Here is a 57,671-nt window from a genome sequence, read left to right on the forward strand (position 1 = left end):
AGTCTGCGGCAACAACCGCGCTTGGAAAAGTAGGTGTACTGCATGGCAGTAAGATGTTGCTGATGCAAACTGAAGATGGACAGGTAGTGGAACCTCATTCCATATCGGCAGGTTTGGACTATCCCGGAATAGGTCCGATGCATGCACACTTGTTTGAGACAGGCCGCGTAAAATTTGTAAGCGCTACCGATGATGAAGCGATGAAAGCCGGCATCGAGCTGGGTAAACTGGAAGGAATTATACCGGCTATAGAATCCGCTCACGCATTGGCTGCACTTAATCAGTTTGAATTTGATAAGGATGATGTTGTGGTCGTTAATCTTTCCGGAAGAGGCGATAAAGACCTGGAGACCTATATCCGATGGGGTAAATATTAACAGTATACTATTTATCCGAAATCTTCAGTCTTAAACATCAACCTCAGAAAAAATGAAAAACAGAATAACCGAACTATTCGCTAAAAAGAAAGGAAATATATTAAATGTATACTATACGGCTGGCTTCCCGGCTTTGAACGATACGGTACGCATAGCCCAGGCGTTGGAGAAGGCTGGTGCCGATATCATTGAGATCGGTATACCGTTTTCCGATCCGGTTGCCGATGGACCTACCATCCAGGAGAGTAACAAGATCGCGCTTGACAACGGCATGACATTACACCTGCTGCTGGAGCAGGTAAAGGAGATACGCAAAACCGTATCGCTCCCTATTATACTCATGGGCTATATCAATCCCGTGATTCAATATGGTGTTGAGAAGTTTGCCAAAGATGCTTCTGCATTGGGAGTGGATGGTGTTATTATACCCGACCTGCCGCTACATGAGTTTGAGGAACAGTATAAAGCACTTTTCAAATCGCTGAACCTCTGCAATACGTTTCTGATATCACCCACAACATCGGAAGAGCGCATTCGCAAGATTGATGCTGCCACAGAAGGATTTATATATGCGGTATCAGCATCCAGTATAACCGGTGCCAAAGGCGATTTCTCTTCTGAACAAGTGCAGTATTTTGAACGTCTGCAGAACCTGAAACTGAAGAATCCGTTCCTGATCGGATTCGGTATATCCAATCATTCAACGTTTGCCAAAGCCTCGCAGTATAGTGCTGGTGCTATTGTAGGGAGTGCTTTCATTAATTTGTTGCGCGAAGCGAAAGATATATCGGCTGATGTTGATGCATTCGTCAAGTCACTGAAAAAGTAAAACCCAAATCCCAATAAAACCCAACTACAAACCTAACGTCTACCCGTGCTATGATCATTCAACTAAACCCAACGATCGCACCTCCGGACAGAGAGGCTATCATTACGAAAGTAAAAAGTCTGGAGTATAAAACTACCGAGGTAAAAACGCAGAAAGGTTCTTACCTCGTAGCTATCGGTAAGAAAGATTTTGACATTCGCCAGCTCGGACATTTGCAAGGCATTGCCGATATACATCGTGTGTCTGACGACTATAAACTTGTCTCACGCAAGTGGAAAGTTGGTCGCACACATATTGATCTCGGTGATGGTGTTGTGATCGGTGACGGAAACCTGTCGATCATGGCAGGTCCGTGTTCCATCGAGAACGAAGAGCAGGTACAAAGAACAATCGATCACCTGGTAAAGAACGGTGTCCGCATTATGCGCGGTGGTGTATTTAAACCCCGCAGCTCTCCGTATGCTTTCCGTGGACTTGGTATAGATGGTTTGAAGATGTGGTATACACTTGCAAAGAAGGCCGGTATAAAAATTATCACAGAGGTAATGCAGGTAAGTCAGATTGCCGAGATGTATGATTACGTTGATGTATTCCAGGTAGGTGCACGCAATACACAAAATTTTAACCTGCTGGATGAACTCGGCAAAGTTGACAAAGCGGTGATGATCAAGCGTGGTATATCCGGCACGATAGAAGAGTTATTGTATTCCGCAGAATATGTATTTGCTGCGGGCAATGAAAAGCTGATTCTGTGCGAGCGTGGTATACGCACGTATGAACGTGCAAGCCGAAACACACTCGATGTAAATGCTATACCCATTCTGAAAGAGAAAACACATTTGCCTGTGGTGGCTGATCCATCGCACGGTATAGGCATTCGTGAATTTGTAGAGCCGGTAGCACTCGCGGCCGTAATGGCGGGAGCCGATGGTATTATTTATGAAACGCACCAGGAGCCCGAGAAAGCTGCATCAGATGGACAACAGACGTTGGACTTTGAGGAGTCGACTAACCTGATCAATCGTCTGAAGAAGACATCTACACTTTTGCAGAGCTTCTGATTTTTTTCAATCTATACTATACGCGGCAGCAAGGTATATATCATGCCTTGCTGCCGCGTTTTTTTATTACTTCAAAAGTTTATCTAAACTATTAACCGCCACGAAATGGTAGTTAGGACGCGCTTTGGTATAAATGGAAGTTGCGAGCTTTTTACCCTCTGCCGTTTTGATAAGTTCACTATATAAAGGCATCAGGAATTTTCTACGACCGGTGTTGGTCAGGAACGTTTCAATTTTCGGATATACTTTTTCATAGCCGTTACGAATAGCAATCACGCCCCATGCTGTGATGATCTCAGCGTTGCCCGACTCGGTAAATTTACCGAGTTTATCAAGTGCAACCATCTGCTGCTGTGTTAATGTATCCGGAAGGTTTTTGAGGAAGTGCAGCCATTCATGTGTACTCCATTTTGATGTTGCCTCCGTTTGTATAGCCTTACCGGATTTCCATTGCGTTAAGGTTTCGTCCACTTTTGTAAAACGATCCGCTACCGGTGTCGGGCAATAGGAGGGGAGCCCTTCGGTATATATCCAGTCGTTGAATAAAGAATCGGGTAACGCTATGGTAAATTTGGATTGGTAGTAATTCTTGATAAAAGGAATGAACTCTTCCGTTGTCATTACTTTAAACGCATTCTGCGTGAAGTAATCTTTAACAAACTGATCGAACTTCTCGCGGCCGTTTTGCTCTTCGATCGTGCGCAGAAAATAATAGCCTTTGTTATAGGCAATGGTAGTTACACCATCATCCGGATTACGATCGTCAAGGTTTAGTTTCAGTTTGGTATCGGCAGCGTGCCCTTCATCCGTTAATGATTTTATTTCTTCTTTTACTTCCTGCAGGTTTAGAGACGCAAGCATTTCGGCATAGTCCTTACCATATAGTTTTTCCATGATTCGCGTTTCGAAATATACCGTGAAGCCTTCGTTCAGCCAGAAGTCATTCCAGGTAGCATTTGTTACCAGGTTGCCAGACCAGCTATGCGCAAGCTCATGTGCAATGAGCGATGTGAGGGAACGATCGCCCGCCAATATAGTCGGTGTCGCAAACGTAAGCCGTGGATTTTCCATGCCCCCAAATGGGAAGCTTGGAGGTAGCACCAATACATCATAACGTTCCCATTGATATTTACCATAGAGCGCTTCCGCACCGGCAATCATTTTTTCAAGATCAGCAAACTCCCATGCGCAAGTATCTACCAGCGAAGGTTCAGCATATATACCACTGCGCTCGCTGATAGGGGTGAAAGCAATATCGCCAACCGACAACGCCAGCAGGTACGATGGTATAGGTTGCTTCATGGAGAAAGTATATATACCGGTCGCATTTTTGATTTGCGGGTTAGAGGCACTCATCAAGGCCAGCAGATCTTTGGGTACTGTAACTTCTGCATCGTAGGTAAAGCGCACACCAGGGGAATCCTGGCAAGGTACCCAGCTTCTCGCTAATATAGCCTGTGATTGTGTGAAGAGGAACGGATGTTTTTTACCTGCCGTCTGTTGTGCACTTAACCACTGCAATGCCTCTGCCTCCGGACTTGTGTGATAGGTGATGGATACTTCCGTTGTACCCGGCTTCAGCATTACCGCGAGTGCCTGTCCCAGCGTTGAATCAGCATCGGCCAATCTATACTCTGTGGGAGCATCGTTGTTGAGCGTTACTTTTTCAATGGAGAGTCCCTTGGTATCAAAGGTTATCAGATCAGCGTCTGCATTGGCTTCAATCGTCCAGGTAGCCACAGCGTTGATGATCTTCTTGTCAAAATCAACAGCGGCTTTCCAGTGCAGATGTTTTACGCGGGCTTCGGCAGGTTGTGCGTATGAGTGCGGATCAGTTGGCTTCATTACAGTTTCAGTTGTTTTTTTAGGTTGGCAAGCGATTAACAGGTACAATACAAGTACATAACTTAGTTTTGTGATGATCTTAATCTTCATACCTTCGAATTTATAAGACAAACTACTATATTTTTTATTGAACGACTATGACCGTATACGGAATTAAAAATTGCAATACCGTAAAGACTGCACTCGACTGGTTGAAGAAGCACAACATAGAGTTCGAGTTTCACGATTACAAAACAAAAGGCATTACCGATGCGCGTTTAAAAGACTGGAGCAAGCAGGTAGGATGGGAGAGTCTGGTAAACAAGCGTGGCACCACCTGGCGTCAGTTGGACGAAGTCACACAAGCCGGTGTGAAGAATGAATCATCTGCCGTAGCACTAATGAAAGAGAAGACCAGCGTAATTAAACGCCCGTTGATCGAGCACGATGGAAAAGTATTGGCGCTTGGCTTTGATGAGCAGGAGTATAAGAAGGTGTTTAAGAAGTAAATCTTATTTGAAAATCTGCTATGTGTGATAAGGAAAACTAACTGATTGGAATGACAAAATTAAGAGCTATTCTTTCGGAAGGCGCGGACTACTTTGGTGCATGGATCGAAAATTTGTCTGGAGTTTACGGTGCAGAGACGGTAGCAGAAGCCAAATCTTGCGTGGGCTTGTATGTAGAGTAAACACAATGAAGTCCCTTGCGTGGTTAAAGAACGGGATGTATAAATTTATATACTAGTTGTATAGCTGTCTTTTAAGTATAGTATTAAAAACAAAAAAGCCACTTACTCGAACATCTGTAAGTGGCTTTTTTTTAAGTGGGCCCAGCTGGGCACGATCCAGCGACCCCCTGATTATGAGTCAGGTGCTCTAACCAGCTGAGCTATGGGCCCAAAATTGGACTGCAAACGTAATGTTTTCTGTAAGTTTTCCAAAGGCCGAAGGGCAAAAAAATATCAAAATGATAGGATGTGGGGTGGGGCAGTCAAAAAAAAAGAGGCCCGTTCGTGTCAGGCCTCTCTTCACAAGCAAGATCAATTATAACTACACCTGAGCCATCAGGTGAACGTTCTCGGCTTCAGCGCGTTTGCGTGCCATGGCTTCCTGCGTGGCAACGAGCTCTTCCATATTCTGACGCAGCTCTTCTTCGGTGGCGCGCATTTCTTCGGCCTGCTGTTGTGAAGTTGCCAGCAGCAATTTCATTTGCTCGGTTGTCCTTGCGCTCTGTAAAGCAGAGGCTACAAACTCGCCAGCCTTCTCCATGAAGAGTACCTGGTGCTTCTCAAATTTTTCGAGGCCGGCTATTTCGATGATGGCTTCGATCTTATCATTGTATTTCATCGGTACAATCAGAACACAGCTTGGCGTTGTCTCACCCATGCCCGAAGTGATATAGGTATATCCCTGCGGCAGTTTGGTTAACATCGTAGTTTCTCCTTCCAGAAAAGTCTGGCCGATCAACCCTACCCCTATATCAATTCTGCGCTCTACAAATTTCTTCCGGTCGTATGCATGGCAGGCAGCAAGTTCCAGGTACTCATTTTTGCCTTCATCATTTTTCAAAACAAATAATCCACCTTGCAGCGCACCCATATATTTAGTCAGGAACCTTACAACTTCGTCTGCCAATACCGTCAGGTTGCCTTGATTGTTTCGTACGGTTTCTGAAATTTTAGTAAGGCCTTCATTACTCCATAAACGCGTCTCTTCTTCGCGCTTCATTTGGCGTAACTGATCTCTCATTTTAGTCAGTCGTCCGGCCAGGTTTGTTTCGTTCAGTGCCTTGTTCTCTTCATTCAGCGTTGCCCACTCCGTGGCATAGTTGCCATCGGCAATGTGTTCTATAAATTCACTGGCATGCTGCAGGTTTCGGATTGAATTCTCAACGAGTTCCTGGTGATCATTAACACGTATAGATGTGCCCGGGTTGAAGACATACTTCCGGTTGTTCTCTTCCAGGTCGGTGAGTAATTTTTGTCGTGAGCGATTGTCGTTCTTTATTTTGATCACGATAAATACAAGTGTTGGCAGTCCCACCAGAAGCAGAAAGAACTGCAGGTATAAATTATTTCTGACAGCCGCCTGGTAACTCTCTTCTGCAGCGAGACTTTTTGCTTTTTCAAATTCAATGATCTTTCCGCCAATCTCATGCGTACGACTCCAAACGGTCATGCCACGGTCTTCCAGCATCATACTTTTGAATACTTCTGTACTGTCGAGTTTTGCCATCTCGATCATCTTCATATTGAAATCAACATACTCGTGGTATATTTTCTGAAGCTCTTTTATTCCGGATACATCGTAGCCTTCTTTGGCAAGTCTCTGTTCTATACTTTCAAAATGCGGCCACAGATAATTGATTGAGTTGGAAGTAGGCGTAAGCAATATTTCCTTCTTGCTAAGACCGTACGCTCTTACACCCAGGTCTATATTATTCAGAAATGTTATCAGCTTCTCTATATCTTTTATCATTGCGTCTGATTCTTCCCGTATAGTGTTGTTCGTAACAATGGTTTCTTTATTCTGATACATTAACACGATGTTTATTACCAACAACGTAGCGATCAGACTGATGGAGAATAAGATTATGTTCTTCCTGAGATAACGTTCAATTAAATTTTTCATAAAGCCACTCCGAATTTTATCTGTTATTTTATTTTTTTTCTTTTTATACTTCGATTGGTATATATACCTTCGATTACGGACATAGTGCTGTCAGGAATGTTGATCTAAAATTATAGCGTAATAGTACTGTGAGACTGTTCTATAGGCCCAAGAGGTAATTCACGATTTGTGATGGGTGTGCGGTTAGTTGCTTGCAAAAGTCTAACATTAACAGCAAGGTATATTTATGCAAATGAAGCGTACAACATCATTGTAAGGTTCAGCATGCTTTTGAAAAAAGATATAGCAATTGTACGTCTTGCTACAAAAGATCTGCTCCGTGGATTTACGTAGTAGCAGCTCCGTATATCGGTCTTTTGGCATTCAAGACATTTCAGGAAAATGTCTTTGCAGGTTATTTCATACCTGACGGAGAATAACAGAAGAAGCGCTTCGCCGGTTAGTCGAAGCGCTTCTTCTTTAAAAATAGGACAACTATATTTTTGGGATTTCTAAATCACAAATTCTTTTGCTCGCACGAGATTAGCATCGAGTGATTCTTTACCAAACTTTCGGAGCATCCGGTAGTGGGATGCAAGTGCTGTGGTGAAAGAAATATTTTCGTGATACGGTAATCCATATTCCGAAGCTGTTTCTTTTACAATCACTGATAGTGCGGGATAATGTGTATGACAAACTTTCGGAAACAGGTGATGTTCAATCTGCATATTCAGGCCGCCACAGAAAAAGTGCGTAAAGAAATTACGAACACCAAAGTTAGCGGTGGTACGCATCTGGTGAGAGGCCCATGTATCTTCCATTACGCCACCTGTATCCGGTTCAGGAAATTCGAGTCCTTCAACAATGTGCGCAAGTTGAAAGACCAGTCCTAATACAAACCCCTTTGCCATCTGCATGCATACAAACCCGATGATGAATTGCCACCAGGTAATGGATTCGATCAATAACAATGGCAGCACGATCACCAATCCATAGTATACTATCTTAAAGAAAAAGAGCTTGAAGAGTTCGATGCGTGGATGACGTGGTGTAGCATGGCAACCGATTCTATCCTGGAAAAATTTGATATAGTCTTTCGCAAAGATCCATGCAAGACTGGCCATGCCATAGAGTAAAAATGCATAGTAATGTTGATAGCGCTGAATGGGTAAAGGAGATTCCTGCGGGCATACACTCACAAGACCGGGAGCAACCACAAGATCATCGTCATGTTCATGAATATTGGTGAAGGTATGATGCACGAGGTTGTGCGAGATCTTCCAATTGTAAACATTGGCTCCGATGAGGTGAAACACAGAGCCCAGCGTTGTATTAACAAACGAACTTTGAGAGTATGAACCGTGCAGCGCATCATGACAAACATTGAATCCGATAAAGGCAGAGAAAACACCCAGGCTGATTGCCATCAGAAACATGGCCCATACCGGAAATGTATCGGAAAGAATAAGCAGGTACAGACTTAATGTACCGCCCAGAAAAAATATGGTTTTGAAAACCATGAGACTATCTGCGTGTCTGGAAATACCATTGCTGGTGAAATAATGATCAGCGCGTTCTCTTACTTTGGCATAGAAACCACTATGGTCTCTGGTGAATTTTACTTGTTCATTTGGTCTCACAGGTGCAGGTTGGACTATTTAGCAGCGTTAACACTACGCTATAATTTGTATAAGGTAAAACAAATTTTGACGTTAACCATATTTCTTTACCCTTTATTTTACAATGTGCGCTACCCAGCGTGTTTATAGAGGTTTGTGTCGCTGTATAACGGTCGTTGGTATATATTATTTTAATATCTTTAGGCTTATTCTGGCTATATAAGATCTACCCCAATCTTGACAGACAAGAACCTAAATACATTCGAGCAACTATTCCGGGAGCTGTTCAAGCCTCTGTGCAGCTTTTCGTTGAAGTATGTTGGCGATTGGGACGAGGCCAAAGGCTTGGTGCACGATGTCTTTGTCACAGTCTGGGAAAAATTTGACACATTTCCTTCTGATACGAATTACAAAAGTTATTTATATACCGCGGTGCGTAACCGAAGTCTCAATTATATACGCGACCGGAAGAAACACAGCATACTGGAGCATGTAAAAGAAGAAGATTACACCGAGGTAAATACTACGCTGGAGACTTCAGAACTTGAACAACGCATCGAACTGGCCATTCAATCACTTCCCGAAAAATGCCGGATGGTGTTTGAACTGAATCGTGTGGAAGGATTAAAATATGCGCAGATCGCAGATAAAATGGGAATCTCCATAAAAACGGTGGAGGCGCAGATGTCCAAAGCGCTTTCTGTTTTACGGGAGCACCTGGGCGAATTTCTGATGTTAATATTTTTTATGTTTCAATAAGGGTAAACGAAAGTTAATGTGTTTTAAAAACAGAATACGTGCGTGAAAGATGATTTCAACGATAGTGTAAAAGAGCTGATAACAAAATATCTGGCCGATGAAGCTTCTTCGGAAGAGACGCGTGCGTTGCAAGACTGGATCACGCAGGCTCCCGAGAATGAGCGTCAGTACCTGGCCTATAAACGAGTTTTTGAACTGAGCCAGCAACACTATGCGCAGAAAGCCGAAGACACACACACGGTAGATATTGACCAGGAGTGGAACCACTTCATGAATAATATTCGTGAACGAGCGGCTGAACCTGAAGCTAAGATTCGTACACTGGAGAAACCATCCTATAGCGTGTGGTATAAATTGGCAGCGGCTGTATTACTTTTTGCAGTTTCAGGGTGGATCATTATGCGATTTGTTACCGGCGGCAACGATATGACCTATCAAACCGCATCAAATACCATGACCGTAAAATTACCCGATGGATCGCAGGTAATCCTCAATCGTAATTCCGAGTTGTCCTATTCAGCATCTTTTGATGATGAGAACAGAACGGTGATTCTGAAAGGAGAAGCGTTCTTTGAGGTAACACCGAATCCGCAGAAACCCTTTATTATCCAAGCGAATGATGCGCGTGTAGAGGTAGTGGGAACATCTTTCAATGTACTGGCGTATGATAGCCTGGGTGAAGTAGAGGTAGTGGTACAATCCGGAGTGGTAAAGCTTACCGGGGCAGATCGTAAAGCAGAAGTAAAACTGCAGGCAGGCGATAAAGGTATATATAGCAAGACTTCACATCAACTGAGTAGCGGTATAAATAAAGATATCAATTTCCTTTCCTGGAATACGCGCAAACTCGTTTTCACCGAAGACGATCTTCGTACAGTCGTGGCAACGTTGAATAAAACGTATCATACGAATATATCCATCGCAGCTGATGTACCGGCTTCGTGTGTCGTAACGGTTACGTTTGATCAGCAGTCACTGGAAGCTGTGTTGAATGTACTGGAGACTACACTCAATCTTACACTCCGCACCAGCGGAAACCAGATCGAAATTACAGCAGCAGGATGCTAACATTTTTTGAAGGAAGAAGAAAGTTTACGCTTGCCTGGCTTGTGGTGCCAGCGATGTTTTTATTTCTGAACGCATCTGCGCAGAACAGTTTACCCGAAGTATCGATCAGTATAGATGCCCACGGTACATTGGCTGAGTTGTTGGAGATCATTGCTAAGAAAAGTGGTGTTCGCTTCTCCTACAATCCCAAAAAAATTCCGGCTGATGAAGTTACGCGGTATACTGCCGTGAACAAAACCGTGAGTGCAATTCTAAAAGATATTTCCGAACGCTTTGGTATAAAATATACCCTCGTGGAAGGACAGGTAATTCTGAAACCTGATAAACGACCGGACAAACCTGCTGCTTCGGTATATACATTAAGCGGCACGATAAAAGATGCCGGTAACGGTGAAGCATTGATTGGCGCAACTGTATTGATCAAAGAATTACAGACGGGAACTATTACCAATGCATTCGGTTTTTTTTCGATCACCATACCAAAGGGGAAATATACTGTATCGAGTTCGTTTCTTGGCTATAAAGATCATTTGGCAACGGTAGATCTAAGCACGTCCATTCAGCAGGATATTACGCTGGATGAAGAACTGCCGGTGCTGGAGGAAGTAGTGGTGAGCAATGAATTGCCGGACGTAGTGCAGGAAATTACTTCGGGCAACACGCACGTGCGACCGAAAGCTGTAGAAGAGCGGCCCGCACTCTTTGGGGAAATGGATGTTGTTAAGTCGCTTGAATCTATACCGGGAGTAAAGCTGCATGCTGACGGTTCAACCTTTTATTATGTGCGCGGAGGAAACCGCGATCAGAACCTGGTGTTGATAGATGATGCCCCGATCTATAACCCGAGTCACATGCTCGGTTTGTTTTCAACCATCATTCCCGATGCAGTCAATGATATGACGTTGTATAAAGGCGAGATGCCTGCATCACTCGGTGGACGTTTGTCTTCCGTACTCGACATCCGTACGAAGAAAGGAAATGATCAAAATGTAGAAGTGTGGGGAAGCACCGGACTGATATCAACGAAGCTCGGTGTGGAAGGTCCGTTTCGTAAAGATGTGAGTTCGTTCCTGGTATCGGCACGTGCATCAACGTTGAAGTGGATCGTGCAGAAAGTAGATGATGATATCAGGCAATTTGATTTCTATGATTTTACCACGAAAGTAAATGTGCGCATCAATCCGGGTAACCGTATTTTCTTTTCATTCTATACCGGTGCCGATAATTACTTTGATACCGACAATGGTATATCATGGTCTAACACAGCCGGCACACTGCGATGGAATCACTTGTTCACAGACCGATTGTTCATGAACACTACAGTGGCGTTGGCCGGGTACGATTATTTTTTGCATTCTGATACCAAAACCAACACACGCTGGACTTCCCACATATCCAACCTGAATGTAAAATCAGATTTCAGCTACTTCATCAAACCGCAGAGTGAATTAACGTTTGGACTGGGTATTAACGGATATAATTTTAATCCGGGTAACCTCAAGTCTGATACTGCGATCACTTCCGTGCCTTCGCTCTCCGTACGCAATTCGGTAGAGCTTGTGCTATATGCTAATCATGAATTGAAACTAAATGAGAAGTGGGGTGTAAATTATGGCGCTCGTTTCTCGCTATGGTCCAATACAGGCGAGGCTTTTGAATTTGTTTTTGATGAGAACAGAAACCCGATCGATACTTTATACTATGCGAAAGGTGATGACTACAAGCAATATGTAAATATAGAGCCACGCCTTACCGTAAGTTACCTGCTGAATGAGAATGCGTCAATCAAAGCAAGCTATGCGCGCAATGCACAGAATGTACACCTGATCTCTAACTCCATCAGCCCGTTTACTTCACTGGAAGTTTGGTTGCCGAGCAGCATCAACATCAAACCACAGATCGCCAACCAGGTTTCACTTGGTTACTATAGATCGTTGCCGCACGCAGGTACCTCGCTTACAGCCGAAGCATTCTATAAAAAGATGGAGCACCAGATCGACTACAATGCGCATGCTGAGACATTGTTGAATCCGTTGCTGGAGCGTGAACTGCGCTTTGGTACGGCAACTGCGTATGGTATCGAACTGCTTGCCAAAAAAGATGTTGGCCGACTCCGCGGCTGGGCCGGGTATACCTACTCACGCGCCAAACGAAAATTTGCAGATATAAATGAAGGCAAAGTATATAATGCTTTTTACGACAGACCTCACCAAGTGAACCTGATGGTAGCATACGATATATCGCTTCGCTGGAACGTTGGTTTGAACTGGACATACTCTACCGGTGCACCGTTTTCTTCACCAGTAAGTTTCTACTGGTATAATGGTGAGGAGGTGCCAGTATATGGACAGAAGAATAATGATCGCTTGCCGGATTATCATCGCCTGGATATGTCGGCTACATTCAAGCTGAATAAAAATCCGGAGAAAAGATTTCAGCATAGTATCTCATTTTCGGTATATAATCTTTATGGTAGAAAGAATTCGCTCTTTGTTAACTATAACAAAGTTGAAGACAGCGATGGAGAATTGCATATACCTTCCAATTTACAGGATGCCAACCGGGTAACGTCACACTTCTATATGTTTCAGTTTACACCATCGATAGCGTATAACTTTAAATTTTTATGAGCATGCGTTATACCATATTGTATTTCCTGTTGTGTACCTCGTTGATAGCTTGTGAGGAGGCTACAAATTTTCCGCTTACAACAGACAACTCCAATCTTGTGGTGGTAGAAGGTATCCTGACAAATGAAAATATTAACCACCGCATCAAACTTACGCGGCCCTATAAAACGCAAAACGAAATTCCGGAGGCGATTACCGGAGCTGTAGTTACATTGAATGATGAAAGTGCATCGTATATACTTACCGAGTTGCCCGCAGGATCGGGCGAATACTATACACCTCAGATGCGAGCCGTTACCGGAAGAGTATATACGCTTACCATTGCATACAATAAAAAGGAATATACCGCGCAGGATAGTGCCGTTCCGGTAGAAGTTTTGGATGCCATTCAATATAAAAAAGCCGGGGATCAATATGAACTTGTATTCGCTCCTTCCGGACAAGATCCCAACTTTATTGAATACACTATAGTAGAGAATAACACCGCTGCCGGCCGACTGGTATATTATGATTTAAAGACGCTGGATGTAAATGAAATTTACAAACCGGATAAAGAGGATTTTGCATTTGCTGCAGGAACAATTGTTATCCGCAGGAAATATTCTGTGAGCGAAGCGTATCGGGCATTTTTACGATCCATGCTTTCAGAAACGGAATGGCGTGGTGGCGTATTCGATGTGCAGCGCGATAATGTCTCTACCAACCTCAGCGATGGTGCTGTTGGTTTCTTCGCAGTATCTACTGTTGTGGCAGATACTACCGTGATCACGGAATAATTAGATTCATTCTTATCTTTTTAATTGAGGGCGATGATAACTTCATCGGTGGAATTCTATTTTTCCCTAAAAATCGCTGGGAAAAGCGGTTTTCTCTGGTTTCTAAAATTTTTTAAAAATGACATAAGGGTAACTGAATATCCGCGTGTTCTAGGTATGAAAGGCAGATTAACCACCTGCCTTGCTAATGAAACAAGAAACCAAAAACACGAACATTAATTAAACACTAGAAACATGAAGACCACAAAACTGATCTCTTTTGTCCTATGCACAGCAGTTTCGTTCGCCCTTTTGTTGACATCCTGTGAACCTAACCAGGACGTAACCAACGATGAAGATATACTCCCTACATCGTTCAGTGTAGATATACCAGCCTCAATTACCAGCAGCAACACCAATGGAAGAACAGCCAGTGATACTGTCAATGGAAATGATGTATACATTAACCTCGGAACATTTATAGCAGTAGGAGAGGCTTCTTCGCAATTGGTAGAAGAATTTATAGCCGGCATCCGCAGGTATAAAATAGATCGCGTTATGTCCATCACGTATGTTGGCGAAGACGACAACCGTGTTAAGAACCTGGTAGTATTGTCCAATGTATCTTTCGAAGGAAAAGAGTGGGACTACGAACTTACGGTTACAGATGCGGACTCCGAAGGTGAAGCCGATGGCGGTAAAGCATTGCAGATCTTCTGGAATAAATCCAGCACAGTAGCAGGTATAGCCATCATTAAACCCTATAACTGCGACCGAACTAAAAATGCCAATGCTCCGGATGCCATGTTCCGCGTAGACTATAGCGAAGCCGGTGAACTGGGCTACGATGCGCAGATGGAAGTAAGCATTGCCGGTTTACCAGTAGGCAGTCCGTTGGAACAACCGTATGCTATCAACTCGCTGCATATGTTTGCCGGTAAAAAAGGCGATGTTGTAGATGTATACGGTAACAGCAATCACCCGAACGCTATATTACTGACCGGTAACGCAGGCTTTAACTGGGCGTTTGTTGCTTCGGGTAACGATCCTGCAAATATAGGTGTGGCCGAAGTTGGCTTGCCGCCCAGCACACTGGATTCTGATGATCGTGCCGTACTGCTGAAAGAGTACTCGATCAAAAATGTATTCACAAACGAGATCACGGCTGTATGGCCAGGTATTGATCAGGACTTGCTGGCCGCATATCTCTCCACCACAGCTGCTCCCGGATATTTCAACAACCATGGATTTATATCGGGTGGTAAATCGCCTGGCGCTGCATGGGATGTACTTGCCAAGCGACTGGATTCACTGAGTCCGTACAATCCGAAAGAGACCAGCAACCTGACGCTTACGTTCAAATAGGATTTTCCCAGGTGATCTGAGCGCACAGGCAAAAGTACGTTTCCGAAAACCGAGCCTCTGGTGAATGCCAGGGGCTTTTTATTTGAATGGCGGGCTGAATTCCGTTTGTGGCGATTAAAAGAAAAGTTTCCGGAGGATAGCCAGCTTTTCTTATTTTAGCGCTCTGTATCAAACCAACGTTTTGTGGCGCAGGATTCTTCTATCAAAAATCTCATCTTCGATCTGGGGGGTGTCATATTGGATCTTTCAGTCGAACGAACCTTGCAATCTTTTGCAGATATATCCGGTCTCAAAAAAGAGCGGGTAAAAGAATTGTTTATCTCGTCAAAAGGTTTTCTCGATTATGAGAAAGGTGAAATTGAAGATGGAGAATTCCGTTCGTTCGTACGCGACCTATATTCAGTGCAGACCGATGACGATGCACTGGATGCAAGCTGGAACGCGATGCTACTCGGTATACCGCAACAAAAGCTGGATTTGTTGCTGAGTCTCAAAGAGAAATTCAATGTATACCTGCTGAGCAATACCAACAACATTCACCTGAACTATATCAACGATAAGATTATGACACCGGTATTCGGTGAAGCATCGCTCGATCGTTACTTTCATAAAGCGTACTATTCACATCACATGAAGAAACGCAAGCCGGACGCGAATATCTATGAGCAGGTGCTGGATGAAAATAATCTGAAGCCACACGAAACTCTCTTCCTGGATGACAATGCCGATAATATAGCAGGAGCGAACGCACTGGGTATACGTACGGTGCATGTTGTTACACCTGATCACATAATAGCGTACTTCAATGGCAAGTAACAGGCGTACAGTACTTATTCAGATCGGCTTGTTTATTGTTACCTTCATTACAACCACCCTGGCCGGTGCGGAGTGGTGTTATATGAAGTCACTCTTCGTAGGTACAAAAAGTGGTGGTGTAGACTTTAACACCGCATATACATGGAACGACTTTCTCCGCGGAATGGAGTTCTCAATTCCGTTTCTGCTGATATTAACCGTGCATGAGTTCGGACATTACTTTACAGCCATGTATAATAAAATACGGGCTTCATTACCATATTACCTTCCGTTCCCGCCTAACCCAATTCTGCCTTCTATTGGTACGTTGGGAGCTGTTATTCGCATTGAAGATCGTGTGCGCTCGAATCGCGAACACTTTGATATAGGTTTAGCCGGACCGCTGGCAGGATTTATAGTTGCATTAGGCATCGTGATTTATGGTTTTGCTACATTGCCATCTGCCGAGTATATATTTACCATTCATCCGGAGTATAAACAGTTTGGTTTGAACTATGCCGATCATGTTTACAAGACGGAGTATACCCAAGGTAAAACAATGGACTTCCAGGTTGGACCTACTTTACTGTTTACTATTTGCCAGAGTTTTGTTACGGACAAGGCACGTATTCCCAATCCACATGAGATGATGCATTACCCGTTATTACTTGCCGGATTTATTGCACTCTTCTTTACCAGTATGAATTTACTGCCTATCGGTCAACTCGATGGGGGGCATGTAACGTACGGTCTATTCGGTTCGCGCGGACATAAGATCATCGCTTCTGTATTCTTTGTGTTGCTGATCTTTTATTCAGGTCTCGGTTTAATAAAAGTTACCACACCTGTTGAGACATTGTTGTGGGCGGTGCCGCTTCTGATTTTATTCTACTATACATGTTTTGGCGCGCTGAAGCTTTTGAAGCGCGATCGCATCATGTATGCACTCATTATGTTTGCTGTGCAACTTGTACTGAGCTGGGCTTTCCCGGCAGTAGATGGCTACTCAGGTTGGATATTATTCGGTTTCATTGTAAGTCGTTTTGTAGGCATTGAACACCCGCCAACCGAAATACAGGAACCACTCGACACCAAGCGTGTTATACTCGGCTGGCTTACCTTATTGATCTTTATACTTTGCTTTAGCCCTACACCGTTGTTGATTGAGATACGGTAACGATTTTTTCAATGTATAGATATCACCTCGCCGGATGCGCTCATTAATCAATTCGGGGTATTCACTGGTGATACACTTATTTGCTAATATTGCTATGTAAAAGAAAAGCAACCTGGATATCGTTAAGCGAATTTGTCCCAGGCACTAACTATACCGGGCGCTGACGATACGTATTCGGTGCAGCTGGTTTACTTTACCGCACAACAATCTTATGCGCGATAACGGAATTTCCTTTGCGAACTTTAAGGATATATAGTCCGGGTGAGGTTTGCTGCAGGTTTACCTTTTGTTGTTCGCTGCTATATTCCTGAACGATGAACGGAATAGATTGTCCTGCCAGGTTGATAACCTGTACAAGTTCGGTTTTGCTGTCAATATAAAACTCTCCGTTATTCGGGTTGGGATATGCCTGGATCGTAACAACTTCTTCCGGAATGCCCACCGGGTTATCAACACCTTTTCCAAATAGCGGACGAATCATGAGGCTTCCGTTTACATCGGTGTTCTGATACCAGCCACCGCCTACATCTACAAAAATACGATCAGCCGTGTTGTTGTTATAATCAAGGCCGATGCGTACTGAAGGTGAAGTATAGCCTATATAAAAACGGTTTTGTACGCGCACCGTTTCGAGTATATTAACACGCTGAAATTTGTTTACAGCGTTTTGTACTTTCAACGTATAGCTTGAAATGGTATAAAGCGGATCTCCCGGCATACCATTGTTATCTTCGTATACAGCGAAATTTACCAGTGGGTTACTGGTGAGCCCGAAGTCAGGGAAGTACACATCAAAGCCTGCCAGCGTATCAACATCATCGGTTAACATGTCAAAGGCGTACGCGAGTTTATCGGTAGTTGTGTTGAGACGTGCTGAAAATTCGGCTGCGCCGTCATCGTAAGCGTAGTAATCTTTTAGCCTGTACGTTGTCGTAAGTGTATCGTTGATGCGGAAGTCAACCGGCAGAAAGCCCGGGCGGCCGCTATCAAGGTTATCACCGCTGATAACTTTCACTTGCAGGTCTATATCAATCGAATCAGCCGTAGGACTGAATTGTTGAGGATCGCTTGTGTCAGGTTTATTTTCGATTCGTACGCGGGCGCGTTCTGACGGAGCCATCAACCCTCCGTTTGGACCAACACCACCGGTGCCGAAGAGAATAGTATGATCGTTTGCTGCACCGCCTGTATAGTTTCGGAAAGTCATATAGGCTTCGTACCCGATCGCAATCTCAACCACTGCCTTCTTTAAATTCTTTACATCAAACTCAACACTATCAAAGGCACTCTGCTTTCTGAAATGCTCCAGCGGTACAGCGGTATATCTTCCGAAAAGCTGTGTAGCCTGCGATGCCACTGAACGATCCGGAAACGACAAGCTGCTTAATGTTCTGTTCTTGTTCAGGTATATATAGTCTATATTCCAGGTATCGAACGGCCCGGATTTACGACCAAAGTTCTGAAAGCGGAACTGAAAATTTTTGTGGAAGAAAAAGCGGTCGCCCGTGTTGGGTATTTGTATAATGGTATCGTAGAACTCCGTGCGGCTCAGGGTAGTTTTGGGTACGATCGTCATAACAATTGCCCAACTGCTATCGCTGTCGCGCATTTCGAGTTGAAGAAAATCATTCGGATCCGGTGGCTCGCCATTTCCCTGCCACTGGTATGCAAAGCTGAGGTAAACCGTGTTACGTTCAGCAACGGCTACTTTAGCTTCACTCAGGTCGATCGGTTGTGATACCAGGCTATCGCGGTAGCCGTTCGCGAGTATATCAGCCGAGTAGGGGAGACCTTCTTCATTCAGACCATCGAAGGTCGCTACATTTATACTCGGAGCGTTTACACCAATGCCACGGTTTATCCATACACTCTGGCTGTTTACCCAAATGGAATCCAGCGGATCGTTAGCCGTTGTATCATTCGGATCATCTACCGGGGTGAAAGAGAAGTCATCCCAGAACGGAAGCGACAAAGGAGTTGTTGCTTGCGTGCGTGCAGCCGGTGAGCCTATACGCGCTTTAGTATGGTTGCGTATTTTTCGCTGGGTAGCGTCCAGCATCAGTTGCCCCAGCCCTTCCGTTGTAACGAGGAGTGAAGCAAACAGAAGGAGTATATAGAATTTAGAAGACCTCATCGAAGAGGTCTTTTTAAGATTGCTTGTGGAGTAACTATTACAATTCTTCGCTATCATCATCTGAAGGTACGGATTCGGGTTTACCTATCCATAGATCAACGACATCACCTGCCTTAATCTTTTCTCCGGCCTCGGGTATTTGTTTTATTACTACGGGCGTTATGCCAACGGTATCATCTTCAAGCGTCACAGTGCCTACATTCAGGTTAGCCCCGAGAATATACACTTTTGCATCTTCAAATTCCTGTCCTACCATGTTGTCAATGGTATAGTCGCCTTTGCCGCCATCCATTACCACGAGGTCAATAACAGAACCTTTCGGAACGCGTACGTTGGGTTCGATGCGCGCACCCCGGTATTTCATTTCTTTCACCACGTTGAAAGGTCCGGGTACCAGTTCGATCCGGCCGCGCTTCAATTCATTACTGGTTAACACAGCATCGGCATTTACCACAGAGCCGTCAATAAGATTTGGTACCGGTACAGTAGGAGCCGTAACGTGATTGATGGTGATGAAGATCTTCCTTCCTTCCTTTACCTTGGCACCTGCATGCGGGTATTGTTTCAATACGGTAAGAGGAGGATATTTGGATGAATAGGTCGAGTCGCTTACTTCATAGCGAAGATCTTTCTTTACCAGGAAATCTTCCAGTTGCTCAACCTTCATACCTTCTATGTTCGGTACTGTAATGCTTTCGCCATGATTGGTTACGCTGGGCAGGTAGGTAAAGAAATAGATGGCTACCAGTATCAGCATAATAGCCACAGCTACTACAACACTAATCAATATGCCTCCAAGTGTATCAGGAGCGAATTTACCGGGGAAGAGTTTCATTTCACGTAAGGTAGTTAACAGCAAATATACGGCATCAGAATTTTAAACCGGACTGGAAACCGCGTTCAATGCGTTTACTACGGTCGTAACGCTCCTGGGCCAGGTTGAGAAGCCGCGTGATCAGCTCAGGAAAACTAACGCCCCGCTCTTTCCACATAACAGGATACATGCTGGAATTAGTGAAGCCGGGAATGCTGTTGATTTCGTTGATATAGATATTTCCTTTTTTATCGAGGAAGAGGTCGATGCGCGAGAAGTCTTCACAATGAAGAGCCTCGAATGCTTTTACAGAAGCCTTGCGTATTTTTTCAGCAACACTTTTGTTCAGCTTGGCCGGTACATCTATGCGCACGGCATTGGGGTCTACATATTTAGCATCGAAGGTATAGAATTCATAATCCTTGCTGATCACAACTTCTCCGGGATAGGAGGCTTCCGGAGGAAAATTACCGAGTACAGCACATTCAATCTCGCGACCGGATATATACTCTTCGGCAATCATTTCATCATCATAGCGGAATGCTTCTTCCACCGCCTGCTTGAAATCGTTCTTGTTTTTTACTTTCGATACACCTACCGATGAACCCAGGCTCGCTGACTTCAGCATAAACGGTGTGCCTAATTGTTTAGCGATGGAGTTGAAAGTGATCTTGTCTTTCTGATCGAAGCGGAACGTCATGAACTTGGTTACCGGCAGACCGGCTTCTTTCAGCAAACGCTTCGCTACAATTTTATTCATGGCCATGGAAGAACCCAGCACGCTTGTGCCTACCATCGGAACGTCCATCGCTTTGATCATCCCTTGTATACTTCCGTCTTCACCATCGGTGCCGTGCAGTACCGGGAAGATAATATCAACCGAGAAACGCTCTCCGTTCGAGAGAACCAGGAAGCCTGGCTTTGCCGGATCGAGCACCAGACCAAGTGCCTGGCCTTTGTCAATATTTTTATCAACGCCTTCGGTAAGATACCACTTGCCGGTTGTGCTGATACCGATCGGAACAGGTTCAAACTTCTTTTTGTCTATGTACTCAAAAATGTTGCGGGCTGAATTGACCGATACACCGTGCTCTACTGAGCGACCTCCGTACAGGATGGCTACTTTCTTTTTCTTAGGCATCTGCAAAAAATATTTCTTGCCGAAAGATAATGAAATGCCTGTATTGCACAGAATGAATTACGATGTTCATTCTACACAAAACGCTCAATGTGGTAATTTTACTTGACAACCACCCGGGAAGTCCACATACCTGTGGAAGTTTTGATACGCAGAAAATATATACCGGGCTTGAATGAAGCCAGCGAGATCGTAGTGGTTTCGTTAAACACGGTGTTAAAGGTCTGGCTCAGCACGCGTTGTCCCACAGCGTTGGTAAGTTCGGCATATACAGCTTGCTCATCCACCAGGTACGATACAACATTTACTTCGCCCTCAGCAGGGTTGGGGTATAGGCTGAACTGCCCCGGCTCTGACACCTCGATGTTATCCAGGTATAGATTGCTGCCGTTGCCATTGGAGAATACAAACGCAATGCGGAAGTCAGGATCATTCCGGTAGGGGCCGAGTGAGACAATATATCGCCTGAATAATTGATCGGTTGATGTAAGCTGCGAGCTCTCCAGTTGCAGAAGTACAATATCAAAAGCCGGGGAACATCCGGTGGATGCGCGTACAGTTAATGCATCGAGGTAGCCGGCATGCTCCTGGTAAAAGGTCTCAAAGCTCAATACAGGGTTTTGCGTGTTGCTCAGGTTCATCACCGGACTTACAAACCACGCCTGGTCATCGGTGTTTGCATTGGCAGAGGCATTGAAATATAGCGTGCCGTTGTCGTTCAGGTCGGTTGTTTGCCAGTCCATTCCCTTCGTAGGATTTATAAGGGTCCACGAATCACGCAACGTACCTTCAAATGATTCACGAAGCGGCAACGGCTCTTCGGTATTTTTAACGATCACCGTTGTCTCATAACTGTTGTTATAGGGATTCACATCGATACCTCCGTTGGGCTCGTCCATTTCAAACACGATTGTGTTCTCGCCTTCATCCAGTTGAATAGTGGGTAATTCAACCGTAACTTCATCGCCTTCTGCCAATGTAAAGCTGCTAAAGTTTTCCTCTTTATAGGTGCCGTTAACCGTATAGTTTATCGCGAACGATGTGATCGGTTCGATACTGTTATTTACTTTCACCGTTATTTTCGGAACAACGCTGGTATTGCAGAGTACCGGAGATGGAGAGACTATATTTTTAATCAGCAGATCGTTGCCGTCAACATTGGGGGGTAATAGTCCCGGAGAAGTAAGCAACGATTCTCTTCGTGGACTATTCTCCAATACAGTAACCATACGCGCCACCTGGTCTTCAGTAAAAAGATTCATGCAGGCATCGTAGGTATAGTCCATATAGTTTTGAAACATCTTTGTGGCATTACAGGAAGCCGCTGGATGTGTCGGACAATCATCTGTGGAATGATCCTGTGTAGGCGTATCGTTTATATAGTCAGTGCTGCTGCAACTGTTTACATCGCCCCAGATATGACGCAGTCCGAAGAAGTGACCGATCTCGTGGGTAGCTGTGCGACCGCGGTTATAGTTCGCGCGTAGATTGAATGCTCCGTCTTCCACTGATCCGAAAACCCGGTAATTAAAAACAACACCATCCGTCTTGGCTAAACCACCTTGATAGGGTTCAAGTCCGGGTAGATCAGATATAGGAAACTGCGAGTAGCCGATATAGTCCGTAAGATTGCAAACCCAGATGTTAAGATATTCTTCCGATGACCAGTAACTCAGCGCTTTCAATTCCACATCATCACCGGATGTCCACGAAGTCTGTGTGCCTTTTACCCGTACAATACCATTGGTAGGAAAACCATCAGGCGTTCTTTTGGCGAGTATAAATTCAATATTCATACTGCCGGCAACAGCAGCGAACTCAGCCGGAGTTGAACTTGCATCGTTGTTGGTACGCTGGTAGTCGGCATTCAATACGCGTATCTGTGAGAGTACCTGGGCATCGGGTATATTAGTGCCATTACCCACAGCCTCTCCGTTGTGAATGATGTGTACTACCACCGGTATCTGGTAGGTAGACTGGATGCGTCCTCCGCTGGCCTTTCGTTGTTGTATAGCTTTGCTCAGCCACCGCTCAAACTGTGCATCGTCTTCCGGAAGCCGAAGCTTGTTCCGTTGTGCGTTCGTATAAGGAACGACACCACAGCGCTCCTGCGCGCGCGCATACTGTGTACTTATCACCACAACCAGTAAAAGAACTGCGTGTCTTATCAGGGGGGAAGCAAGAAGGCGATTCAATATAGTCACGTTAAGAAAGGTATGCCGACAAAATTCAATAGGGAAATATACAAAGAGTAACCGTATCTTCTGAACGCGGTTGTAAAGATTATCGGTCGATGTATTTCAACAGCTTCCGGTGGAGGGAGCACTCAAAAAAATCCGGCTGCCAGCCATACGCTTCGGTTTGAAGTTTTCGTTTTTAGACGTGAGATCAGGTAACGCAGCGTTGGGTACTGCTTGCTGCTGAACGTTAAATTCATTAGCTTCCATAATCACACAGCTACACCCTATATATGCTACGACACTATATCCGGAAAGAGTGGCGCTATATCTGCCGGGACAAAGTCTTCACCGCTATAAATTTGCTCGGGCTCACCCTGGGCATGGCAACCTGCCTGTTGATTTTGCTATATTCTGTTTTTGAACTTCGGTATGACCGGTTCCACCAGCATGCTGATCGTATCTATCGCATTACAACATCATTGTATGCCAACAACAAGTTGATTACGAACAGTGCGCTTGCTCCCGTATCTGCAGGGCCGACAGTGAGTGGTGAGTTTGCAGAAGTTACCCTGCAGGGCAGGTTGGTTTCAACGCGAAGCTGGTTCGATTGCAACGTAAGTTATACTGATCATGGCAGCGCCATAGTATTTCATGAGCGCAACCTGTACTATGCCGATGCTGCTATACTCAGCATCTTTACCTTTATTTTCGAACAAGGTGATCCGGCAACAGCGTTGACAAGTCCTTTTTCTGCTGTGATCACGTCTTCGGTTTCCAGGAAATATTTTGGTGACGCAAATGCTATCGGTAAAGTATTGCGGATGAAAGGAAGCTCGGATGAACATGACTATACGGTAACGGGCGTGATACAGGATCTCCCGGAAAATTCTCACCTCGATGCTACCATTCTTTTGTCGATGCATTCCCTCGAGAATAATATATACTTTAAGAATTTTGATTGCTATACCTATTTGGTGACTGCGCCTCATACCGATGCATCACGTATGCAGGCAAAGTTGCGTGATTTCAGTCTGCACTACAGGCCGGAAACCTTGGGTAAAGATGATCGTATTCATCTTTCGTTGCAGCCTGTTACGGATATACACCTGGATAACTGGCTTCATGACGACATGCAACCTGCGGGAAATAAAATTGCTATATATTTTCTGATTGCCGTTGCTTTTGCGATTTTGCTGATCGCATGGATCAACTATATGAACATGACTCTGTCGCGTGCCGTGACGCGTGCGAAAGAAGTAGGTATACGAAAAGTATCCGGAGCGAGTCGGTTGCAGCTACTTTTGCAGTTTGTTGTTGAATCAGTTATTGTGAATGCGCTGAGTATACTGCTTGCCATGATGCTGGTATATTTTGCGTTGCCGTTCTTTAACTCGATTACGGGCATTGATGTTCCGTATTCGTATTTGCTTACTGTTCTGTTTAGTCCAACCGGTATATTGGTAGCGATTGTATTTACGGGAGGTATATTATTTACGAGTATATATCCCGCACAGGCAATGGCTTCGTACAACCCGGCTGTAGTTTTGAAAGGTAAAGTTTCCGGTAAAAGCAAAGGAGGCGTATTGCGTAAAGCACTCGTTGTTTTTCAGTTTACATGCGCCAGCAGTCTTGCTATGGCTGTGTTTGTTTTCTATGAGCAATTCACCTTTATGCAAAGGCAGAATATAGGGATTGATATTGACCGAACCATTGTAGTCAAGGCGCCTTCGATGGTAGACTCAACGTACCAGGCACGCATGGCAAACTTTAAAACAAAACTTCAGCGACAGTCTGTGATCCGTACGATAACAAGTTCAAGTTCTGTGCCGGGTGAACAGATTGATTGGACAGGGGTGATCAGAAAGGAGAACGATGAAGGCAGATTGAATTTTGCCATTAATGTAGTGGACGAAGATTTTATTGCTGCCTATAAATTACGATTACTCGCGGGCCGGAATTTTGTACAAGCCGATTATCCGACTGGTAAATTTGGTGATAAAGTTGAACCTGTAATGCTGAACAAAACTGCGGCCATACAATTAGGGTTTAACGCTATAGATCGCAGTATAGGCTCATTTATCTACTGGAACGATGAGAAGTGTGAAGTAATTGGCATTGTTGATGATTATCATCAGCAATCGCTGAAAGATGCATTATCGCCTATCGTATTTACAGCGAATCAAGGTCCTTCAATGTCGCTAAAACTGCAACATGATGACGCGTTGAGCGTAACCCATGCTATACATCAGATCAGACATCATTGGAGAGAATTTTTCCCGGAGAGTCCGTTTGAATATGTGTTGCTGGATGATCTATACAGTCAACAGTATATATCCGACAAACGAATCGCCAGGCTTTTTCAATTCTTCTGTTTGCTTGCTATTGTAATCTCGGCCCTCGGCTTGTTTGGACTTGTGTCGTTTACGGTGCGACAACGGGTAAAAGAAGTTGGCATCCGCAAAGTGCTGGGCGCTTCACCGGTAAACCTGGTGGCGTTGCTAAATAAGGAATTTCTGCTGCTGGTAGGTATAGCATCGGTAACGGCTGGTCCAATTGCATATATAGGTATATCCCAATGGCTGCAGAACTTTGCCTATCATATTGATCTGACTGGCTGGCATATTATCGTTCCTGTACTATTGGTGTCAGCCATTGCGCTAAGTGTTATCAGCCTGCATACGGTGAAGGCAGCCCGTGGCAATCCGGTGGATGCCCTTAAGTATGAGTAACAGATTGCTATAGTTGTATATTCAGGCAGTTCTAAATATAAATGGGATTGACTTTCATCAATCCCATTTTACAACTTCATCAAACACTCGTTACTTGGTTTTTCTATTTCCCCGAAGTGCCCAGGTGATGCGACCTACCTGCAGTCCTTCGTGTGACTGACCGATTGCCAGGTGGTGCATGCCGTTTTCATAACCTTTGCCTCCGGATACAATAAACTGACATTTGAACTTGCCGCCTTTCGGAAGAACCATGTTGCAGAGTTTGATCTTGCGCAGGTGAGGCAACAGTATACGTGCCGTCTTTTTCCGCTTGTCAGCTTTCACTTCAATGCCTCTCAGGTTCATGAAAGCAAACAGGTTTAGCGGAACTTCGAGCCACAACTGCGCATTCTCAGGAAGTGCGCGAATCAGCTCGATATCAAAAATTCTGCGCTTATCAGGTGCACCGGTAATATTAAATTGCATCGCAGCACTTGGTTCGCTCGGATCAACATCCACTACATTAAAGTTTCGCCAGGTAACATTGTTATAGTTACGAATGAAGTTAGTGAAATCATTCCAGTCAAAATTACCGGGTGCTGGTATAGGAGGTGCTGCGTCCTGAGCGTGATTCAATATACCTACAAAGCAGTAATGTCCTTCGGCAGGTATATCGGCAGAAGGCCATGTCACGGCATCTGTAACAACCATCGTATCGCCCACTGGTACATTTACCGGATTTGATGTGCCGATGAGGTGCCACATATCCGGAGTTACCAGGGTGGCTACTTCGCTCCAGTATACGGTGGAGGTAACACCATTTGCCGCGCTGCCACCTCTGTTCCTGATTCTGGCATATATATAGTTGTCCTGTCCGAATTCAACGGTATAGCCCAGTGTATTGGAGTTCTCCGTTCCGCTACCTTCGCCAAACGCGGCAGTCGGGTTGGCTACAAGGGTAGGAGTAACAATTATATCCGGACTTGCACTGATAGCACCGGCACTTGGTACTGTGCCGATATCACCAACATAGTCGCGCATATATACATCGGCCGTTATTTCCAATGTATGTTCAATGATGGCGCGAAGATCAGGCATTACGCCAATGTTGCCGGCTACCCCGCCTCCTTGTGGCGTTCCTGTGGCCGGGTCTGACAGCAGTGAACGCATTTGCAACGGTGAGAGTAGAGTTAAGGCAGTTGCTTTGTACATACCTTGCAGCGTTAGTGCAGCGCCAACAATAATTGGTGAAGCACCACTCGTACCGCCGAAGCTGCTGGTATAGTCATCGTTCAAGGTAGCAGTGCCATCGCCACCCAATGATATATTGGAGCCGCGGTTGCTATAGCCTGCTGTAACTATATCTTCACCCCACGCATAGCAATCGATACGCGAACCAAAGTTGGAGAAGCTTGCACGATCATGCGGTGTTGTGGAAACTGATGCACCTACCATGATAGCACCCGAATCGCGGAAATGTATACTGCCACGATTCAGTATTGTTAAACCCGAGCCGTTTACCCAGGCATCCAGGTCTTCATTACCATTACCTGCAGCTTCTACTACAACTATACCGTTGGCAACTGCGAGACGTATAGCATCGAAGTCGGCACTGTCAGTTTCTGTTGGCAGGAATGAACGTTGCACTTCCAGTAGCAATACATCGCCTGCGTTCATGTTTGTTATGGCGGATACAATAGCATCCGCAACGTGCAGTGCTGTATTGGTAGCGGCTTCGTAATGCGAAACCATACGCACATAACTTACCGAAGGTGCTATACCGACTACACCGCGCGTATTGTCAACGCCTATAATTTCTCCGAGCACCGCTGTACCATGGTCACCAATATAGGTTCCCACACCATGACGGTTGTCGTTGAATACGAGTGTCGGCCCGGCAGCAGCCAGATCTTCATGTCCGGGTATCCATCCTTGTTCAAGGTCTACCAATCCTACACCTATACCGGCACTGTTGGGTTGTGTCCATGCCCAGCGGGCATCGATACCATCGGGAGCAGCATCTACATAACCTTGTTGTGCAGCGAGTACATCGTCTGCAGGATTAACGAGCGGATCGGTAACCGACATTTCTTTATAGGCAGTCTCAACTTCATGTGCTTCCTGGAACATGCGTATCAACTCATCCGGGTTGCCATCGTAGTGGCGGTAGTCAAGTCGCCAGTAATTGGACAAGCTGTTAACCGGTGGTAACTCGGATTGCTGTGCTTTGCGTTCGAGTTCTTTCAACTGTGCTACGGAAACACTTTTTATACTTCTTCGAAAAGACTTGGGCGGATATTTCTCCAAAATGTTTGATACTCTATCCATTTGATTTTTGCGGGCAAACTCCTTCAGATTATCGCCTTCGAGATACGAGTACTGATCGGATAACCTGACAATAACAAAACCACTGAATGGTTTTACCTTTTCGGCATGATTAAAACTTCGTTTTGTGTTTCGCCTTTGATCTAAAGTGAAACAGCGAGGGTTTTGATGGTTGTACATACAGAAAAATTTTAGATGAACTGGGAAAGTTTACAATGCAGCCAATGGCAGCCAACGGATAAAATGATACAATGACTCTTGAACGTAAATTTGATTTCCTATTCCGATAGGGTGGGAATAAGTAAGCGGAAAGCAGGGCGACAAAAAAAGCTGCACTTTTTACAACGAGAAAGCTGCAGCGGGTTCTGTTATCAAAGATAGCAATTCAGCGACCTGATGTATACCTTCGCGCACTATTAATTTTATGTGACTACACGCGAATTCCCTTTTTAGCATGTTGCACCAAGTAAAGTCTGCACAATCGTGCTATATACATAGCAGTGCGTTGGTATTGCATATATACTTCGCTGAGGTTAAAATGAGCTGAAGTATATATAGCGTATATACGATCAGGTGACTTGATGTGCGGTTGTTGTACAATATAAATTTGTTCTTAACTTAAGCACAGATAATATATATACTATGGGATTATTTTCAGCACTACTTGGCAATGCCGGTGCAGTAGGTAAAGAAGAACTTGTAAAAGACTTCGGAAAACTGTTGATTGATGGTGAAGAAATTGAATTAGGCTTCAAGCTGATTCGCGATACCTTTATCTTCACCTCCAAACGACTTATACTCGTTGATAAGCAAGGTATAACCGGAAGTAAAACCGAGTATATGTCGGTTGCCTATAAAAATATTTCAAGATTCAGTGTAGAGACGGCCGGCACGTTCGACCTCGATGCTGAATTAAAAATCTGGATTTCCAGCGAAGTGCACCCCAGTATTACCAAGAAGTTTAATAAATCGGTAAATGTATACGATGTGCAAAATGTACTGGCCCATCATGTATTGAAGTGAGTATTATAGCCGATCAACTATATACTCATAGCTCGCGCCTCATGGCTGCAGCTGATTTAATTCGCGATAGGAGTCAGGTTGATCACCTCGATTCCTTTTATTTCAGGCACATCGCGCTTGATAGCAGCTTCAACGCCTGCTTTAAAAGTCATGGTAGACATGCGGCAATTACCACAGGCGCCAACAAACTCAAGCTTCACAACGTGCTCGGGTGTAACCTCATTGATTTTTACATTACCGCCATCAGCCTCCAGGTACGGGCGAATGGAGTTCAGCGAAGTTTCAATTTTCTGGGTCAGTTCTTCAAGCGTATTCATCCGGTATATATGTTATGCTACCTTTTGCACTGCTAAGGTAGCTATTCTCGTTTAATTTTTTACTTCACAGCGGTAACCAGCGTTGGCTTCTGCGCATTTCGGATGGCGATCTGTCGCGCCATCGTCTTTGCCAGTGCCTGGAATGCTTCAGCCGTTGGGCCTTCTTTCATTGCTGCCGGTAAACCACTGTCGCCACTTTCGCGAATGCCCTGCACCAATGGTATCTGCCCTAAAAATGGAACGTTATGCTTTTCTGATAAGTTCTTGCCTCCGTCTTTCCCGAATATATAGTATTTGTTATCCGGTAATTCTTCGGGAGTGAAGTACGCCATGTTCTCAACGACACCCAGTATAGGTACATTGATCTGCGGCTGCATAAACATAAGCATGCCTTTGTTGGCATCTGCCAATGCTACTTTCTGTGGTGTGGTAACAATCACAGCACCGGTAACCGGCACAGTCTGCACCATGGTTAAATGTATATCGCTTGTACCGGGAGGTAGGTCTATCAGCAAGTAATCAAGTTCCCCCCAATCAGCATCACTGAAAAATTGCTTGAGTGCCGAGCTCGCCATCGGACCACGCCATATCACAGCACTATCAGGCGGAGCCAGAAATCCGATCGAGATCAGCTTTACGCCATACTGTTCTATTGGTATAATAATATTGCGACCGTTCACCTGTTTTACCATCGGCTGCTCATACTCGCAGTTGAACATTACCGGTATAGATGGTCCGTAAATATCAGCATCGATCAAACCTACTTTGGCTCCGGTCTGTGCCAGTGCTACAGCGAGGTTGGAAGTAACCGTAGATTTACCCACGCCACCTTTACCAGAAGCAACGGCAATAATATTTTTTACACCAGGCAACAGGGGAGCGTTATCACGCAGCGTGGTAACAGAAGAGGTCATGAAAATATCAATCTCCACATCCGGTCCCACCACACTTTCAACAGCCTCTTCACAATCCTGGCGTATCTTTTCTTTCAACGGACAGGCCGGAGTGGTTAATACTACGGTGAAGCTTACTTTTTTAGGTTCCACCTTTACATCTTTAATCATGTTCAGGCTTACCAGATCGCGTTTCAAGTCAGGATCTTCTACTTTAGAAAGAGCTTTGAGGATGTCGGTTGATGTAATCATTTCAAAATGTCAAATTTCAGATAGCGGATTAAAGTTCCGGGCAACTCTATTTATTCAAGATTATTCGAACCAAAATCCGGAATCCGCCTGAAAATCGAGCGCAATTTAGATCGAAAGAGGCACAACTCCATAGCCTTTAACATATTGGTTGTGGTATCTGACAATTGACAGGAAATAGATATCACAAATGATATAACGAAACTGTGTTCCCAGTATCTTTGCCCACAGCCCAAGCTGTTTTAATGAAGAAATGATCTCCCGTGAAACAATAGATGAAGTAAGGAGCCGCGTTGACATTGTTGATGTGATAGGGGATTTTGTGTCTCTGAAACGTAGTGGCCAGAATTACAAGGCGTTAAGCCCGTTTACAAACGAAAAGACAGCTTCGTTTTATGTTGTGCCGGCCAAAGGTATCTTTAAAGATTTCAGCAGTGGCAAAGGTGGCGACAGCATCACGTTTGTGATGGAGCACGAGGGCATGAGCTACATTGAAGCTATTCGTTACCTCGCTAAAAAATACGGTGTTGATCTGAAAGAGGAGGCTCGTTCCTCTGAAGAGATCTATCAGCAAAGCGACCGCGACAGACTGTACGCGCTGATGAACTATGCGAAGGATTACTACAAGGAATCGCTTACCCAATCAGAGGAAGGTCAGAGCATCGGTCTAAGTTATTTTCGTGAGCGCGGTTTTAATGATCGCACACTCGAAAAATTTGAGCTGGGCTATAGCTTCAACGAGTGGGATCATTTGAGTAAAAAAGCACTCGGGATTGGCTACACGGAAGAACTGTTGGAGAAAGCAGGACTCATCATAAAAAAAGATGGCGGAAGATTTTATGATCGCTTTCGCGGAAGGGTAATTTTCCCGGTGCATAATCTTTCCGGAAAAGTTATCGCGTTTGGTGCGCGTATACTTACCAAAGAGAAAGATCAGCCCAAATATATAAACTCACCTGAAACAGAAATATACCACAAGAGCAACGTGCTCTATGGAATGTTTCAGGCAAAGAACGCTATACGCAGAGAAGATTTCTGCTATATCGTAGAAGGTTATACCGATGTGATGTCCATGCATCAGTCGGATGTTGATAACGTGGTGGCATCTTCTGGTACAGCCTTTACCGAAGAGCAGATTAAACTCATCAGGCGCTTCACAGAAAACGTAACGGTACTCTTCGATGGTGATGCTGCCGGTATTAAAGCAGCGCTGCGTGGTATTGACCTGGTATTGAAAGGCGGCTTGAACGTACGCGTGGTATTGTTGCCCGATGGTGATGACCCGGACAGCTTCTCCAAGAAAATGGGAAGCACGGAGTTCAAGCAATACCTGAAAGATCACACCAAAGATTTTATATCCTTCAAGATCGATCTGCTTGCCGGAGAGTCCGGGCACGACCCGATCAAGAAAGCCGAAGCGATACGCGAGATTGTTACAACCATATCGCTGATACCGGATCCGATCAAACGCTCTGTATATATACAGGAAACGGGACAGTTACTGAAGATACAGGAAACCGTTCTGCTCACTGAGCTCAACAAAATATTGATCGGTGAGCGGCAGAAGGATCAGCAGGAAAAAACACGCGGTAATAACCGGGATAACCGGGCACCCGTTGCAGATATACTGCCGGACGTGGCAACCGGTTCCAAACTTGATACGTCTGGTATGGTGCAGGTGCAGGAGCGGGAAACCATACGTCTGCTGCTCAACTATGCCGAGAATGCGTACGATGACAAACGCCTCATTGATTTTATGATGGCCGAGCTGGAAGACGTTGAGTTTGTAAACCCGGTATATAAAGAAATTTACCTGGCCATACGCGAAGGCGCAGAGCAGGGCGAAGTGCGCGATCCGCTATATTTTATGGAACACGGTTCCGTTGCCGCGCGCAACATGGTGGCTGAGCTTACCACCACGCGTTATGAAACCAGTAAATCGTGGGGAGAAGAATTTCATATATACTTTCCGCACGAAAAAGAAATATTGCACGATGTAGCCTATACCAACGTGCTGCGGTTAAAATTCCGGATGATCCAGAAACTGATGGAAGAAAACCTGCAACAGATGAAGGTGGCTACAACCGAAGAAGACCTTGAAAAGTATTTTACCATACACGAGCAATTAAAAGGTGCCGAGAAAGAACTCGCAGTTATGCTCGGAATTGTAATTGCCAAGTAACGCTTTTTGGAACAGACTGACTAAAGTGTTTGTTAGAAGAGCAGATAAACGGAAGGTTCTGAATTTTTTCCACCGGAAACCATTCAGGATAAATATGTAGAACAGGAACTACTGAACATGGACGAAATAAAGCTAAACACGATCGAAGAAGCCCTTGAGGAAATCAAGAACGGAAAAGTAATTATTGTGGTGGATGATGAAGACCGTGAAAACGAAGGCGACTTTATTTGTGCTGCCGAATGTATTACACCAGAGATTGTTAACTTCATGGCCACGCATGGCCGCGGATTAATATGTGCTCCGTTGAATGAAGACCGCTGCGAAGAGCTTGGTCTCGAACTGATGGTTGGTAAAAATACCGCTGTGTTTGAAACACCGTTTACCGTATCGGTTGATCTGATAGGCCACGGTTGCACTACCGGTATTTCGGCCCACGATCGTTTCAAAACGATTCGCGCACTCGTTGATCCGGATACGAAACCGGAAGAACTTGGCAAGCCCGGACATATATTTCCATTGCGCGCCAAGCGTGGTGGTGTGTTGCGCAGAAGTGGTCATACCGAAGCTGCTATAGACTTTGCCCGTCTTGCCGGTTTTAAAGCTGCCGGTGTATTGGTAGAGATCATGAATGAAGATGGTACGATGGCGCGTTTGCCCGACCTGGTAAAAGTTGCACAGCGTTTTAATCTGAAACTTGTTTCCATCAAAGACCTGATCGAATATAGGCTCAAGAAAGAATCACTCATCAAACGCGAGATTGAAGTAGATATGCCAACCGAGCATGGTCACTTTAAACTGGTTGCATTCGAACAAACCAACACGCTGGATGTGCACATGGCATTAGTGAAAGGTACATGGGAGAAAGACGAACCGGTTATGGTGCGCGTACACTCTTCGTGTGTTACCGGAGATATATTCGGATCGTGCCGTTGTGATTGTGGTTCACAGTTACATCGCGCCATGGAGATAGTTGACAAAGAAGGTAAAGGTGTTGTACTTTACATGAAACAGGAGGGAAGAGGCATTGGCTTGCTGAACAAGTTGAAAGCCTATAAACTTCAGGAGCAGGGATTTGATACTGTAGAGGCAAACCTGCAACTTGGTTTTGATATGGATGAACGCGATTATGGTGTAGGTGCACAAATTCTTCGCGATTTAGGTATAACCAAAATCAAGCTTATTACGAATAACCCTAAGAAACGTGTCGGGTTGATGGGCTACGGACTGGAGATTGTTGATAATGTTCCCATCGAAATTGTACCGAATCCGCATAATGAACGTTATTTAATGACGAAGCGCGATAAACTCGGACATACTATATTGAAGTCTAAGGCTAAATGATAACATCGAAAGAAAAAAACGTACTGCTATATCCGGAACATGTCGCCTCGCTGCGAAGCACGTTCTTTTTTCTGGTATTGATCGCAACGTTTTTTTCTTTTCCCGCAAGGGCACAGCAATGGCCGTTCGAATTATGGCATGAAGGTAAAATTGTGCTGCTCGAAGGCGACACACTGAAAGGTCTGGTGAAGTATGACTTGCAGCAAGACCTGTTGCAGTATAATTACCGTGATCAGAAAGTAGAAGCTTACTCCGCCCGCAAAGTTCTCTTCTTTGAAATATTTGATAACACCGTTCATCGTTACCGCCAGTTTTTTGCCTTGCCCTATACAACACCTTCCGGATATCGCGCACCTGTATTTTTTGAGCTGCTCGAAGAAGGCAAGATGACACTGCTCGTGCGCGAAGCACTTGAAAATCGTACTTATAGTTCTCCTTACTATGTCGGCTCCTATACCCGCGTGGTGTTGGTATATAAATACTTCTTCATGGAAGAAGATGGCGACATCGTAGAATTCAACGGTAATAAAAATGATTTGCTCGACCTGATGGGCAAACGTGCGGAAGAAGTTGAGAAGTATATAAAGGCTAATCGACTGAAGTACGATGAAAAATACGACCTGGCGAAAATTATAGCATACTATAATTCTTTGTTCGGAACTTGAAGCACATTTTTTTTTAAATATATACACACACTCAATTATGTCCAGACCTCTTATACTTGTTTCCAACGATGATGGAATAACCTCGAAAGGAATTCTCACCCTGATTAACGTAATGAAAGATTTAGGCGATGTACTCGTAGTAGCGCCTGATAGTCCACAATCCGGAATGGGACACGCCATTACAGTAGGGGAGTCGTTGCGACTGGAAGAGAACCTGGTATTTAAAGGTGTGAAGGCTTACCAGTGCTCCGGTACACCGGCTGATTGCGTAAAGATGGCGCGTCACTTTGTATTGAAAGGACAACGTCAACCCGATGTTGTGGTGAGCGGCATCAATCATGGAAGCAATACTTCCATCAGCGTGCTATATTCAGGCACCATGTCTGCCGCTATAGAAGGCGCTATAGAAGGAACACCTGCCATTGGATTTTCACTTTGTGATTATTCGCATGATGCAGACTTTTCGCACGTAGAACCGTATGTGCGTAAAATTACCCAACAGGTTTTAGCAAAAGGCTTACCGAAAGGCGTTGCCCTCAATGTAAATTTCCCTCCCAAGCAAAATGAACCGTTAAAAGGTATACGTGTATGCCGCCAGGCAAATGCAAAGTGGGTGGAGGAATTTGATCAACGCTTTGATCCCAACGGGCGCAGATATTTCTGGATGGCAGGAAGTTTTGTAAACTTCGATAAAGGCGAAGACAACGATGAGTGGGCTATAGCGAACAACTACGTATCCGTAGTACCCTGTCAATTCGATCTCACAGCGCACCAAGCTATATCAATCTTAAACGAAGACTGGGAGATACTCGACCGCTCCGCCCAAGCCGAAGCAAGCGAATACCGCAAACCCGAAGAAAAATAGCTTCTGGCTACCAGCCGCTAGAAGTATATTTTTTACTATAGGATATACTTTGCTTAGCATAAATGTGCTGAAGCTAGAGGCTGGCAACTTGCAGCCTTTTTTTCTCGCGGCTCGAAGCTCAAAGCTCATAGCTGCTAAAAGAAAAATCTATACGATAGGATTTATTTCCCCTTCGTGCAAATCTACCTGCAGCTAGTAGCCAGTAACTTTTTCCTCTCTCGCATCTCACAACTCATAGCTCGCAGCTACTAGGCTCTTGCCACGAAACACTTCGCGTACATTGTACGTCTTCTTATTTTGCGATTCGTAGTAGGTGCGCATGATCAGTTCGGCAATGAGACCAAAGGTGAGAAACTGAATGCCGGCCAGTACAAGCGATACTCCGAGTATAAGCAACGGACGGCCCCATATATCTTGTCCCATGATTTTTAGGACAAGCATATAGAAGTTGATTACGAAGCCAATCATGAACGATACTATACCAATCGGACCGAATAGATGAATGGGCCTTCTGAAATATTTCTGAAAGAATACCATTAGCATCAGGTCGCTTGCTACTTTTAACGTGCGACCTATACCATATTTAGATTTACCATGAATACGAGCGTGATGTTTAACATCCATGTCGGTAATCTTTCCGCCTTGTAACACCGCGAGTATAGGAATGAAGCGGTGTAATTCTCCGTATAGTCCGAGACGTAATGCAATGTCACGTCTGAATACTTTCAGTGTGCAGCCATAATCGCGAATGAATACTCCGGTAAGATTACGAATCATGCGGTTGGCTATACGACTCGGTATCTTTCTCCACACCATACCATCCTTACGATTTTTGCGATTGCCGGCAACAACATCCCAGTTTTCTTCTTTGAGTTTCATCAGCATAGCCGGTATATCACTGGGGTCATTTTGCAAATCGCCATCCATGGTAACGATGTAATCACCGTGAGCGTGATCTATACCGGCAGCCATAGCTGCTGTTTGTCCGTAGTTACGATTAAAAGAAATTAATCGCGTGCGATGATCGGCCAGCGCTTTGATTTTGGCAACCGTTGCATCGGTAGAACCATCGTCTACCAGAATCAACTCATACTCATAATTCACAAGCGCCCTTCGTACACTATCAAACAGCGGAGCGATATTATCCTCTTCGTTCAGCAACGTAATAATCACCGATAGTTCCATATCCACAAAGTAACGCACCCTACATTGCTCAACCTTTACACACCCGTTAACATTTCATGAAGATAGCTTCATGCGGGGGTAACAGGGGAGATAGATTTTTAATTTAAAATTGCGCAGTAGAATGTGTTTAGGTGTGTACGTGGGCACGTGTTTACGTAGTTGATCTTATTATAACGTATATACTATCTATATCGGAGCACTTTGTGTATAAGTAAACGCACACACGTACATACCCAAACACGTAAACACGTAACAACGCATGAAAAACCTCCTCCTCCTGCTCATCCTCTCCACCGTAGTATATACCGCTAACATCTGGGGCACTTCCGTATATATACTGGATGAAGCCAAGAACGCGGGGTGTGCCATGGAAATGTATCAGCGGGGCGATTGGGTGGTGCCTACGTTTAATGATGCGTTGCGTACGGATAAGCCTCCGTTGCATTATTACTTCATGAAGGTGGGGTATAGTATATTTGGAATAACTCCGTTTGGTGCACGTATATTTTCTTCGATGATGGGTGTGCTTACGGTGCTGGTTGTATTTCTCTTCTGCAGAAAGATGTTAACGGAAGATGCTGCGTTTTATACCGGCATGATACTCGTGTCGTCTCTGCAGCTGGGTATACAATTTCATCTGGCAGTGCCTGATCCTTACCTGATCTTTTTTCTTACGCTTGGCTGGTTAAGTTTTATATATGCTTATATAGAAAAGAAGCGGGGATATTACTATATATTCTATGTGTCGATAGCACTGGCAACGTTGGCGAAAGGTCCGGTGGCCATGGTGTTTTCAGGAATACTGGTGTTGATCTTTTTACTCGCGCAACGCAATTTCAAATGGAAGACGTTGATGCAGCTGCGTCTCGTGCCGGGTGTATTACTTTTTCTGGCGATTGTGTTGCCCTGGTATATAGCCGTAGGAGTGGAGACACAGGGCGAGTGGCTGGAACAATTTTTCTTTAAGCACAATATAAGCCGCTTTACATCTTCCATGGAAGGGCATGGTGGTTTTCCGCTGGCATCAGTCGTGATCGTGATTGGTGCGCTCATGCCGTTTTCATTTTTCTTTCCGCAGGCTATACGCATGATCTGGAAAGATCAGAAGAAAGATGCATTCCTGCAGTTCTGTCTCCTTGCGATGGCCATTGTCATTGTGTTCTTTGCATTCTCGCGCACCATATTGCCGAGTTATCCTGAGCCTGCCGTTCCGTTCTTTGCTATACTATTAGGATACTTCTTTTATATCGTACAAAAGCGTGAAAAGGTAAAGCGTCTGCGGTTGCGCGTAAATGCATTGGTATATTTTATCATCGCGCTGGCTATACCTTTCGCAGTATGGATTGCGTTGCGTGCCGAGCACAACCTGCAAGACCTGTCAAGCCTTGCGGTATATTTCGTGCTGTTGCCGCTGGGTGCAGGTGCGGCACTGCTATATATCTGGAAGAAGGATCTCGATACAGCGCTATATGTTTATACGCTCACGGGCGTAACGTTTCTGATGATCTTTTTTTATGCTGCCTTTCCGGAAGTAGATCAGCGCAATCCGGTTTCGCAGAGTGTTGATTACATAGATCATCATAAACCTATACCGGTAGTAAGCTATCGTGATTTTAATCCGGCCTATGTGTTTTATTTTAAAGCGCCTGTAAAAAAAATCGAAACCGCAGATCAACTCAAAGCCTATCAGCAAACACAACCCCGGTACTATATAGTAACGCAAAAACGATATGTAGATGAGCTGCCCGCAAACGACTATCGCATAGTATACGAAGGAAAAGATCTCTTCGAACGCCCCGTAACCGTAGTCCTCGAACGCAAATGGCCCGGTTACAGTGAAGTCTATCCGCTGAACAACGAACACTAATAATCGTTAGCCGTTAATGGTTAGTCGTTGTCCGTGTCTGTTATTAACTGTTAACCATTAACGGATAACGATTAGCGGCTCCTCCTGATCTTAAAATCAAACGACTCCCTCTTCAAGAGCGCACCAATATCCAGCCTGCGATTCATCCACATCGGCAATTGATTCAACTCCATTACCTGCCAGACGATATAGGTTGAAAATGTACCTACTACAGCACCGGCTGCAACATCAATAAGAAAATGCTGGGCTAAGTATATACGGGAGTACCCCACCATAAACGCAAGTAACAATGTAAATACACCGATCGCTTTATTGCCGGAGATCAGGGCCAGAAAAAAAGCTGCACAAAAAGCAGTAGCAGTATGTCCGGAAGGAAACGAATTGAAATTGTGTACATCAACTCCGGGCACAAAGTGAATCAAATCATCGCCCAGGAATTTTCGCGGGCGCTCCAGTTTCGGAAACAATCCACGCTTGAACGCACTCACCAATATACCATGCAGCAAGGAAGCGATAAGCGCCGCTATAGCATGACGGAAACGAACAAAAGCAGCAAAGACAACGATCGGTATAAAGATCAACCCATCGCCAAGGTTAGTAATGGTTTTAAAGAAAAGATCAAGAAAAGCAGTATGGTGTCCGTTGATCCATAGTATATCCATTCCTTTATCAACACCGAGTGAAGCGATAAAGAGTAACGAGAGCACTACGATATAGTGCTTTACAACCGGGGTATCAGCGTTGGCAAGCGATATCTTCACAACAAAAGTATTTTGCCCAAACTTAACCGGCTGATTGAACCTAGTGATGATGCAGCGTTAATGCTTTGTTTAAGAAAAGAAGGTCGCTGTGTTATGTGCGCAGAACAGAATTAACGCACGGATAAATCAGAAATTCAAAATTTCATAGTCCTGCTTTGAAAAATAACCAGCTGCAAACGTGTTCTTAACAAAAAGTTAAAATTATGGGTATTTTTTAATGCCTGTCTCAAAAAATCCGATAGATTTGAACAACTACAACAAAAAATTCGACCACCTATGGCGCAACTACGATTTGAAGCTCTGAAGAAATTGAGCGAACGTACGCGTGTGCATGCTGATCTGCCCAGCACCAATGTCTCCAAGTTTTTTGGAGAAAATGTGTATGGCCCTGAGCAAATGCGCGCTACCCTGGCCCCAGGCCTTTACAAGAAGGTAAGTCAGGCAATCAAAAACCACGAAAAAATTGATGAAGTTACGGCCGATGCAGTAGCATCTGCAGCGAAATCCTGGGCTATTGCCAAGGGCGCAACGCACTTCACTCACTGGTTCCAACCCATGACGGGCGGAACGGCTGAGAAGCATGATTCATTCTTCGATGCACTTGCCGGCATTGAACGTTTCAAAGGAAGCGAGCTGGTTCAGCAAGAGCCTGATGCATCGTCTTTCCCAAGCGGTGGTATCCGCAGTACATTTGAGGCTCGCGGTTATACTGCATGGGATCCTACATCTCCTATGTTTGTATACGGTCGCACGCTTTGTATACCTACTGTATTTGTTTCCTATACGGGAGAAACACTGGATACAAAAGCACCTCTGTTAAAAGCATTGAAAGCAGTTGATATAGCAGCTACTAAAGTTTGCCAACTGTTCGATAAAGATATTCAACACGTTGTAGCATCACTCGGTGCTGAACAGGAATACTTTATTGTTGATAAAGCTCTTTTCGATGCTCGTCCTGACCTGGTAATGGCTGGCCGTTCTGTATTCGGACATGCTCCTGCCCGTGGACAGCAAATGGAAGATCACTATTTCGGATCAATCCCTTCGCGTGTTTATGATTTCATGAAAGATTTTGAAATCGAAGCATGGAAACTTGGTATACCGGTACGCACGCGTCACAACGAAGTTGCTCCGAGCCAGTTTGAGGTTGCTCCTTTATTTGAAGAAGTTAACGTAGCGAACGATCACAACCAGTTGATGATGGATGTGATGGGACGCGTAGCCGATAAACATAACCTGAGAGTTATATTCCATGAAAAACCTTTCGCAGGTTTGAACGGAAGCGGTAAACACAACAACTGGTCATTGATCACCGATACAGGTGTAAACCTGTACGCACCTACCAGCAGTGCCCGCGATAACCTCATGTTCCTCACGTTCTTCGTAACTACCATCAAAGCAGTACATGCTTATGGAGATCTGTTGCGTGCAAGTATAGCAACAGCAGCGAACGATTTCCGTCTTGGCGCGAACGAAGCTCCTCCTGCTATCATGTCAACGTTCATCGGTTCACAGATGACTGCTGTATTGGATGAGCTTGAGAAAAAAGGAAATGTAAAAATCGAGAAAGGCGATAACATGTATATGAAGCTTGGTATCGATCAGATTCCGGAAATCATCCTGGATGCTACCGATCGTAACCGTACTTCACCATTTGCCTTTACCGGAAATAAATTTGAATTCCGCGCAGTAGGTGGAAGCGATAACTGTGCAGTGGCAATGACCGCCCTGAACACGATCGTGGCAGAACAGCTTGATCAGTTCTTTGCAGCCGTATCAAAACAAATCGAGAAAGGCGAAGAGAAACGCCTGGCGATTGTAAATGTACTGCGTGAGTATATTAAAGAATCGAAAGATATTCGTTTCGAAGGAGACGGATACTCTGATGAATGGGTAGCAGAAGCTGCGAGGCGTAAACTGGGTAACGTTAAAAATACACCTCGTGCGCTGGATGCTTACCTCACTAAGCAATCCCTTGAATTGTTTGAGAAGCACGGTGTAATGTCACACAAAGAAACGGAAGCTCGTGTTGAGATCCGACTGGAAGCCTATATCAAGCGTGTACAAATTGAAGCACGTGTGATGGGTGACCTGGCGATGAACCACATCGTTCCGACTGCGATTGCTTACCAGACAAAACTGATTGAAAACGCTAACGGTCTGAAAGGACTTGGTGTGGATAACACTGCTGTAGTTCAAACCATCCGCGAAATCTCGGGTCATATCGATACCATCAAGAATGGTGTACGCGCTATGGTCGAAGATCGCAAGCGTATCAACAAAATTACCGATACACACAAGCGCGCTATAGCATACTGCGATGAGATCAAAGAGAAATACTTTGAAAGCATCCGCGATGCTGTTGACAAACTCGAGTTGCTGGTGGACAATGAAGATTGGCCATTGGTAAAATACAGAGAGTTGTTGTTCCTGCGCTAAGGAAGATACTCTGTTAACTTAATTACCTAAACCTGTGAACACATTCCCCGGCCGTTATGGCTGGGGTTTGTTGCTTTTACGCGTATGGGAATTTACAAAGCTTCCAATAGTCTAATATAGACTTCAACGTTACTTCAATCTCATCGAAGCTTTGGCCTTTCAGAAAGAACCCCTGTACATTTAAATCATACGCAGCCTGTACCTGGTCGCGGCTGGCCGCGGTGGAGAAGAATATAAAGGGAATGTTCTTGCCTTGAAATTCGGCATTTTCATTGATATGCCTGCGCAGTTCCAAACCATTCATCAGCGGCATATTTATATCGCACAACACCAGGAACGGAGTAACCTCTGTAGTTTTTAAAAACTCCAGCGCTGCATGGCCATTACTAAAAAAGATAAGTTCGTTTAACGTATTAAGCTTCTGAAAGATTTTTTTAAAGAAATAGTGATCATCTTCATCGTCATCAATGATGATAATAGGGGGATTTAACGAGGTTTTCAATTTTGATATAGATTACTATGCTATCAAAATAGCACATGACTTGAGTTAAAAATATATGCCACAGCTTATATTCAAATGTGTTCGTCTAAAGGTATTTTTAAAGCAATAAAATTAAAGATATCCGAAAAACGCAACAATAATATCGATCAACGGTAGCAAGGTAGATCGCTTCGTTGAAATAACGAGTAAAAAATTACCCTATTTGAAGAATTCATACATTCTGAAAAAAGGGGTAACAGGCATTCGTAGTAGAACTTGAGAATGTATCGTTACCTTTAATTTCAATGGTATAGAAATTACTACGGAAAGATATATGAAACCAGTGTCAAGCATTGCGTTAGGGGATCCCGTATTCTCATCATCGCCAACTTATACATCTATAGATCGGTATTGGCTTCGGAAAATAAAAGATGAACGGGATTTACCGTTTGTGTATCTCACCCTTCGAATAACCCTCATTATGTTGCCGGTAGCGGTGCTGCTATATATGCCGTTTGTTACCGGCTGGCTGTGGTGGTCGCTTGCTGTACTATATTTCATTCTTAACAACTTTGTATTCAAAGGACCCTTCGGACTCATGCTTCACTGCACCAGTCACCGACCGTTTTTCAATCAGCAATACGCCTGGTTGAATTCTTATCTCCCTTGGATCATCAGTCCTTTTTTTGGTCAGACGCCAGAAACGTATGCGAGTCATCACCTGGCCATGCATCATCGTGAGAATAATCTGGAAGAAGATTTGAGTTCAACCATGCACTATCAACGCGATAGCTTCCGGCACTTTCTTCTTTACTTCAGCCGATTCTTTTTTACCGTTATACCTACACTCGCCTGGTATTTTAATGAGCGAAGCCAGTTAAAATTACGCAACCGGGTAATTCGGGGCGAGCTTGCTTTCTTTGGTATGTGCGCCTTACTATGCATCATAAGCTGGCAGGCTACTGTCATGGTATTTTTATTACCACTTCTTATTTCGAGAATTATAATGATGGTAGGAAACTGGGCACAACACTCGTTTATTGAAGAGAGTGATCCGGGAAATTTTTATAAGAACAGCATAACATGCATTAACACTCCCTATAATCATAAGTGCTGGAACGATGGTTATCACATCAGTCACCACATTCAGCCTGCCATGCACTGGACACTTCATCCGGAACATCTTCAAACCAATTTGCAGGTATATGCTACAAACAAAGCTTTGATCTTTGAGGGAATTCATTTTCTGCACGTGTGGTGGTATCTTATGAATAAAGATTATAAGAAACTCGCCAAGCGGGTGGTAAACATTCACGGCATGTTCGCTTCTGAAGAAGATATAATTTCGCTTATGAAAAGCCGGACGCGGGAAATTAAAAAACGTCAGGTATAACATTAACATGATACGTGTGTAGTATATAGGTGAACTTTCTTTGCATGAAAATCCGTACAGCTACATGTTCACATATGTACAATTTTTATCTTTGCACCCTCGCTGATCTTTTTTAAAAAGAGTTTCTGTCAATGGCATATTTATTGACTTCGGCAGTAACAATATTCAATATCCTGATCGCGTTAAAGTGTACATGCAAAAGTTAACTACCTTCTTCCTGCGCTGCTCCGGTGCAGATATGTCTATACTGAAAAAGTGTCCTTCTGAAACCAGTAAATACGCTGGTATAGGAGCAACCATTTTCTTTACGGGATTCTTTGCTGCATTATCGGGCGCGTACGCACTCTACACTATCTTTGATAGTGTGTGGGCTGCCGTAGGTTTTGGTATACTGTGGGGATTGATGATCTTCAACCTCGACCGCTATATAGTTTCCAGCATGCGCAAGGAAGGGAAGACTGCGAAAGAATTATTGATTGCAACACCCCGCATACTGCTCGCCATTTTGATTTCGGTAGTAATTGCGAAGCCGCTGGAGCTGAAGATCTTTGAAAAAGAGATCGAGCCTGAACTGATTGTTATGGAGCAACAGAAATATAGCGAGCAGGAAGCGCAGGTACGATTCCGTTTTCAGGGCACACACGATAGTCTCAAAACCGCGATAGAAGGTTTACAACAGGAGATTGCCTTGAAAGCAACAAAGCGCGATGACCTGGTGCGCATTGCCCGCGAAGAAGCCGATGGAACGGGTGGAAGTAAAAAGAAAAATCTTGGACCTATATATAAGGTAAAGAAAGCAGACGCTGATGCTGCCGAGGCTGAGCTCCTCGCTATTACCGAGCGAAACCACGCGCGTATACAGGTATACGAAAAGAGTCTGGCCTATAATGATTCACTGCAGGCGCAGGCCATGGCAGCTTTGGAAAAGGGAAGACTCAATGGCCCCGCTGCCCGCATGGAAGCTATGAGCCGTCTTACCGAGCAGAGCAGTGCTATGGCGTGGGCACATTGGTTTATCATGTTCCTGTTCATCGCGATTGAAACAGCGCCTGTTTTTGTCAAGCTCATCTCCAACAAAGGTCCTTACGATAATTTGCTGAAAGTGGAGGAACACCAGTTTGGCGTGCACGAAGTGGAAGAGCTCGCCCGCATGAACACGCAGGCGAAAGAGAAGACAGCCAATTACCCTCAACACGAACGCACCTTCATCAGCAATCGCCTCGATGCCGAGCTGAGAAGCTGATTTTTCATTGTTGTACATTAATAGTTAATGAGTTACGGGCTTTTGCCGGTATATTATCTGCTTGATTTTTCCGGCCGGTAACAGGCCGTTACTAACCATTCACAGAATGAATTTTAATTTTTTCCGTGATTTGGTTTGTTTTTGAAATCACATACCCTACTTTAGTGGTAGATTAATGACCATGTTCACAACCACCACTTGTAAACAGATTAAGATGTATGCAACAAAGAAGTGTTGCTGTAAACATCTGCTGGATGCAGGAAAAATGGACGCGTAATGGTCTCTTCTTATAGAAGAATAAATTAAAAAGACATACCGGGCCTTTCCTGCGAATCAGGAAAGGCTCTTTTATTTTAAAGTGTAACCGAACAAACAGCCCTTAGGCATATGCAAAGCTTTCGTACAGAACTTGAAGATTTGAACAATCCGGTAGTAGCACGGGATATTCTTGACCTTGAAAAGAAAATCCGTCTGTTCCGTGAGGGAAAGATTGATGATGATAAGTTCCGCAGCCTCCGATTGGCCCGGGGTATATATGGACAACGTCAGTCGGGTGTACAAATGATCCGCATTAAACTCCCGCTCGGGCGTGTTACCACAAAACAACTTCGCAGAATTGCAGATATATCAGACGAGTATGCCAGCAAAAATCTGCATGCTACAACACGCCAGGATATACAGATTCACTTTGTGAGCCTGGACCGTACGCCTGAGCTGTGGGCTAAACTTGAGAAAGATGATATCACAACACGCGAAGCCTGCGGTAACACCGTGCGTAACGTTACAGCATCTGATCTTGCCGGTATAGATCCGAAAGAACCATTTGATGTATCACCCCATGCGTATGAAACTTTCCGTTACTTCCTGCGCAACCCGGTCTGCCAGGAGATGGGACGCAAATTCAAAATATCTTTTTCATCCAGTGAAGATGATACTGCGTTTAGTTTCATTCACGATCTCGGTTTCATTCCTAAGATCGTAGATGGAAAGCGCGGCTTTAAAGTAATGATCGGTGGAGGTCTTGGAGCAAATCCATACCTCGCGCTGGTTGCATATGAGTTTCTGGAAGAAGATCAGGTAATTCCATTTACCGAAGCAGTACTGCGCGTGTTTGATCGCTACGGTGAGCGTACGCGCAGAATGAAAGCACGTTTTAAATTTTTACTCGATGACTTCGGTCTTGAAAAGATCATGGCACTGGTAGAAGAGGAGAGACGTGCTTTGAAAGTGCAGCAATACCCGATCAACCTGAATGTATTGCCGGAACCAGTATTACCGGAATCTATACCGACAGCAGAACCTGCTATAGCGGACCCTGCTAAATATGAGCGCTGGTATAAAACCAACGTGTTCAAACAAAAACAAGACGGCTTTTATGGAGTATATGTAAAACTTCCGCTGGGCAACATGTCGTCTACATTAACAAGAAGCTTTGCCGATATAGTGGATCTGTATGCAGCAACGGAATTACGCATCACCGTAAACCAGGGCTATCTCCTTCGCTATGTACGTCCGGAAGCATTGAAGCATTTATATGTAGCACTGGATAAACTTGCGTTGGCAGAACCTGGTTTCGACAGTGTTGCTGATATAACGGCTTGCCCGGGAACGGAATCGTGTAACCTCGCTATATCCGATAGTACCCATGTATCGCTGGCGCTGGAGAAAGTGATTCGCGAAGAATATCCGGACATGGTATTCAATACCGATATCAAAATCAAAATCAGCGGATGTCCGAACTCGTGCGGTCAGCATGGATTAGCCGGTATAGGTCTGCACGGAAGTACTATAAAAGACAAGCAGGGAAAAGTATTACCGGCATTGGTAGTTTTACTCGGTGGTGGTAAACTGAAAGATGGTGAAGGTATAATTTCCGACAAGATCCTGAAGATACCAAGCAAGCGCGGACCGCAGGCGTTGCGTATACTGTTTGATGATTATGAAACGAACAGTCAGGATGGCGAGTACTATCACGATTACTTCAAACGTCTTGGAAGAAATCATTTCTATGCGTTGTTGAAACCTCTTGGTGATTTAACAACCGTTGAGCCTTCAGACTATATCGACTGGGGTGAAGAGCATAATTTTATTCTGCATACAGCAGTAGGGGAGTGTGCCGGTGTGATTATAGACCTGGTAGCAACGCTGTTTTACGAATCAGAAGAAAAACTGGAATGGTCGAAAGAAGCACTGCGCAATGCGCAGTATGCTGACTCTATATACCATAGCTATAGCGCATTCATTAACACCGCAAAAGCCATGTTGCTGACACGCGATGTAAAACCAAGCACACAAATACAAGTGTTGAATGATTTTCAGACTCACTTTGTGGATACTGGTAACTTCCCGCTGGCAGCAAACTTCCGCGAGTTCGTACTGCGCATCAATAAGAGTGAACCAACTGAAGAGTTTGCGATAGCGTATCTCGAAGATTCTAAAAAATTCCTGAAAGATATAGTAGCATATCGTGGAGCTGTAACGAATGAGGTAGTTGCAAAATGATCGACACGATCTCCATCATAGAAAAAGAACCGCGTCTTACACTCGTAGGAGCCGGACCTGGTGATGCTGAACTCATCACCATAAAGGCTATTAATGTGCTGAAGAAAGCAGATGTAGTATTATACGATGCATTGGTTTCTGCAGATATACTCGAGTGGATACCGAAAGGTGTTCCTGCTTTTTCCGTGGGCAAACGTGCCGGAGAACATTCCTATAAACAGGAGGAGATCAACGAACTGATTGTGGACTTCGCGTATCGCTATGGACACGTAGTACGGTTAAAAGGTGGCGACCCATTCGTATTTGGAAGAGGCTCCGAAGAAATAGAATATGCCGAAGCACACGGAGTACATACGGATGTAGTGCCTGGTATAAGCAGTGCTGTAGCCGTACCGGCAAGTTTAAAGATACCAGTAACCGCGCGCGGCATCAGTGAAAGTTTCTGGGTAGTTACCGGCACAACAAAAACGGGAGCGATCTCTGCAGATATAGCATTGGCTGCACAATCAACGGCTACGATAGTTATACTCATGGGACTGAATAAACTCCCGGAGATTATGCAGGCTTTCGCAGATCACGGAAAAGCAGATATACCTGTGGCAGTTGTACAAAACGGATCATTGCCTTCGCAGAAGAGTGTTATCGGCACCGTTCACTCTATAGCAGAACAGGCTCAGGCCAGTGGTATAGGTTCACCGGCCATTATCATTGTAGGCGAAGTAGTGCGTTATGCACAGGCGCTTGAAAAGGTTGTGGTCGCTACCAAATCCATTGCTTAAGAAATAAAATCAGCTAACACACAACTATAGATATATAGTATATCCGGGGCGGTGTGTGAAACGTATAAAGAATATAAAATCCAAAAAAATAAAATAATGTCTAACAACAATTGTCTTACTTCTAACAGTTAAAAATGCCATGGAACGCAACAACCTTTTTCCCGTTTTCCTGAAACTTGAATCACTGAGCACCCTTATTGTAGGGGGCGGAAATGTTGGGTTAGAAAAACTCACTGCAGTGTTAAAGAACAGTCCTGCTGCTAACGTAACAGTCGTAGCACGCACCATCCAGGAACCGATAAAGGAACTTGCACGAAAACATGAGCACGTCAAATGGGAGGAACGCAATTTTAAGTTGTGGGATTTATGGGATAAAGATCTCGTGATACTGGCTACGGATAACCGCCAGCTTCATGAAACGATCCGCAAGTTTGCCAGAACGCGCAAGCTGCTGATCAACGTAGCGGATACACCAGATCTGTGTGACTTCTACCTTGGATCGGTAGTCACAAAAGGTAATTTAAAAATAGGCGTATCCACCAATGGTAAATCGCCAACAATGTCCAAGCGTATACGCGAATACCTGGAGGAAGCACTGCCGGATGATACCAACGATCTGCTTAACAATATGCACAAGATACGCGAGCAGATTAAAGGAGATTTCAGTCACAAAGTAAAAGTGCTGAACGATATAACGACTTCGTTTTTGGAAAGCGGACCTGCTCCGGCTAATCCATAAGATATATCTACAACCAGACGCCTGATCACAAAATCCGGTATATATACTCCGGGTTTTGTGATTTTTTATTTCAGAGCACTTCGGAATATATCCGGAGGCGCAGCTTTACCCGCAAATGTATTTGCAACCAATTCGCCTAAAGCCGGACCATGTTTAAAACCATGACCAGAGCCTCCACCCAGCAATACTATATTAGAAGCATGTGGATGTACTTCAAAGATGAGATTACCATCCGGTGAATTTTCATAGGGGCAAATGCGACTCTCGGTAAGCGGAGCATTCTTCAATCCCGGAAAACGATGCGAGATAAATGCACGTGCTTTCGCGAGCGCTTCAGGTGTTATGCTTCGTTCACTCTTTGAAGGATCAAATATAGCACCGCGTATATCTACACCGATCTTGAAGCCACGATGAGCATTGCCGGCTATACCGTAATAAAAATCTTTACCATCAACATCAACCCACACCGGAAAGTTGTCATATATAGATGCATACTCTGCCGGTACACCAAAATAGTATACTTCCTGTTTGGTGCAGGTGATAACATTGCTAAGTATATCCGGGAATATTTTCCCTAGCCACGATCCACACGCAAACAGGTATACATCTGCCTGCAGCGATCGTCCATCCGATAATTTTACAGAATCCAGTTGCTGTTGATCTATAGTTCCGGGAGTAGCCTGTGCCTGTATATAGTTCCCGCCTTCTCTGACAAATTGCTCCTGTACCGCCTGACAAGACTCGCGTGCTTTCAGATAGCCGCCATACGGATCAAAGTAGGCGTGATGAAGATCATCGGTATATATAATCGGAAATCTCTTCTTAAGTTCTGCCAGAGAAAGACGTTCATATTCCATCGCATGCTTTTGCGCAAAAGGAATGGAATCATCTACGAGTGGAGTTTTTTCTTCGTAGCAAAACCAGAGTACACCGGAGTTATGAAAGAGTTTTTTATTGAACAACTTTTCATTCTCTTTCCATAAGCTGAGCGCCCGAACGTTTAAATCAAAGTATACTTCATTGGCACCGTAGGTGGATCGAATCACACGCGTCTCATCCCCCGAACTTGCCCGTGAATTACCCGGCCCCCACGCATCCACCAACGTAACATTATACCCCTGCCGCAGAAGATATAGCGCAGACCACCCCCCAAACGCACCCGCTCCGACCACCACGACACTCGAGGTACTGGCGAATGTGGGGAAGGGAGTCGCCTTCGCTTCGATCGTAGCAGTGGGTGAGAATGTGGTGGTCAATGTGTTTAGGTGTTTATGTGTGTATGTGTTTATGTTGGTTGGTCTGTAATTGAAAATGTGTTTATCACGAACGCGATATAGGTGTCTGAAAATTAACCAACGCTATATATAGGTGTATCGTTGAAAAGCGATTTGTCTGCTGGCAGCTTGCTGCCAGCAGACAGCAACTGCTATATATAGTGTCTCTCAAAAACTCAAAACTCGCAGCTGGCACCTCGAAGCTACTTATACAGATTGTCTTCCGGCAGCTTGTTGCCAGAAGCCAGCAACCATTCCTCAAAGCTCGCCGCTAATTCACGGTTTCCAGCTCGAAGGATCCACGCGCCAGGCTTTCAGGGAAACGAGTTGGTCGTTGGTGATATACTTTTGGTCGAGGGCATAGTTGATCAAATAGTTGTAGTCGCTGAGACTTACCAGCGATGTGTTGGCTTCGTAAAAATTACGGGTTGCTATATCAAAGCCGTAGTTGAAAATGGAAACCATCCCCAATACATTGAAGCCTGCTTCACGCAATGCCTGTACGGCTTTGAGTGAACTGCCTCCGGTAGACACGAGGTCTTCGATCACCACTACTTTCTGGTCTTTCGTAACTTTCCCTTCGATCAGATTTTCCATACCGTGATCTTTCGGCTTGGGCCGTACATATAGGAAAGGAAGATTCATTGCTTCGGCAACCAATGCACCTTGTGCGATACCTGCCGTGGCAACACCGGCGATAGCTTCAACAGCCGGATAGTTTTCGCGGATGGCTTGTACCAGACCATCGCGCACAGCAGTTCGTACTTCAGGGTAGGAGAGTGACAACCTGTTATCACAATAGATAGGTGATTTCCATCCGGAAGCCCACGTGAAAGGTTTTTGAGTGTTGAGTTTAATGGCTTGAATTTGCAGCAGCATGGAAGCTACTTTGCCAGCGGTTTGTTCCTGTACTTTTAAAATAGGCATAGTCTCGAAAGTTATCACTAAAATTTTGAATCAGGGAGAATACAGCACCTGTCGCGTAGTGTTGCAAAAATATTTTTTGCTTCTATTCCATCCAGAAGCCATTGTTTAAAAATCTTTTCTGAAACCCCTTGCCAGCTTCCAAATAATTTATTCTTTTGCGGGCATGGTGAGGGCGTAAAATTGTACGGTATGATCATTTTTATCAACGACATTCCAGTCAGAATTCTGAAATCCACTGAAACGCCCGACACAGGTCGTATTAACCATACGGTGGATGCTGCCATAACTCCGGTAACACAAGCCAGTCTGATTCATCATGTGTGGATCAAAAATGTAGGCACTGCCGAGATAGATACCATTTTGGGCTTTCTCGACTCTAAAGTTCCTACCGGGGTACTGTCGATTTTGCTTTCAGTGACCGATTATCTTCTGATCCGAAATCACCTGCGCAGCAAGTTTAAAGTTATAAAGGCTGCCGGTGGTGTTATCCGTAAGAAAGACAAGTTCCTGATGATTTACCGGATGAAGAAGTGGGATCTGCCGAAAGGCAAGAAGGAAAAAGGCGAACGCTATAAAGAAACGGCTGTACGCGAAGTGCAGGAGGAATGTAACATTTCCGTACGACTGGGAAGAAAAGTATGCACTACGTGGCATACCTATACCATGAATAAAAATGCCATGATGAAAAAGACCCGCTGGTATATCATGGACCTGATAGACGACTCACGCATGCGCCCCGCAGTGGAGGAGGATATAGAAGAAGTTCGCTGGATGAACCGGAAGGAAGTATACCATGCACTGGAGCACTCCTATAAATCCATCAGCTACGTTATCGAACGGTATTACGAAAAAACAGAATTGAAATCAGCACGGTAGAAATTACTATAGCTATAAATAAAAAATCCAGGGCATTCACTCTGGATTTTTTATTTTATGGGATGTATATACCTGCTAAAGTTTATAGGGGAGGAACTGCGAAACATCTCCGTCATACTTATGTACTTCGCGTACGATAGAAGAGCTGATCCATGCGAGTTGAGGCGTGGTGATCAGAAATACAGATTCCAGGTCTTCGTATAGCTTACGGTTTACCTGCGATATACTGTTCTCGTATTCAAAGTCGGTGGTGTTGCGTAAACCGCGCAGCAGAAATTGAGCACCTTGCTTGCGGGCATAGGTAGCCGTCAGTTCCGAGTACGTGATCACTTTTATAGCCGGGTATTTTTCAAAGGTCTGCTCGATGTAGCCGATCATTTTCTCGATCGGGAAGTAGCGATTGCTCTTCGCAGGATTGTGCCCGATGGCAACAATGATCTCGTCAAACACTTGCAGTCCGCGCAATACTATATCTTCATGCCCTTTTGTAAATGGATCAAACGAGCCGGGAAAGAGTGCAATACGTTTACTCATGGTTTTACTCCATCAGGTAGATGCTGTATAAATCGAAGAAGTGGTGGTCCTGCAATTCGTCAAACCCATAGCTGAAGGCCAGGTTGGCAGGTCTGTTACCAAAGATCACATTGTTTATATACTTATATAGTTCGTGGTAGTGAGGCGAGTTCTTGCCTATATATCCCCACAACACAACCTGGCTGGTTTGCTGGTTCATGTTGAGCGACTTCATCACCAGCATGATATACTTTACGTAATCTGAAAATTCCTTAATAGCAAACTGGTTGTAGTAAATGAGCTTGCCATCTCTGCAGGAGAGAATGTGCAGCTTGAACCGGTCTACATATATATATAGGGGGTTATCTTCGCGCAGCATGGAAGCCTGAAGGGTGCCTTCGATCAATGCTGCCGACTGATGGGTAAATACCGGTTTGTTATTCGGATATAAACCATCCAGCCAGTTCTTCAGGTCTTTGTTAACAGCAAAAACCGTTACGGCCTGCGTGGTAGGATTTACCGTAGAAAGGAAATCTTCTTTCTGCGGATCTACGTGCGCATTGAACTTCAGGTAATCGGCCATCGCTTCTTCTGCGAAGAGTGCCTGGGGTACCTGTACAAATTTCTGACTCTTGAGTGATATACTGATTTTCTTCCAGAAGCCTGCCTTCAGCAAAGCATGCGAATCGAAAAGCTGGTCGAGCAGATATAGTAATTCCTGGTGGGAAGCCAGGTTCGGAAGAACAAAATCTTCCAGCAAAAGTACCCGGTTTTCCTGCGGATCGATCACACACAACTGAAAATCACGTGTGCCAAGATGAATTAACAAGTGGTATTGATGAATAAACTCTTCATCGAAACGTTCATCCCGTACTTTCTTGATGAGCTTATAGTTGAGCGTGGTTGTTTGCAAAGTATATACTGTTTTCCGCTTGTAAGTTAGACCAAGGGCGAACCACCTTTTATAAAAAAACTAAAAGTTCCGGGTTCTCTGCAATAATAAAGATTTTAGCGGGTAAATCACAAAACAGATTGTACAGAACACCTATTAAAGCCTGTAAAATCCATTAAGCGTGCGGATGTCGTTCGCATCGCGAATCAATCGGAATATACCATGTACCTGCTCTTGTGGCATGGAAAGTATTTCACGTATCGTAAAGAATGCGGCTCCCTGTATGATGGGCAGCTCCGGATCTTTACCCGTCTGCAATTCTCCGGAAAGTCGGGAGGCTTCGAAAAATAATTCGATAGAATGCAGCGGGGCATTTATATACTCACAACCGAAAATGAACTTGCCCGGCTTAATAATGAGACCGGTTTCCTCCTGGAACTCACGCTTGAGCGATTCTTCGAGTGATTCGCCAAACTCGACACCTCCTCCCGGCGGAGCCCAGAAATCGCTTTCATTCAAGGACTTGTGGTTTACCATTAACAATTTATCGGTGTGCCAGCATAACCCGCAAACTCTTATTCTGACACGGTTTCCATAAACTCTGGCGATTTCTGCGTCCATTCCGGTTACATGTTTAGTTAATTCGCATATTCAAATAAAGTCACACAAGGCATGTCAGAAATTTCGCTTTTTCTGGCAAAATTGTTGATTCGAAGTGTTTAAATTTGTAAAAAAACTAAGATATGAAGAAGTACTTGTTATTAGTGGTTGTGCTGGGTTTGGCCGTTGGTGCTTTTGCCCAGTCTGCAAAAGTTAACGGACCGGTTATAGCATTCGAGAAGAAGTCACATGATTTCGGTCAGATCGTTCAGGGCGATAAAGTAGAGCAGGTTTTCAAATTCACGAATACCGGAACTGAGCCTTTGATCATTACCAACGTACAGGTAACATGCGGTTGTACTACGCCAAAAGGATGGCCACGTGATCCGATTCAACCAGGAGGTAAAGGCGAAATTACAATAGCTTTCAACAGCGCAGGTAAAATCGGCCGTCAGGATAAAGTCGTTACGATCGTTTCAAACGCAGCAAACGCTGATGAAGCGAAGATATCTTTCACTACGCAGGTAGTTGAAAAGAAAGAGCAGCCTCAATAAGCTTTCTCTGAAAAAAATTAAGATAAAGGTCTCGCGAGAGACCTTTATTTTTTTGCTACACCGAGTAATAAAAATACCCACCCGAGTATCAGAAATACGCCTCCGATCGGTGTAATAAGTCCTACACCACCGAGCTTTATAAAGCAAAGTAAATATAGGCTTCCGCAGAAAAGCACGGTGCCGATCAGCAGGAACAGCGAAGCATATTCCAGTTTCTTATCGAAGATAAATTTCTGCAGAATACCTACGGCCAGTAATGCCAGTGTGTGATAGAACTGATATCGCGTAGCCAGTTCAAATACTTCTAGTTTACCAGCTTGTATCAGCGTTGGTTTTAAGGCATGGGCACCAAACGCCCCGATGGATACAGCAAGTGCTCCCAAAACCGAAGCCGTAATTAAAGTTATTCGTCGATTCATGAAACTATACGTAATGAAATTCCTATACTATATATACTATTGATCGTACTTCCTGTCGCCAAATATAGCCGTGCCTACGCGTATCATCGTGCTGCCTTCTTCAAGGGCAATGCGGTAATCGCTGCTCATGCCCATGGACAGGTGACGCATCATTACATTCGGTGGGAGTGATGATGCCTTGAGTCGCTCATATAGTCCGCGCAACCCGCGAAACTCCCTGCGTATCTGCTCCAGGTCTTCGGTAAATGTAGCCATGCCCATCAATCCTGCTATATGAATGTTGGTGAGTTTTTGCAATTCAGCAGAAGCCAGCAAGTCGGTTACTTCGTCTTCTGAAAAACCGAACTTCGTTTCCTCTTCAGCAATGTGCAGTTGTAAAAGACAGGCAATGGTGCGGTCTGCTTTTACGGCTTGCTTGTTTACCTCTTCCAGAAGTTTGAAACTGTCAATAGAATGTATCAGGTGAACAAACGGTGCGATGTACTTTACTTTGTTGCTCTGCAAATGACCGATCAGGTGCCATTGAATGTCTTTGGGTAAGGCTTCATATTTAGGCACAAGCTCCTGCACTTTGTTTTCACCGAATACACGTTGTCCGGCATCGTACGCTTCCTGGATGGCCTCCGCAGGTTTTGTTTTACTTACTGCAATCAACTGACAATCAGGAGGCAAATTCTGAAGAAAGAACTGAAGGTTATTTTTTATACTCATGGGCACTGCTAAAGTGTATGGGCTTTGTTCGTATAATGATCGTTTGTTACATCGGCTTTGTGAATGGTTTAATTCATTCCTATTTTTGCCTTTTAATCCACCAAAGCTAACGCAAAAATATGGCGATCCTCGGAACGTTGCTGAAAAAAGGAATTCGAATTCGTGAGATGCTGGAGCAGGAGTATACCTCGCCATACGATCTTCAGAAGAAAGAATTGAAGGAACTCCTGATCACGGCCAGTCAGACCGAGTTTGGCAAGTACTATAATTTTTCGGACATCCTGCACGGCTTCCGCAAAGGCGATAAGGAATTTTACAAGCGTTACAAGAGTCATGTGCCCATCCACAACTATAACAAAATATATAGTGACTGGTGGAAGCTCGCGTTAAAAGGTATAAAGAATGTATGCTGGCCGGGCCGCGTAAAATACTTTGCGTTAAGCTCCGGAACTTCAGAAGCATCCTCCAAATATATACCTGTTACCAAGGACATGACGCAGGCTATTCGCAAGACGAGTGTGCGCCAGATCCTGACACTTTCCAAATACGATCTCGATCCGGAAATCTTTGAAGCAGGTATATTAATGCTCGGTGGAAGCACGCACCTGAACAGAAAAGGAAGTGTATTTGAAGGAGACTTAAGCGGTATACAGGCCGCACGTCTGCCATTCTGGTTTCAGCATTTTTATAAACCCGGAAAGAAGATTGCCCGCTCACGTAACTGGGACGCCAAGCTCGATGAGATGGCACGTAAGGCAACTGAATGGGACATCGGTATAATAGTGGGTGTACCTGCCTGGATACAGATATTGATGGAGAAGGTTATCAAGTATCATCGTGTAAATACAATACATGATGTATGGCCGAACCTTCGTGTATATGTACACGGTGGTGTATCGTTCGATCCATACCGTAAAGGTTTTGAAAAATTACTAGCGCGTCCTATTTTTTACATTGAGACATACCTGGCATCGGAAGGCTTCATTGCGTTTCAGGCGTATCCGAATAAACGCTCGATGCGTCTTGTGCTGAACAATGGTATATTCTATGAGTTCGTACCGTTTGAAGCCAGGAACTTTGATGCAAACGGAGAGATACACCCGGATGCAGAAACGTTGATGATCGATGAAGTGGAGGAAGGTAAAGAGTATGCTATATTACTTTCTACCTGCTCGGGTGCATGGCGTTACCTGATTGGTGACGTGATCAAATTTACTTCGCTTGAAGACATGGAGATCGTGATCACCGGCCGTACCAAACACTTCCTGAGTTTATGTGGTGAGCACCTTTCGGTGGATAACATGAACAAAGCGATTGAACTTGTAGCTAACGACTTTAATATTAACATTCCTGAATTTACCGTAGCCGGTATACCATACGATTCACTTTTTGCACACCACTGGTTTATCGGTACCGATGATAAGGTGGATCCGAAGGCGCTGAAAGAAAAGATCGACCTGCATTTAAAAGAGTTGAACGATGACTATGCTGTAGAACGCAGTGCCGCACTGAAAGAAGTGCTGGTAGATGTACTGCCGATAAAAACATTCTATGGCTGGATGGAATCAAAGGGCAAGGTAGGAGGGCAAAATAAATTTCCACGTGTTATGAAGAATGCACAGCTGGATGATTGGAAAACTTTCCTGCAAAATCACACGAATGGAAATCGTTCTTAACGGAATCTTATCCGGCATTGTACTCGCATTTTTGATCGGGCCGGTATTCTTCACCATTATTCAAACCAGCATTGAACGCGGTTTTGTAAGCGGTGTATTTGTCGCTATTGGTGTATCGTTCAGCGATGCACTTTA

Annotated in this window: 48 protein-coding genes and 1 tRNA gene (2 of these 49 running past the window's edge); 28 read left to right on the forward strand and 21 right to left on the reverse strand. The window is 44.5% G+C overall.

Annotated features, from left to right (window positions below; genetic code table 11):
* The 3 genes in view from trpB to ACFQ21_RS16200 are tightly spaced (at most 52 nt apart) and all read left to right on the forward strand, a layout consistent with a single transcriptional unit that may run on beyond the window.
* Nucleotides 1–377, forward strand: partial view of a tryptophan synthase subunit beta gene (trpB, locus tag ACFQ21_RS16190; RefSeq protein WP_377580321.1) — the final stretch only. 805 nt of this gene lie to the left of the window's left edge; the window shows 377 of its 1,182 coding nt (coding positions 806–1,182); its start codon lies beyond the left edge, outside the window; the stop codon is at nucleotides 375–377.
* Nucleotides 378–429: 52 nt separating this feature from the next.
* Nucleotides 430–1,206, forward strand: coding sequence for a tryptophan synthase subunit alpha (gene trpA, locus ACFQ21_RS16195; RefSeq protein ID WP_377580322.1), 777 nt, complete (start codon nucleotides 430–432; stop codon nucleotides 1,204–1,206).
* 50 nt (nucleotides 1,207–1,256) lie between these two features.
* On the forward strand, nucleotides 1,257–2,267 hold the full coding sequence (locus tag ACFQ21_RS16200) for a bifunctional 3-deoxy-7-phosphoheptulonate synthase/chorismate mutase (RefSeq protein WP_377580323.1): 1,011 nt from the start codon (nucleotides 1,257–1,259) through the stop codon (nucleotides 2,265–2,267).
* 66 nt (nucleotides 2,268–2,333) lie between these two features.
* On the opposite strand, the gene ACFQ21_RS16205 is transcribed toward ACFQ21_RS16200, so the two are convergent.
* On the reverse strand, nucleotides 2,334–4,202 hold the full coding sequence (locus ACFQ21_RS16205) for a M1 family metallopeptidase (RefSeq protein WP_377580324.1): 1,869 nt from the start codon (nucleotides 4,200–4,202) through the stop codon (nucleotides 2,334–2,336).
* A 47-nt stretch (nucleotides 4,203–4,249) separates the two neighbouring features.
* On the opposite strand from ACFQ21_RS16205, the gene ACFQ21_RS16210 reads away from it, so the two are divergent.
* Nucleotides 4,250–4,600: an ArsC family reductase gene (locus ACFQ21_RS16210; RefSeq protein WP_377580325.1), complete on the forward strand. Its 351-nt coding sequence runs from the start codon at nucleotides 4,250–4,252 to the stop codon at nucleotides 4,598–4,600.
* Between the two features lie 318 nt (nucleotides 4,601–4,918).
* Here the strand turns inward: ACFQ21_RS16210 and ACFQ21_RS16215 are convergent.
* The 3 genes from ACFQ21_RS16215 to ACFQ21_RS16225 all read right to left on the reverse strand — a co-directional run bounded on the left by ACFQ21_RS16215 (nucleotide 4,919) and on the right by ACFQ21_RS16225 (nucleotide 8,343).
* Nucleotides 4,919–4,992 (reverse strand) — tRNA-Ile (locus ACFQ21_RS16215).
* A 151-nt stretch (nucleotides 4,993–5,143) separates the two neighbouring features.
* Nucleotides 5,144–6,724: a GAF domain-containing protein gene (locus ACFQ21_RS16220; protein WP_377580326.1), complete on the reverse strand. Its 1,581-nt coding sequence runs from the start codon at nucleotides 6,722–6,724 to the stop codon at nucleotides 5,144–5,146.
* A gap of 491 nt (nucleotides 6,725–7,215) precedes the next feature.
* Nucleotides 7,216–8,343 (reverse strand): fatty acid desaturase family protein, encoded by a 1,128-nt coding sequence (locus ACFQ21_RS16225; protein WP_377580327.1) that lies wholly within the window; start codon nucleotides 8,341–8,343, stop codon nucleotides 7,216–7,218.
* Between the two features lie 216 nt (nucleotides 8,344–8,559).
* On the opposite strand from ACFQ21_RS16225, the gene ACFQ21_RS16230 reads away from it, so the two are divergent.
* From ACFQ21_RS16230 to ACFQ21_RS16260, 7 genes are all read left to right on the forward strand, one after another.
* Nucleotides 8,560–9,081, forward strand: coding sequence for an RNA polymerase sigma-70 factor (locus ACFQ21_RS16230; protein WP_377580328.1), 522 nt, complete (start codon nucleotides 8,560–8,562; stop codon nucleotides 9,079–9,081).
* A 42-nt stretch (nucleotides 9,082–9,123) separates the two neighbouring features.
* The gene (locus ACFQ21_RS16235; protein WP_377580329.1) at nucleotides 9,124–10,149 is read left to right on the forward strand and encodes a FecR family protein; all 1,026 of its coding nucleotides are present in this window, start codon (nucleotides 9,124–9,126) and stop codon (nucleotides 10,147–10,149) included.
* Nucleotides 10,143–12,779: a TonB-dependent receptor gene (locus tag ACFQ21_RS16240; RefSeq protein ID WP_377580330.1), complete on the forward strand. Its 2,637-nt coding sequence runs from the start codon at nucleotides 10,143–10,145 to the stop codon at nucleotides 12,777–12,779. Before ACFQ21_RS16235 ends, ACFQ21_RS16240 begins: the two co-directional genes overlap by 7 nt.
* A gap of 2 nt (nucleotides 12,780–12,781) precedes the next feature.
* Nucleotides 12,782–13,555 (forward strand): DUF4249 family protein, encoded by a 774-nt coding sequence (locus ACFQ21_RS16245; protein WP_377580331.1) that lies wholly within the window; start codon nucleotides 12,782–12,784, stop codon nucleotides 13,553–13,555.
* Nucleotides 13,556–13,789: 234 nt separating this feature from the next.
* The gene (locus ACFQ21_RS16250; protein WP_377580332.1) at nucleotides 13,790–14,899 is read left to right on the forward strand and encodes a hypothetical protein; all 1,110 of its coding nucleotides are present in this window, start codon (nucleotides 13,790–13,792) and stop codon (nucleotides 14,897–14,899) included.
* 183 nt (nucleotides 14,900–15,082) lie between these two features.
* The gene (locus ACFQ21_RS16255; RefSeq protein WP_377580333.1) at nucleotides 15,083–15,715 is read left to right on the forward strand and encodes an HAD family hydrolase; all 633 of its coding nucleotides are present in this window, start codon (nucleotides 15,083–15,085) and stop codon (nucleotides 15,713–15,715) included.
* Nucleotides 15,705–16,871: a site-2 protease family protein gene (locus ACFQ21_RS16260; RefSeq protein WP_377580334.1), complete on the forward strand. Its 1,167-nt coding sequence runs from the start codon at nucleotides 15,705–15,707 to the stop codon at nucleotides 16,869–16,871. The genes ACFQ21_RS16255 and ACFQ21_RS16260 overlap by 11 nt, the downstream gene beginning before the upstream one ends.
* Before the next feature lie 193 nt (nucleotides 16,872–17,064).
* Here the strand turns inward: ACFQ21_RS16260 and ACFQ21_RS16265 are convergent, their stop codons facing one another.
* The 4 genes from ACFQ21_RS16265 to ACFQ21_RS16280 all read right to left on the reverse strand — a co-directional run bounded on the left by ACFQ21_RS16265 (nucleotide 17,065) and on the right by ACFQ21_RS16280 (nucleotide 23,152).
* A complete protein-coding gene (locus ACFQ21_RS16265; protein ID WP_377580335.1) occupies nucleotides 17,065–19,005 on the reverse strand; it encodes a T9SS type A sorting domain-containing protein in 1,941 nt (646 codons plus the stop codon).
* A gap of 37 nt (nucleotides 19,006–19,042) precedes the next feature.
* Nucleotides 19,043–19,840, reverse strand: coding sequence for a PASTA domain-containing protein (locus ACFQ21_RS16270; protein WP_377580336.1), 798 nt, complete (start codon nucleotides 19,838–19,840; stop codon nucleotides 19,043–19,045).
* A 34-nt stretch (nucleotides 19,841–19,874) separates the two neighbouring features.
* A complete protein-coding gene (locus ACFQ21_RS16275; protein WP_377580337.1) occupies nucleotides 19,875–20,960 on the reverse strand; it encodes a D-alanine--D-alanine ligase family protein in 1,086 nt (361 codons plus the stop codon).
* A gap of 98 nt (nucleotides 20,961–21,058) precedes the next feature.
* Nucleotides 21,059–23,152 (reverse strand): choice-of-anchor J domain-containing protein, encoded by a 2,094-nt coding sequence (locus tag ACFQ21_RS16280; RefSeq protein ID WP_377580338.1) that lies wholly within the window; start codon nucleotides 23,150–23,152, stop codon nucleotides 21,059–21,061.
* 275 nt (nucleotides 23,153–23,427) lie between these two features.
* Here ACFQ21_RS16280 and ACFQ21_RS16285 point away from each other — a divergent pair, with 275 nt between their 5' ends.
* The gene (locus tag ACFQ21_RS16285) at nucleotides 23,428–25,866 is read left to right on the forward strand and encodes an ABC transporter permease (RefSeq protein WP_377580339.1); all 2,439 of its coding nucleotides are present in this window, start codon (nucleotides 23,428–23,430) and stop codon (nucleotides 25,864–25,866) included.
* 90 nt (nucleotides 25,867–25,956) lie between these two features.
* On the opposite strand, the gene ACFQ21_RS16290 is transcribed toward ACFQ21_RS16285, so the two are convergent.
* Entirely contained in the window at nucleotides 25,957–28,350 is a 2,394-nt protein-coding gene (locus tag ACFQ21_RS16290; RefSeq protein ID WP_377580340.1) for a S8 family peptidase, read from the reverse strand.
* Nucleotides 28,351–28,812: 462 nt separating this feature from the next.
* Here ACFQ21_RS16290 and ACFQ21_RS16295 point away from each other — a divergent pair, with 462 nt between their 5' ends.
* On the forward strand, nucleotides 28,813–29,193 hold the full coding sequence (locus ACFQ21_RS16295) for a PH domain-containing protein (protein ID WP_377580341.1): 381 nt from the start codon (nucleotides 28,813–28,815) through the stop codon (nucleotides 29,191–29,193).
* 56 nt (nucleotides 29,194–29,249) lie between these two features.
* On the opposite strand, the gene ACFQ21_RS16300 is transcribed toward ACFQ21_RS16295, so the two are convergent.
* Complete coding sequence (locus ACFQ21_RS16300; protein WP_377580342.1) at nucleotides 29,250–29,510, reverse strand: NifU family protein; 261 nt, start codon at nucleotides 29,508–29,510, stop codon at nucleotides 29,250–29,252.
* 59 nt (nucleotides 29,511–29,569) lie between these two features.
* Complete coding sequence (locus ACFQ21_RS16305; RefSeq protein WP_377580343.1) at nucleotides 29,570–30,655, reverse strand: Mrp/NBP35 family ATP-binding protein; 1,086 nt, start codon at nucleotides 30,653–30,655, stop codon at nucleotides 29,570–29,572.
* A gap of 250 nt (nucleotides 30,656–30,905) precedes the next feature.
* Between ACFQ21_RS16305 and dnaG the strand changes: the two genes are divergently transcribed.
* From dnaG to surE, 4 genes are all read left to right on the forward strand, one after another.
* Nucleotides 30,906–32,834, forward strand: a complete 1,929-nt coding sequence (gene dnaG, locus ACFQ21_RS16310) for a DNA primase (RefSeq protein ID WP_377580344.1) — start codon at nucleotides 30,906–30,908, stop codon at nucleotides 32,832–32,834.
* Nucleotides 32,835–32,951: 117 nt separating this feature from the next.
* Nucleotides 32,952–34,175 carry a bifunctional 3,4-dihydroxy-2-butanone-4-phosphate synthase/GTP cyclohydrolase II gene (locus ACFQ21_RS16315; RefSeq protein WP_377580345.1) on the forward strand — a complete coding sequence of 408 codons (1,224 nt, stop codon included), beginning with the start codon at nucleotides 32,952–32,954 and terminating at the stop codon, nucleotides 34,173–34,175.
* On the forward strand, nucleotides 34,172–34,840 hold the full coding sequence (locus ACFQ21_RS16320) for a hypothetical protein (RefSeq protein WP_377580346.1): 669 nt from the start codon (nucleotides 34,172–34,174) through the stop codon (nucleotides 34,838–34,840). The genes ACFQ21_RS16315 and ACFQ21_RS16320 overlap by 4 nt, the downstream gene beginning before the upstream one ends.
* A gap of 37 nt (nucleotides 34,841–34,877) precedes the next feature.
* Nucleotides 34,878–35,705 carry a 5'/3'-nucleotidase SurE gene (gene surE / locus ACFQ21_RS16325; RefSeq protein ID WP_377580347.1) on the forward strand — a complete coding sequence of 276 codons (828 nt, stop codon included), beginning with the start codon at nucleotides 34,878–34,880 and terminating at the stop codon, nucleotides 35,703–35,705.
* 225 nt (nucleotides 35,706–35,930) lie between these two features.
* Here the strand turns inward: surE and ACFQ21_RS16330 are convergent, their stop codons facing one another.
* Nucleotides 35,931–36,890, reverse strand: coding sequence for a glycosyltransferase family 2 protein (locus ACFQ21_RS16330; protein WP_377580348.1), 960 nt, complete (start codon nucleotides 36,888–36,890; stop codon nucleotides 35,931–35,933).
* 259 nt (nucleotides 36,891–37,149) lie between these two features.
* Here ACFQ21_RS16330 and ACFQ21_RS16335 point away from each other — a divergent pair, with 259 nt between their 5' ends.
* A complete protein-coding gene (locus ACFQ21_RS16335) occupies nucleotides 37,150–38,757 on the forward strand; it encodes an ArnT family glycosyltransferase (protein ID WP_377580349.1) in 1,608 nt (535 codons plus the stop codon).
* Between the two features lie 71 nt (nucleotides 38,758–38,828).
* Here ACFQ21_RS16335 and ACFQ21_RS16340 read toward each other — a convergent pair whose 3' ends face one another.
* The gene (locus ACFQ21_RS16340; RefSeq protein ID WP_377580350.1) at nucleotides 38,829–39,518 is read right to left on the reverse strand and encodes a phosphatase PAP2 family protein; all 690 of its coding nucleotides are present in this window, start codon (nucleotides 39,516–39,518) and stop codon (nucleotides 38,829–38,831) included.
* 276 nt (nucleotides 39,519–39,794) lie between these two features.
* On the opposite strand from ACFQ21_RS16340, the gene ACFQ21_RS16345 reads away from it, so the two are divergent.
* A complete protein-coding gene (locus tag ACFQ21_RS16345) occupies nucleotides 39,795–41,957 on the forward strand; it encodes a glutamine synthetase III family protein (protein ID WP_377580351.1) in 2,163 nt (720 codons plus the stop codon).
* A gap of 76 nt (nucleotides 41,958–42,033) precedes the next feature.
* Here the strand turns inward: ACFQ21_RS16345 and ACFQ21_RS16350 are convergent, their stop codons facing one another.
* Nucleotides 42,034–42,459: a response regulator gene (locus tag ACFQ21_RS16350; RefSeq protein ID WP_377580352.1), complete on the reverse strand. Its 426-nt coding sequence runs from the start codon at nucleotides 42,457–42,459 to the stop codon at nucleotides 42,034–42,036.
* Between the two features lie 313 nt (nucleotides 42,460–42,772).
* Between ACFQ21_RS16350 and ACFQ21_RS16355 the strand changes: the two genes are divergently transcribed.
* From ACFQ21_RS16355 to ACFQ21_RS16375, 5 genes are all read left to right on the forward strand, one after another.
* A complete protein-coding gene (locus ACFQ21_RS16355) occupies nucleotides 42,773–43,831 on the forward strand; it encodes a fatty acid desaturase family protein (protein ID WP_377580353.1) in 1,059 nt (352 codons plus the stop codon).
* Between the two features lie 193 nt (nucleotides 43,832–44,024).
* The gene (locus tag ACFQ21_RS16360; RefSeq protein ID WP_377580354.1) at nucleotides 44,025–45,074 is read left to right on the forward strand and encodes a DUF4407 domain-containing protein; all 1,050 of its coding nucleotides are present in this window, start codon (nucleotides 44,025–44,027) and stop codon (nucleotides 45,072–45,074) included.
* Nucleotides 45,075–45,461: 387 nt separating this feature from the next.
* Entirely contained in the window at nucleotides 45,462–47,576 is a 2,115-nt protein-coding gene (locus tag ACFQ21_RS16365; RefSeq protein ID WP_377580355.1) for a nitrite reductase, read from the forward strand.
* Nucleotides 47,573–48,355, forward strand: coding sequence for a uroporphyrinogen-III C-methyltransferase (gene cobA, locus ACFQ21_RS16370; RefSeq protein WP_377580356.1), 783 nt, complete (start codon nucleotides 47,573–47,575; stop codon nucleotides 48,353–48,355). Before ACFQ21_RS16365 ends, cobA begins: the two co-directional genes overlap by 4 nt.
* Nucleotides 48,356–48,494: 139 nt before the next feature.
* Complete coding sequence (locus tag ACFQ21_RS16375) at nucleotides 48,495–49,094, forward strand: precorrin-2 dehydrogenase/sirohydrochlorin ferrochelatase family protein (protein WP_377580357.1); 600 nt, start codon at nucleotides 48,495–48,497, stop codon at nucleotides 49,092–49,094.
* A 65-nt stretch (nucleotides 49,095–49,159) separates the two neighbouring features.
* Here ACFQ21_RS16375 and ACFQ21_RS16380 read toward each other — a convergent pair whose 3' ends face one another.
* Both ACFQ21_RS16380 and pyrE read right to left on the reverse strand, forming a co-directional pair.
* Complete coding sequence (locus tag ACFQ21_RS16380; RefSeq protein WP_377580358.1) at nucleotides 49,160–50,350, reverse strand: NAD(P)/FAD-dependent oxidoreductase; 1,191 nt, start codon at nucleotides 50,348–50,350, stop codon at nucleotides 49,160–49,162.
* Nucleotides 50,351–50,644: 294 nt separating this feature from the next.
* Nucleotides 50,645–51,295: an orotate phosphoribosyltransferase gene (pyrE, locus tag ACFQ21_RS16385; RefSeq protein WP_377580359.1), complete on the reverse strand. Its 651-nt coding sequence runs from the start codon at nucleotides 51,293–51,295 to the stop codon at nucleotides 50,645–50,647.
* 189 nt (nucleotides 51,296–51,484) lie between these two features.
* Here pyrE and ACFQ21_RS16390 point away from each other — a divergent pair, with 189 nt between their 5' ends.
* Entirely contained in the window at nucleotides 51,485–52,171 is a 687-nt protein-coding gene (locus tag ACFQ21_RS16390) for an NUDIX hydrolase (RefSeq protein ID WP_377580360.1), read from the forward strand.
* Nucleotides 52,172–52,246: 75 nt separating this feature from the next.
* Here ACFQ21_RS16390 and coaD read toward each other — a convergent pair whose 3' ends face one another.
* The 3 genes from coaD to ACFQ21_RS16405 all read right to left on the reverse strand — a co-directional run bounded on the left by coaD (nucleotide 52,247) and on the right by ACFQ21_RS16405 (nucleotide 54,197).
* Complete coding sequence (coaD, locus tag ACFQ21_RS16395) at nucleotides 52,247–52,705, reverse strand: pantetheine-phosphate adenylyltransferase (protein ID WP_377580361.1); 459 nt, start codon at nucleotides 52,703–52,705, stop codon at nucleotides 52,247–52,249.
* 4 nt (nucleotides 52,706–52,709) lie between these two features.
* Nucleotides 52,710–53,597 carry a DUF3822 family protein gene (locus tag ACFQ21_RS16400; RefSeq protein WP_377580362.1) on the reverse strand — a complete coding sequence of 296 codons (888 nt, stop codon included), beginning with the start codon at nucleotides 53,595–53,597 and terminating at the stop codon, nucleotides 52,710–52,712.
* Nucleotides 53,598–53,732: 135 nt separating this feature from the next.
* A complete protein-coding gene (locus ACFQ21_RS16405) occupies nucleotides 53,733–54,197 on the reverse strand; it encodes an NUDIX domain-containing protein (protein ID WP_377580363.1) in 465 nt (154 codons plus the stop codon).
* A 122-nt stretch (nucleotides 54,198–54,319) separates the two neighbouring features.
* Between ACFQ21_RS16405 and ACFQ21_RS16410 the strand changes: the two genes are divergently transcribed.
* Complete coding sequence (locus ACFQ21_RS16410; protein WP_377580364.1) at nucleotides 54,320–54,730, forward strand: DUF1573 domain-containing protein; 411 nt, start codon at nucleotides 54,320–54,322, stop codon at nucleotides 54,728–54,730.
* A 44-nt stretch (nucleotides 54,731–54,774) separates the two neighbouring features.
* On the opposite strand, the gene ACFQ21_RS16415 is transcribed toward ACFQ21_RS16410, so the two are convergent.
* On the reverse strand, nucleotides 54,775–55,149 hold the full coding sequence (locus ACFQ21_RS16415; RefSeq protein WP_377580365.1) for a DUF423 domain-containing protein: 375 nt from the start codon (nucleotides 55,147–55,149) through the stop codon (nucleotides 54,775–54,777).
* Nucleotides 55,150–55,185: 36 nt separating this feature from the next.
* Complete coding sequence (locus ACFQ21_RS16420; protein ID WP_377580366.1) at nucleotides 55,186–55,860, reverse strand: YggS family pyridoxal phosphate-dependent enzyme; 675 nt, start codon at nucleotides 55,858–55,860, stop codon at nucleotides 55,186–55,188.
* A gap of 119 nt (nucleotides 55,861–55,979) precedes the next feature.
* On the opposite strand from ACFQ21_RS16420, the gene ACFQ21_RS16425 reads away from it, so the two are divergent.
* Both ACFQ21_RS16425 and ACFQ21_RS16430 read left to right on the forward strand, forming a co-directional pair.
* Nucleotides 55,980–57,536: a GH3 family domain-containing protein gene (locus tag ACFQ21_RS16425; RefSeq protein ID WP_377580367.1), complete on the forward strand. Its 1,557-nt coding sequence runs from the start codon at nucleotides 55,980–55,982 to the stop codon at nucleotides 57,534–57,536.
* Nucleotides 57,520–57,671 carry the beginning of a LysE family translocator gene (locus tag ACFQ21_RS16430; protein ID WP_377580368.1) on the forward strand. 478 nt of this gene lie beyond the right edge of the window, so only the first 152 of its 630 coding nucleotides appear in the window; it begins with the start codon at nucleotides 57,520–57,522; its stop codon lies beyond the right edge, outside the window. The genes ACFQ21_RS16425 and ACFQ21_RS16430 overlap by 17 nt, the downstream gene beginning before the upstream one ends.

This window comes from Ohtaekwangia kribbensis (genome assembly GCF_042676245.1).
GTDB classification, from domain to species: domain Bacteria; phylum Bacteroidota; class Bacteroidia; order Cytophagales; family Cyclobacteriaceae; genus Ohtaekwangia; species Ohtaekwangia kribbensis.

Coding starts and splice junctions, on each gene's coding strand:
- trpA (WP_377580322.1), top strand. CDS start 430: ATGAAAAACAGAATAACCGAACTATTCGCTAAAAAGAAAGGAAATATA.
- ACFQ21_RS16200 (WP_377580323.1), top strand. CDS start 1,257: ATGATCATTCAACTAAACCCAACGATCGCACCTCCGGACAGAGAGGCT.
- ACFQ21_RS16205 (WP_377580324.1), bottom strand. CDS start 4,202: ATGAAGATTAAGATCATCACAAAACTAAGTTATGTACTTGTATTGTAC.
- ACFQ21_RS16210 (WP_377580325.1), top strand. CDS start 4,250: ATGACCGTATACGGAATTAAAAATTGCAATACCGTAAAGACTGCACTC.
- ACFQ21_RS16220 (WP_377580326.1), bottom strand. CDS start 6,724: ATGAAAAATTTAATTGAACGTTATCTCAGGAAGAACATAATCTTATTC.
- ACFQ21_RS16240 (WP_377580330.1), top strand. CDS start 10,143: ATGCTAACATTTTTTGAAGGAAGAAGAAAGTTTACGCTTGCCTGGCTT.
- ACFQ21_RS16245 (WP_377580331.1), top strand. CDS start 12,782: ATGCGTTATACCATATTGTATTTCCTGTTGTGTACCTCGTTGATAGCT.
- ACFQ21_RS16250 (WP_377580332.1), top strand. CDS start 13,790: ATGAAGACCACAAAACTGATCTCTTTTGTCCTATGCACAGCAGTTTCG.
- ACFQ21_RS16260 (WP_377580334.1), top strand. CDS start 15,705: ATGGCAAGTAACAGGCGTACAGTACTTATTCAGATCGGCTTGTTTATT.
- ACFQ21_RS16265 (WP_377580335.1), bottom strand. CDS start 19,005: ATGAGGTCTTCTAAATTCTATATACTCCTTCTGTTTGCTTCACTCCTC.
- ACFQ21_RS16270 (WP_377580336.1), bottom strand. CDS start 19,840: ATGAAACTCTTCCCCGGTAAATTCGCTCCTGATACACTTGGAGGCATA.
- ACFQ21_RS16275 (WP_377580337.1), bottom strand. CDS start 20,960: ATGCCTAAGAAAAAGAAAGTAGCCATCCTGTACGGAGGTCGCTCAGTA.
- ACFQ21_RS16285 (WP_377580339.1), top strand. CDS start 23,428: ATGCTACGACACTATATCCGGAAAGAGTGGCGCTATATCTGCCGGGAC.
- ACFQ21_RS16290 (WP_377580340.1), bottom strand. CDS start 28,350: ATGTACAACCATCAAAACCCTCGCTGTTTCACTTTAGATCAAAGGCGA.
- ACFQ21_RS16295 (WP_377580341.1), top strand. CDS start 28,813: ATGGGATTATTTTCAGCACTACTTGGCAATGCCGGTGCAGTAGGTAAA.
- ACFQ21_RS16300 (WP_377580342.1), bottom strand. CDS start 29,510: ATGAATACGCTTGAAGAACTGACCCAGAAAATTGAAACTTCGCTGAAC.
- ACFQ21_RS16305 (WP_377580343.1), bottom strand. CDS start 30,655: ATGATTACATCAACCGACATCCTCAAAGCTCTTTCTAAAGTAGAAGAT.
- dnaG (WP_377580344.1), top strand. CDS start 30,906: ATGATCTCCCGTGAAACAATAGATGAAGTAAGGAGCCGCGTTGACATT.
- ACFQ21_RS16315 (WP_377580345.1), top strand. CDS start 32,952: ATGGACGAAATAAAGCTAAACACGATCGAAGAAGCCCTTGAGGAAATC.
- ACFQ21_RS16320 (WP_377580346.1), top strand. CDS start 34,172: ATGATAACATCGAAAGAAAAAAACGTACTGCTATATCCGGAACATGTC.
- surE (WP_377580347.1), top strand. CDS start 34,878: ATGTCCAGACCTCTTATACTTGTTTCCAACGATGATGGAATAACCTCG.
- ACFQ21_RS16330 (WP_377580348.1), bottom strand. CDS start 36,890: ATGGAACTATCGGTGATTATTACGTTGCTGAACGAAGAGGATAATATC.
- ACFQ21_RS16335 (WP_377580349.1), top strand. CDS start 37,150: ATGAAAAACCTCCTCCTCCTGCTCATCCTCTCCACCGTAGTATATACC.
- ACFQ21_RS16345 (WP_377580351.1), top strand. CDS start 39,795: ATGGCGCAACTACGATTTGAAGCTCTGAAGAAATTGAGCGAACGTACG.
- ACFQ21_RS16355 (WP_377580353.1), top strand. CDS start 42,773: ATGAAACCAGTGTCAAGCATTGCGTTAGGGGATCCCGTATTCTCATCA.
- ACFQ21_RS16360 (WP_377580354.1), top strand. CDS start 44,025: ATGCAAAAGTTAACTACCTTCTTCCTGCGCTGCTCCGGTGCAGATATG.
- ACFQ21_RS16365 (WP_377580355.1), top strand. CDS start 45,462: ATGCAAAGCTTTCGTACAGAACTTGAAGATTTGAACAATCCGGTAGTA.
- cobA (WP_377580356.1), top strand. CDS start 47,573: ATGATCGACACGATCTCCATCATAGAAAAAGAACCGCGTCTTACACTC.
- ACFQ21_RS16375 (WP_377580357.1), top strand. CDS start 48,495: ATGGAACGCAACAACCTTTTTCCCGTTTTCCTGAAACTTGAATCACTG.
- pyrE (WP_377580359.1), bottom strand. CDS start 51,295: ATGCCTATTTTAAAAGTACAGGAACAAACCGCTGGCAAAGTAGCTTCC.
- ACFQ21_RS16390 (WP_377580360.1), top strand. CDS start 51,485: ATGATCATTTTTATCAACGACATTCCAGTCAGAATTCTGAAATCCACT.
- coaD (WP_377580361.1), bottom strand. CDS start 52,705: ATGAGTAAACGTATTGCACTCTTTCCCGGCTCGTTTGATCCATTTACA.
- ACFQ21_RS16405 (WP_377580363.1), bottom strand. CDS start 54,197: ATGGACGCAGAAATCGCCAGAGTTTATGGAAACCGTGTCAGAATAAGA.
- ACFQ21_RS16410 (WP_377580364.1), top strand. CDS start 54,320: ATGAAGAAGTACTTGTTATTAGTGGTTGTGCTGGGTTTGGCCGTTGGT.
- ACFQ21_RS16415 (WP_377580365.1), bottom strand. CDS start 55,149: ATGAATCGACGAATAACTTTAATTACGGCTTCGGTTTTGGGAGCACTT.
- ACFQ21_RS16420 (WP_377580366.1), bottom strand. CDS start 55,860: ATGAGTATAAAAAATAACCTTCAGTTCTTTCTTCAGAATTTGCCTCCT.
- ACFQ21_RS16425 (WP_377580367.1), top strand. CDS start 55,980: ATGGCGATCCTCGGAACGTTGCTGAAAAAAGGAATTCGAATTCGTGAG.